This is a genomic window from Parabacteroides sp. PF5-9, assembly GCF_029893105.1.
Lineage (GTDB): Bacteria > Bacteroidota > Bacteroidia > Bacteroidales > Tannerellaceae > JARXWG01.
This window is the reverse complement of the sequence record NZ_JARXWG010000033.1, coordinates 1-41,235: the sequence shown is the minus strand read 5'-3', so window position 1 is coordinate 41,235 and position 41,235 is coordinate 1. Positions and strand designations below refer to the sequence as shown.

Sequence of the window (41,235 nt, the reverse complement as noted above, 5' to 3'; positions counted from 1 at the left end):
ACATCTTTACCGATAGCTTGCACAAAACCAGTAGTTATAAACTCATCCTTAGTTTCCAACGGAATATATTCCACATCCAAAAAATCCTGAAGAATTAGCTCCTTCTTAGGATATTTTTTTGTTACATCTACAGTGATAAAATCATCTGTTGATTGCGTACTTTCTCTGCATCCGGTCGTTATTCCTATAAACAGTACTACTAATAGACAGATAATTCGTTTTTTCATAATTGATTTTTTATTAATGAAGTAAGAAGTTGTAAGATTGAAGTTAGAAAAAGCATTCTATTGATTTATAACATTGAACCTTGAACTTCTTTATTTATTGTTTTTATATTTCACCAACATAATCACCGGATTGGATTCTTCATCTAATTCAGCAGCAATTTCATTTAATCGGCCTTTTAGTTGACCTTTTTCGAAAGCTTCGGTCAGTTCAGGCGCTTGAAAAGGATACCAGGTTGCAATATCATGATTGATCGATGAAGTCCAAAATACCGGTCGTTTATATGTGCAATCATCATTATATATGGTATATTTGAATATAGTCCCTTCTTGTTTGTCATAAGCCAGACGGATAAGGGGTATTTTCATGGTTTCTACGTCAATTTCTTTCTTCATGGTTGTCATAAAATAATAACGGTCGGTAACCCACTCGACGAAAAGAAATACTTCTGTATCCATAGAATAGACGGAAGGTGTTCTCACAATAAAAGGTTTAATATTATCATTGGGCGAATATGTATATATGGTGTCGGATGAAATATTCATAAGTATCCAATTACCAAAACCAAGGGTTATAGCGTCAAATATAGGGAATGCTTTTTCATCGTTCTCCCCAAATATAACCAGTGTTTTATTCCCTTTGGTAGAAATAGGGATCTCGCGGGTAATACTTCCGTCTTGTTTGGAAATAATCACATGATAAGACGATTGATCAGGTATCAATCCATCACCTATATTATTATAAACAATCAAATTATCCCTGTCATAATCAAATACATTCGTATAGTCACTGTTTGTGTCTATGAAATTAAAACTTCTTTTAAAATTTCCGTATAAATCATATACCGATATTTTTTTGGCATGTTTGACAAATAGTTCATTAGACGCTTCATCAAGGACAATTTTCGCAATGTATGCATATTCCTCGCCACCTTGCCCAAAACGGTTTATTTTCCGTATAGCTTTCCCGGTTTTCCTATCAAAAAAGAAGATATTACCATCGTTGATACGGTTTTTTACTATTATAAATTCTTTACCGACATCCATGACCACACCGTGTGTAATAAATTCGTCTGTCGTTTCCAACGGGATGTATTCCACGTCCATAAAATCCTGAAGGATTAACTCCTTTTCAGGATAACTTCCCGTAACATCTACAGTAACAATGGTACCTGCTGCTTGTTTGTTTCTTTCGCACCCTGCCATAACAAACAGAATCGTTGCTATAATTGTTAATGATTTTTTCATGACAATAGTAGATTTATATGACACGTTTTTGAATTATGAGTTGTAAATAGCAAATTGGATTTAGCCAATTATAAATTAATTGAAACCACTTTGTCTACTTGACTGTTTTTGCGATCAATGATATAGATAATAAATAGAAAAACCAAGCTTTTGAGGTCACAATTTGGTCACAAGTTACCATTATTCAATATAATTACGATGGAATCGTTACTTTTCAACGATAGGAAAATAGTCGTATTAACCGAAAACGGATTTTTATTTTATTTTTTTAAGTTAACGAAATCAAAACAACCAACCATTTAATCTTAAAAACACATTAATGTCACTATTCCATAAAATCACCCATTATTACGTCATTATAACACAAAATAAGCCATTTCAATAACATACAAAAGAAGAAAAAGCGGCCAACCAGACGAAAAAACAAGGTTTTCCACTCCTTTTTCACACCTCAAAAGCGAATATTGAAAAAATCATTCAAATGATGTCCGACAGTTATCTAAAAGATTTTTAAAACCATTTAGAACACACGCAACAACGATGCAGATGAATTACTAGAAACAATGCGTTCTTTTTCAGTAACAGGCAAAACGCGATAAAAAACAGTCAAAAAATCATGTTTTTTTCACCTGGATGGTGCTAAAAAACAGTCTCGTTTGAAATAATCATTTCTCCATCAAAATATGTATTTCGAATTACAACACTCCGAAAATCATTTACGCGATTTTTATTTCACGGTCAATAAGTGGTGGTTCAAGATTGGTTGACCTGCATTTTGTATTTACTAAACTCCGGGAGAATCCAATATTCGCGAGTACTCTTGAGTGAAACACCGAAAACAGATCGGAAAACGGTACTGTTTTGACATTTTGATAGTCGTACTGTTTTTAGCTGTTTTTATGACAACAAGAGACTTCATGCGTTCGGGTGTGGAATGATTTTCTTTGCAAAATATGCGGAGAAAATTTATTCTGCGGAGAAAAAGAGGTCTATTTGTCGCAATAATTGCGTAGAATAAAACCGTAAGCTTGTATGTATAAAAAAAGACTATCCGTTTGTTCGAATAGTCTTTTTTTGTTTTTTATTGTGCCGCCTCAGTCAGTCACTCTTCTTCGTCATCGTCATCGTCATCATCCTCTACCGGAGCCGGTTTAACAAAGAAGGCACTCAATTCGTATAGTCCATATAATGGTATAAATACAATACTCAACGTAAACGGATCACTACTTGGTGTGATAAATGCGGCCAGTACCAATAGCGCAACCACTGCATGTCGTCTGTAATTATGGAAAAATGAACGATTTAATAAACCAAGCTTAGATAATAGCCAGGACACTAAAGGCATTTCAAATACAATCCCCATAATAAAGATCAACATCAAAAAGTTGTCCATGTAGGATTCCAATGAGACCTGCTCTGTGATCGATTCGCTGATCTGATAAGTAGCCAAGAAACGTAATGTAACAGGAAATACGGCAAAATAACCGACTGCACATCCGATAAAAAACATGACCGTTCCGAACAGGAATACCCAACGTACATTATTCTTTTCGTTCTCGTACAACGCCGGACTGATAAACTTCCATATCTCATACATTAAATAAGGAAAAGCCAATACCAATGAAATCCAGAACGAAGTCGTCATGTGCGTAAAGAACTGGGAGGCCATCTTTACGTTGAAAATATGGATGTTGAAAGCGGTATCACAAAAATCGCTGACAACATGCAACATTTGCCCCAGTTTACAGAAGAGTTGATAGGTTATGAAATCACCCCGTGTCGGAGCCAGGATAACCATATCGAAAAGACCATGTTCGCCCCGCATAAAAGCGAACAACAGAATAGCAAAAATAAACAGGGCTAATAGAGAACGAAATAAAGTCCAACGAAGTTCTTCCAGGTGGTCCCAGAATGACATTTCATCTTGTTGCATCTCGTTTTATTTCTCTGAGTCTGTATTATTCGTAGTCGTATCGTCTATTTTAATATCGTCTTCTATCCCTTTTACACCGTCTTTAAAGTTTCTCACACCTTTACCGATCCCTTTCATCAGTTCAGGAATTTTCTTTCCACCGAATAATAACAACACAACAATGGCAATGATTACGATTTCGCCAGTTCCTAAATTTCCAAGAAATAATAAATCAGTCATGATATAATTTAATTTAAATGTTTAATAAACGCACTCTTTAACTAAGGCAAAGATACGATTTGTAACCGATTGTAGATCGTTTATTTCAAATTTATTACCTTTGCACGGTCTTAAAAATCTGAAATTAGAAAATTATTAGAAAATGAAAGCTTATGTATTTCCCGGTCAGGGAGCGCAGTTTGTGGGTATGGGCAAAGACCTTTACGAAAACAATCCGTTAGCCAAAGAATTGTTTGAAAAAGCAAACGATATCCTCGGATTCCGCATAACAGATATGATGTTCTCGGGTACAGACGAAGACCTGAGACAAACCAAAGTTACACAACCGGCCATATTTCTGCATTCGGTGATTTTGGCCAAGACATTGGGTGATCAGTTTCAACCGGATATGACGGCAGGACACTCTCTGGGCGAGTTCTCTGCATTGGTTGCTGCCGGCGCACTCTCTTTTGAAGACGGACTGGTATTAGTGTCCAAAAGAGCGATGGCCATGCAGAAAGCGTGTGAAGCGACTCCGTCGACCATGGCTGCCGTACTGGCTTTGGCGGATGAAAAAGTAGAAGAGATTTGTGGTAGTATCCAAGATGAAATCGTGGTTTGTGCCAACTATAACTGCCCCGGACAATTAGTGATCTCAGGAAGCATACCCGGTATCGACGCTGCTTGTGAACAACTATTGGCAGCCGGCGCTAAAAGAGCATTAAAGTTGAATGTCGGTGGAGCGTTCCATTCTCCACTGATGGAACCTGCACGTGCAGAGCTTGCCGCAGCCATAGAAGCGACTACCTTTAATACACCTGTTTGTCCGGTGTATCAGAATGTCAATGCTTCACCGGCGACCGATCCTTCTACCATTCAAACGAATCTGATCGCTCAATTGACCTCTCCGGTACGTTGGACACAGACGGTATTGAATATGATCGCTGATGGAGCGGATCATTTTATTGAATTAGGACCTGGAAATGTATTACAGGGACTGGTTAAAAAGATCAACAAAGAGGTGACTACCGAAGGCATGCAATAAAAACAGAAAAGGGATAAAACCGCTGCTTTATCCCTTCCTGAGAATTAAAAAAAACTAACCTAATCCATCTGTGTATATCATAGTAACATTAGGCTTTGGTAAAGGGATAAATCCCGTCACAAATATTAAAAGATCTCATTGATATCAGTTTGATTTATGTCAAATTGATATCAATGAGATCTTTTTCTTGATTTTCATCAACTATCAGGAGAGATTCGCCCGTACCCGGCTTAATGTCTCTGGGGTCATCAACAGATAAGAAGCGATATGTGATAACGGTACTCTACGAATGACTTCAGGATGCTCACGCAATAAACGGTTGTAACGCTCATTCGCCGTTTCAAAACGAAGCGAATCGGTTTTCATCTGAGAAAGAATTAACGACATTTCCAATACGCGCCGATAAAAGAACTCCAACTCTTTATCTTGGGCGATTAACTCCATCAACGGTTCATAAGGAATCCCATATACAACTGTATTTTCCAATGCTTCAACCATCACCCGCGTCGGCTTTTGTTCGATAAAACTCTGGATACAGAGGAATAATCCGTCTTCATACGCAAAATGTTCTGTGATGTCTTTGTTGTTTTTGTAGTAAAACTGCCGAATGATCCCCTTGGAGACATAACCGATCTGTTTACTGACTTCTCCTTCTTTTAAAAAAAGCTGATTTTTTTTAACTTCGGTACAAACAAGAATTTTGGCAAGTTCATTCAGTGCTGCCTCACTCAATGGCGCAATTAGTCTGGCGATGCTTCGTGCAATTAATTTCTTTTGATCCATTTCATGGTAGTTTTTTCAATTCTCGCCGTAAATATAGAAAAAAAATTACAAGAAGTCAGAAGTTGGATGCCGGAAGATAGAAGATCGGCCTGAGCCCATTGTCCATTGTCAATGGACAATGGACAATGGAGAAATGACAAATGATCCGGTTACCGGATCATTTGTATTCCTGCCAGCTTTTTATCTGGATATCATCCACACTTAACGAGCAAAATGCTTCGATAAATGCACTCGCTAAACGGGTATTTGTTATTAACGGTATATTCAGATCGATGGCTGCACGCCTGATCGTATAGCCATTACTTAACTCGCGAGCCGTTAAATCACGCGGGATATTTACGACCATATCAATCTGTTTATCACGCAATAAATCCAATGCCTGCGGTTGTCCCTCCTCACTAGGCCAATAGACTTTTGTTGATGGGATATTATTTTCTTCCAAAAAACGATAAGTTCCTCCGGTCGCATACAAGATATATCCTTTTGCCTTCAATATTTTTGCAGCATCCAACATGGCTACTTTCTGTTTGGAGCTACCCGTCGACAGGAGAATCCCTTTTTCCGGTATACGATGACCCACCGATAACATACTGGTCAGTATCGCTTCAGGGAGGTCATCTCCTAAACAACCAACTTCACCGGTAGAAGCCATATCAACCCCAAGTACCGGATCGGCTTTTTGTAAACGATTGAAAGAAAACTGAGAGGCTTTAATCCCCACATAATCCAGATCGAATTCATTTTTTGCCGGTTTCTCAACCGATAGTCCCAACATAATCTGTGTTGCCAATTCGATAAAGTTTATTTTCAACACCTTGCTTACAAAAGGAAAACTCCGTGAAGCACGCAGGTTACATTCGATCACCTTAATCTCATTTCCTTTCGCAAGATACTGAATATTAAATGGTCCTGAGATATTTAACTCTTTGGCTATACGTTTACTGATTCGTTTAATACGACGCACTGTTTCGACATATAGTTTTTGTGCGGGGAACTGAATGGTGGCATCTCCTGAATGTACACCGGCAAACTCAATATGTTCACTGATCGCATACATAACGATTTCACCTTTATCGGCAACCGCATCTACCTCGATCTCTTTGGCATATTCAATAAACTGGCTGACAACCACCGGATGCTTTTTACTCACATTAGCAGCCAATTGAAGAAAACGTTCAAGTTCTTCCTGGTTGGAACAAACATTCATTGCGGCTCCACTAAGCACATAGCTTGGTCGAACCAGTACCGGGAACCCGACTTCATCCACAAATTGATTGATATCTTCCAATGAAGAAAGTTCTTTCCAACGAGGTTGATCAACTCCAATCCGGTCGAGCATAATAGAGAACTTTTCACGATCTTCTGCGTTATCGATACTTTTAGCCGATGTACCCAAGATATGTACTCGTTGCTCATCCAACCGCATGGCCAGGTTATTCGGTATCTGTCCGCCTGTCGAAACAATAACCCCATGCGGATTCTCCAGATTCAATATATCCATCACCCGTTCGAATGTCAATTCGTCAAAGTATAGACGGTCACACATATCGTAGTCGGTAGAAACGGTCTCCGGATTGTAATTGATCATAACAGAGCGCCAACCTTCTTTTCGGATCGTGTTAAGCGCTTGTACGCTACACCAGTCGAATTCAACGGAACTGCCTATACGGTATGCCCCCGATCCGAGTACGACGATTGAACGTTTGTCTCCCTGATAGTTGATATCATTTTCAATTCCGCTATAGGTGAGATAGAGGTAATTTGTCTGTGCCGGATATTCGGCTGCCAAGGTATCAATTTGTTTCACTACGGGAAGAATATGACGGCTTTCGCGCTCCTTACGAACGGTCAAAGAGGCTTTTTCCAGATCTTCCGTTTGTTCCTTAAACAGGGCTCTTGCTATCTGAAAATCGGAGAAACCTTGCATTTTGGCATGTCTGAATAATCGCATCGGTATATCCGACGGTGTATCATAGCGTGCTAAACGATCTGCTGTCCGGATAATTTCATACAATTTCTGTAGAAACCATCGGTCGATTTTAGTCAGATCATGTATCTGATCGATCGTATATCCCGCACGAAATGCTTTGCTAATCACGAATATACGTCTATCAGTCGGTTCACGTAATGCTTTATCAATATCGGCAATCACCAACTCTTTATTTTCTACAAAACCGTGCATTCCCAACCCGATCATACGCAGTCCTTTCTGGATCGCTTCTTCAAAAGTCCGTCCGATAGCCATCACCTCGCCGACCGACTTCATGCTGGATCCTAATTCACGGGCAACACCATGGAATTTACCTAAATCCCAGCGTGGAATCTTACAAACGACATAGTCGAGTGCCGGTTCAAAAAAAGCACTCGTGGTTTTAGTGACCGAATTTTTCAGTTCAAACAGTCCATAACCTAAACCGAGTTTTGCCGCAACAAAGGCAAGTGGATAACCGGTTGCTTTGGAGGCCAGTGCAGAAGAACGGCTTAAACGTGCATTGACTTCAATCACTCGATAATCTTCACTTTCCGGATCATAGGCATATTGCACGTTACATTCCCCAACAATACCGATATGCCGGATAATTTTTATGGCCAACTCACGAAGTTTATGATAGTCGGTATTTGATAAGGTTTGTGACGGAGCAATCACAATACTTTCGCCGGTATGGATACCTAATGGATCGAAATTTTCCATATTACATACGGTGATACAATTGTCATATTTATCACGCACCACCTCATATTCTACCTCTTTCCATCCTTTCAGGCTCTTCTCGACCAGAACCTGAGGAGAAAAAGAAAACGCTTTTTCTGCAAGTACATCGAGTTCTTTTTCATTATCACAGAAACCGGATCCCAATCCTCCCAAGGCATAAGCCGCACGAATAATAACCGGATATCCCAGTTCGGCAGCGGCTCTGCGTGCATCAACAAGATTATCTACCGCTTCACTCTTTATCGTCTTTACATCGATTTCATCCAGTTTTCTGACAAATAACTCCCGGTCTTCCGTATCTATTATAGCCTGTACAGGTGTTCCCAATACACGGACATTGTATTTTTCCAATATCCCGTTCCGGTAAAGAGCGACTCCACAATTAAGTGCTGTCTGTCCACCAAAGGCAAGCAAAATCCCCTCCGGACGTTCTTTTTCAATCACCTTCTCCACAAAGAACGGAGTAACCGGAAGAAAATAGACTCTATCAGCAATCCCCTCCGAGGTTTGAACAGTTGCGATATTCGGATTGATCAGGATTGTTTCTATACCTTCTTCTTTTATCGCTTTTAAGGCCTGGCTCCCTGAATAGTCGAATTCACCAGCTTCACCGATTTTCAACGCACCAGAACCTAAGACAAGCACTTTCTTGGGAAAGTGCTTGTCTAATTGACAATGGACAGTTGACAATTGACAATTATTTGATGATGAATTATTTTTATTAATTGTCAATTGTCCATTGTCAATTGTCAATTGTTTTGTGCTTAGGGTTTCGACAAATAAGTCGAATATGAATTCTGTGTCTGTAGGACCACTACATGCTTCCGGATGAAACTGGGCAGAAAAGAAAGGTTTGGTTTTATGTCTGATTCCTTCATTGGTTCCATCATTCATATTGATAAACAGAGGTTCCCAGTCGGCACCTAAACTATCATTATCCACGGCATAACCGTGGTTCTGTGAGGTAATAAAACAGCGTTCCGTTCCAACCATACGTACCGGCTGGTTATGACTCCGGTGTCCATATTTCAATTTAAAGATAGAAGCACCACCTGCTTTTGCCAACAACTGGTTGCCCATACAGATCCCACAAATCGGTTTGTCACCGTCTAATGCCTTACGGATATGCTCTACGGCCTCTACACAGGTATCCGGATCACCAGGTCCATTACTGATAAACAAACCATCATAGTGCAATTGAGTAAAGTCATAATTCCAGGGTACACGGATAACCGTTACATCCCGGTTTAGTAAACTTCTGATAATATTATGCTTTACCCCACAGTCAATCAATACAACCCGCTTTTTACCCTCACCTTCCCCATAAGTAATGACTTCTTTGGTAGAAACCTGTTCGACGTAGTTCACCTCTTCGTAATTCCCAAACAAACCCGACAAGAGAGAATGACTCTTCCCATTATCCTTTGTCCTTTGTCCATTGTCCATTGAGAGATTGTCCTCAATGACAATCTTTCCCATCATCACCCCGTGTTCACGCAACTTCTTCGTCAGCGCACGCGTATCGATACCATAAATACCCGTAACTTGTTCATCTTTCAACCAACTGCCTAAACTTTCAACGGCATTCCAATGACTAAACTCATGGCTATAGTCGCTGATTATAATCGCTTCGGCATGTATCTTTTCACTTTCCATTAAAGTGGCGATCCCATTTTCACTAAATGTACGGGGAGGTACCCCATAATTCCCTACCAACGGATAGGTTGAGACAATCATTTGCCCCGCATAAGAAGGATCTGTCAGACTTTCAGGATAACCAGTCATTGCTGTATTAAATACGACTTCTCCTTTTACCTCTTTTTCATACCCAAATGAAAAACCTTGAAAAATACTGCCATCATCTAAAATAAGCGTGGCGATTTTGTCTTTATGCATATGCTCTCTACTTTATTGAAAAGTTTGTACTCTTTTGCCATATACAAAAAAATTGATCATTTATCCATGACCAATTTTCTGTTTTTATTTAAATATTCATCTTCCATAAACTGAATAAACGCATTGTTGACCATTCGGGTGCCTCCCGGTGTCGGATAATCACCGGAGAAGTACCAGTCGCCGGGATGATTCGGACACGAAAGATGCAACCCCTCCAATGTTTGGTAAACAATTTCTACCCGGGCTTTTGTTCCGGCCGGCGTCAATATTTCAACTATTTTACCGGATATTTCTTCCACAGTGAACGGAAGATATATCTCTTTAACATAATTGATCATTGTTCCGTCGGGCTGTGCGTATTGTTCTCTGGCTTTTTTATAGGCGTTCAATAGAACATCTGTTTGTCCGCGCTCTTCCAGTAATGCAACAGCCGCCTTAAATGCGATGAATTCACTCATCCGCGACATATCAATACCATAATAATCAGGATACCTGACCTGTGGTGAAGAGGAAACAATGATAATCTTCCGGGGATGAAGCCTGTCTAATATGCCGATTATGCTTTGACGCAACGTTGTCCCACGAACAATACTGTCGTCTATAACCACCAGATTATCCACAAACGGCTCGATACTGCCATACGTAATATCATACACATGAGCCGCCAGATCATTCCGGCTATGTCCTTCGGCGATAAACGTTCGTAATTTGATATCTTTTATTGCCACCTTCTCAGTCCGTACACGCATAGATAAGATCTGTTCCAGTTCTTCCGTATGCAACAGATGTGTACGATCGGCAATCCACTCTTTTTTCAGGCCATTCAAATAGTTATTCAACCCCTCTTCCATCCCGAAAAAAGCGACTTCGGCCGTATTGGGTATAAATGAAAAAACGGTATGGTTTAAATCATAATCAATCGCTTTTAATATCGGTTGAACCAGATTATCCCCCAAACGCTTACGCTCTTTGTAAATATCGACATCACTTCCACGGGAGAAATAGATACGTTCGAAAGAACAGGCCTTGTTCTCTTTCGGCGCAACAATCTGTGAGGTACGAACTTCTCCGCCTTTATTTATCAATAGCGCTTCACCCCGATTGAGTTCTTTGACCTCATCAGCCTGAACATTCATTACCGTTTGTATAACCGGTCGTTCGGAAGCCAAAACAACGATTTCATCATCCATATAATAAAACGCGGGACGAATACCCCAGGGATCACGTACACCGAACAGTTCGCCGCTTCCGGTGAGTCCGCAGATTACGAATCCGCCATCCCATGAGGGCAGACATTTTTTCAACACATTGGACAGATCGATTCGCTGCTCTATGGCTTCAGTAATCGCTTTTCCCGTCATACCTTCCGACTCGGATTGTATATACAACCGTTCGACTTCACGATCCAACCGATGTCCCATCTGTTCCAACATAATATATGTATCCGAATACTGACGGGGATGTTGTCCGATTGCTGTTATTTCCTGAAAGACCTCATCTACATTTGTTAAATTGAAGTTGCCGCACAAGGCCAGATTCTTTGCTCTCCAATTGTTTCGGCGTAAAAACGGATGGATATAAGAAAGCCCTGATTTCCCGGTGGTGCTATATCGAAGATGTCCCATATAAAGTTCTCCGGCAAAAGGAAGATGCGCCTGGGCATATAAAGGATCATTGAGTGTTTCTTCGGTTAAATCTTTGTAATGTTGATGAACTGCCGCAAAAATTTCAGGAATAGCACCGGTGCCTACCGCTCGTTCACGAAACATATATTCTTCTCCGGGATCAGCCTCCAGTTTAACACAAGCCAATCCGGCTCCCTCCTGTCCGCGGTTGTGCTGTTTCTCCATCAACAAATAAAGTTTGTTGAGACCATACATCCATGTTCCATATTTTTGATGATAATACGCTAAAGGTTTCAGTAATCGGACCATGGCAACACCACACTCATGCTTCAAAATTTCCATCGCAGAATCGATCTTTTTATATTCGAGGGCAAAGATACTTACATCTCACCGAGATGTTGTTGTTTTAGTGTTAAAAAGAATAAACATTTTTACACTAAAACTGCTTTTATGAGATATTTTGTCAGAACAATCACATAAATAAACACAATTAGACACAAACAACAGTCAAAACAAACCAAAAAGACAACATTTGACAGAATAAGTAAAACAGATCAGCAATACACCCAAATCCTTTTCCAAAAAATAGCAGGATGTTTCTCCGAAAAAAGGTTGATGAAATATCGTTTGACAATTGTCGAATGATCGTTTGACATTTGTAGAATGATCATTTGATAATTATAGAACGATCGTTCGACAATTGTCAAACGATTTTATCTCTCGGTGTTTTCGGACAACTCTTCGGACATTTGAATTTCTTTTTCTTATTATCTCACGTTAATGATCCAAATCTTTCTACATCATGACAGATAGACCTATATCTTAAGCAAAGCGATGAAAAGGGGAAACGGCTCGTTTTTATACATTTATTTATAAAAAACATCGATTTGATCGATTTATTAGGTTTTATTGGATATTATACAACATTCTTTAATACTTAATCTACAAATGGATTTATTTTATTCTGTATCTTTGCATTGTGGTTTTTTCATAATAGTATTAGATTTAAGGTTAACAAAGTTGGTTATGGGTTGTCGTGAGACAACCTTTAATTTTTTATAGACCTCTCATCTTTCACTCTCACAAAAAAACGGTCTGTCGCTTCAGATCAATCAATCCAATTCGAATGTAAATCTAACACCGAGTCCTTCGTATTTCCAACGGTCGAATCCGGCAAAAACAGCTACATTAAAAATCAGATTACCAAAACCATATCCCACTTCCGTATAGCTTGGTAGTACCGGAGTCCATAATTGTCCGAAATACACCCGTTCGGACAAAACATATTTTGAGACTTTCTTTTTAAACAACTGAGAGAGTATAAAAGGACTTTCATACATCAAATGTGCTTGCACATATCGATCGGAGGCATTAAACCAATACCTGTTCAATTGATGAAATACTCCGCCGATACGATCTTCCCATGACTCCGGGAAATTACGTCGTGCAAAATAGCGGAAATCCGCAAAATAGGTCGATTTGGCGTTTATATAAGCTCCTCCGCTTACATAATAGTTCATTCTTCGAAGCGAACCTAAAGGTAAACTCTGGTGCACCTGCATCTCTATGCGTCCATAATTCCCCAGACTACCCAATACATCCGGGATCGCTTGCCCATATTCGATCGAAATAGTCGGATAATACGAATAAACATATTGTTTTCGATGCCCGTTCATCCGGTAAAACTGACGAGGGGTATAGGATAAGCTTATAAACGGCACAAAATCATTGAAATCTTCACTCAGCAACTCTTCCACATCGTCACCCGGGTCTATGTCTATCTTTTTCTTCTCCGGTACACGTCTGTGATAAGTAAGACCCGAAGAAAATAAAAGGCCATTCGATAGTTCTATCGTATTGCGTAAATCCAGATAATAGTCCCGAAAACAATCCAGATTCAGATCATTGAAATTGATCACCGAGTCTTTCAACAGCACCTCTATTTCTTTCATCAATTTCGAAGAATAACTCTGATTTCCATTAGCTATCATTAAACTGATTGCACCTTTTTTCTCAGGTTTGTATAAATACTCCCCTCCTATTTTAAAAAAAATCTCTTTCCGCTTAAAGACATAGCCTATTTCCGGTCGAAACATCAACTCACGACCATTTGTCAACGTTTTATTAATCCTCAAACGTTGTTTATAAGTAATACCATTCCTGCCGGAATAACCCAGTTGAAGCGGATTCAAAATACCGGAATAACGAATTCGGGTCGTTTTATAATCCATCTTAATCGTATTCGTCAACTGCTCTGTCAACTCCAGGTAATCAATATGATTTGTTGTATCTGCCGGTTCTTCTATCCGTTCCTCCCGGTTATAAAGGATCTGAAGTTCTTCTTCTGTCAGCGATTGATCCCGTTTTTTATTCCAATAGGTCGAATCACGAATGATAGGGATTGTATCGGTTGCCAATTCAAAATAATCGGTCAAATCCAACGGTTTCCATTTCGGTGGATCATTATCTTCTGCCACCCACTCGACTTCTTTATAGTTAAGCGAGGTGTGATAGGTAGACGCCACCACATTTCCCAAAATGTTATATCGAAGGTTAAGTTCTGCCTTATCCGGTAGTAAAAATTGATGAAAGCCTTGACTAAAACTTAATTTCAGATTAAATTCAGCGAAATAATAACGCCCATATAAGTCTATTTTTTCGATCAACCAGGAGTTATCGCGAATATACATCTCACCACTGACCAGCCGTTGGCTCAATTGCTTCGGGAGAAATCGTATTTTATAGACTCTTGTTCCAAGCGTATCGATCACATCTTGTATACTGTAATCATATAACCGCATCGCATTACGAGCCATCGGTGTTATAACTTCATCCTCATAGTTTGTCGATGAGTAGACATTCATATTCAGAAACGTTAACACCTCTTGTTGTTTCTTACTGTTGGGGATGCTATTCCCATTGACCGCTTTAAAATTGTGGATGTAATGGTTCGGAGCATTGTATTCGGACTCACTGACCATCTCAAAAAGCATATCTTTATTTCTGCGATTCAAGGGGAATAAATGGTGCCCAAAACGGATCAGATAATTCTCTTTTAAGATTTCTGTTCTGCCTTTAATGTATATCTCCGCTTTATAACGGGAGATCTGATTGGCATGTTTAGCTGAACTGGTAATAATATGTTGCATGATTGAATCAACATATATTTGGTTACCAATCGGACTGGCATGTAAATAATCATCATCACTGCAAGTATCGATATTATCGGCGAGCACACTTACAGAGAATAGGGATAGGATAAATATGAGCTGTTTTTTCTTCAATTATAACGGTCATTGCTACACAAATATAACAAAAGAATAGTACATTTTGTTGCTTTGCAAAGGAAATGCTTTACCTACACTTAAGAATTCAGCTTGTTTTTTAGTTTTCTTCCTAAAAATAGTATATATTTGTGCTTCATAACTATGTTATAAAACAGTCGTGGTTAAACAGCAAAAAGAAGAGATCGATTTTTCGACAAGCTTATCTGAAGTTTGGAGGTTATTGACCGATAAGGAGCGGGAAATCCTTCGACAACATTCGACAATTCAACATTTCAAGCGTAACGAATTGATCTATTACGAAGACGATGAGCCCAAAGACATGATGTGTTTGTTGAAAGGCAAAGTCAAAATCTTCAAAGAAGGTGTTGGCGGCCGAAGTCAAATTATACGCATGATCAAACCTATTCAATATTTTGGTTATCGTGCAAACTTTGCTCAAGAAGATTACTTAACAAATGCATCCGCATTTGAAGCATCTACCGTTTGTCTGATTCCGATGACCATTGTCAGGGAGTTAATCTACGGTAATCCTCACCTTGCCATGTTTTTTATCAAACAGCTTTCCATTGATCTGGGGGTGGCGGATGAACGTACCGTCAACCTCACACAGAAACATATTCGGGGACGCCTGGCTGAATCACTCTTATTCCTCAAAGACAGTTACGGATTGGAAGAAGATGGTGCCACCTTAAGCATCTATTTGGCCCGGGAAGATCTGGCCAACTTATCCAATATGACCACCTCCAATGCCATACGCACCTTATCGACTTTTGTTACAGAGCGTATGATTGCCATGGACGGCCGGAAAATCAAAATAATCGACGAAGAAAGACTGCGCAAAATCAGTAAGATGGGCTAATCGACAGCAAAGCTGTCGAAATTGACAGTTCGATTTATTGGAAAATCTGCTTATAGAATTGCTTCACGTATTCGTAATAACTTTACAAGCAGATTTTCCAATAAATCGAGTTGTAGCATATTGGCTCCATCCGATTTTGCGGTTTGTGGATCAGGATGTGTTTCTATAAATAGACCGTCTGCTCCTACCGCTATTGCGGCTTTGGCTATTGTCTCGATCAATGCAGGTAATCCACCTGTCACCCCAGATGTCTGATTGGGTTGTTGCAGCGAGTGTGTGACATCCATGACGACCGGATAGCCAAACTCCCGCATCTGAGGAATACCGCGATAATCAACAATCAGGTCGGTATATCCGAAAGTAGTCCCTCTCTCCGTTAACATGATCTGATTATTCCCGGCATCAGCCACCTTTTGAGCCGCAAATGCCATAGAAGCTGGTGATAAGAACTGTCCTTTTTTGACATTTACGATCTTGCCGGTTTTGGCTGCTGCCACTAACAAGTCGGTTTGCCGGCTTAAAAATGCGGGAATCTGTAAAACATCCACATATTCTGCTGCTTTTGCTGCTTCTTCATTTTCATGAATGTCCGTTACTGTAGGAATATCAAAGGTCTCTCCTACTTTACGAAGGATCTTTAATGCTTTTTCATCTCCAATCCCGGTAAAAGAATCTAAACGTGAACGGTTTGCCTTACGATAAGAACCTTTAAAAATAAAAGGGATGGACAGTTTCTCCGTAACCTTGACAATATGTTCTGCAATCTGAAGCGCCATCTCCTCACCTTCTATTACGCATGGGCCGGCCATAAGGAAAAAGTTTTCACTTTTTTGTATCTTATCAAATGTGATCATATACTATAATTTATTGAGTAAGTAATTTCTTTGTGATAACAATCTTTTCTTCTGTCGGTAACGTAGCATCAATCCAATGAATCGTACTCCCCCGCCGTTCCATCCCTCTGAACCAAGTCATCTGACGTTTGGCAAACTGATGAATCGCAATCTCCAATTGACCGACCATCTCTTCATAAGATAATTGTCCTAAAATATACAAGGTTAAAAACTTATATTCCAGACCGTAATAGATCAGATCATCCGGATGCACACCAGACGAAATAATCGTTCTAACCTCATCGATCATTCCTTCGTCCAGACGGCTGCGCAGCCGCTTGGATATCTTTTCCCGGCGCAACTCCCGATCGATATCTATACCGATAATCAAACTATGAATTGGCGCATATTCGCGACTATCAGGCGCCTGTGTTTTATAATATTCTTCAATCTCAATCGCGCGTATGGCTCGTTGAGCCGAATCGACATCCGTTTTGTTATGAAGTACCTTGTAAGAAGCTAGGATACGCGTTAACTCCTCCAGTGTTTTCTCCTTCAATGATTCTCGCAATACCGGATTGGGAGGTACATCCAACAGTTTATACCCCTTCAGTACAGCCTCAATATACATACCTGTTCCACCACAAAGGAGAGGCCTTTTTCCTCTATTTTTGATCTCCTGGTAGACCCGAAAAAAATCGTGTTGATATTCAAATACATTGTACTTATAACCAGGATCACAGATGTCGATCAGATGATACGGTATCTCTTTTCCGTTTATCGTGTAATCGCTCAGATCTTTACCGGTACCCAAATCCATCGAACGATAAATCTGCCGGGAATCTGCACTGATGATCTCCGTATCCAGACTGGCGGCTAAAGCGGCTGCAAAAGAAGTTTTGCCTGATGCCGTCGGACCCAATATCGTTATAAGTTCATACGCTTCCATCGTACCAACAAAAGTAAATAAAAAAAGCCGCATCCTCGAAGGATACGGCTTTAATCTATATGTGTATGGAATTATCCGTTTACTTTTTTCATGTAAGCGATCAGTTCCAATACTTTGTTTGAATAACCCCATTCGTTGTCATACCAAGATACAACTTTCACGAATTTGTCAGTCAAAGCGATACCTGCTTTTGCATCGAAGATTGAAGTACGAGCATCACCGATAAAGTCTGCAGATACCACATCATCTTCAGTATAACCAAGGATACCTTTCAATTCATTTTCAGAAGCAGCTTTCATAGCAGCTTTGATTTCTTCGTAAGATGCAGGTTTAGCCAAGTTAACTGTCAAGTCAACAACTGAAACGTCCAACGTAGGAACGCGGAAAGCCATACCTGTCAATTTACCGTTCAACTGAGGAATTACTTTACCTACAGCTTTAGCAGCACCTGTAGAAGAAGGAATAATGTTACCAGCAGCAGCACGTCCACCTCTCCAATCCTTGATAGAAGGACCGTCTACGGTTTTCTGAGTAGCTGTAGTAGCATGTACTGTAGTCATCAAACCGTCAACGATACCGAACTTATCGTTCAATACTTTAGCGATAGGAGCCAAACAGTTAGTTGTACAAGATGCATTAGAAACAAACTGAGTTCCTTTCACATACGAATCCAAGTTAACACCACAAACGAACATTGGGGTATCATCCTTAGAAGGAGCCGACATCACTACATATTTAGCACCAGCGTCAACGTGAGCTTTAGCTGTATCTTTTGACAAGAACAGACCTGTAGATTCAACAACGTATTCAGCACCAACTGCATCCCATTTCAAATCAGCAGGATTTCTTTCAGCAGTTACACGGATTACGTTACCGTTTACGACCAAGTTACCGTCCTTAATATCAATTGTTCCGTCGAATTGACCGTGGATTGTATCGTATTTCAACATGTAAGCCATGTATTCAACACTAATCAAGTCGTTGATACCAACTACCTGAATATCACTTCTCTTTTGAGCAGCACGGAAAACTAAACGTCCGATACGGCCGAAACCGTTAATACCTACTTTAATCATTGTAATAAAACTTTTTTATGGTTTAAAAAAATACTTGTATATCCATTCGGTCTAACAACCACAAGGAGTAGCACACGATGCCCAGATTAACAGCATCAACGTAAAAGCGAATATAAGAGCCAAGTTACGTTTCAAAATGTCCTTGTTTTTAACGAGTGCAAATTTAGTCATGTTTTTTGTAAGTTTTTTAAATATTGAAAGAAAAAATAGACATCCTAACATAAATTAATGTTAGAATCACCTCTTTTCCTTCTTTTTTCCAGCGAATAAATTTCCAATTAATTTTTTAGCCCCTTTTATACCCATAGTCAATAAAAACGGTTGAGCAACACGCATCGCCAATGGCCATAGATGTTTGCCTTTCGTGAAATAATTCGCCACACCTCCCAAAGTCATATCTATTATCTCCGAAGAAAATGAAGGTGAATCCGGTGTCACTTTATCTGTTGGTGCAGATTTCGAACCGGGTAAAATAGCAGCAGTAATCCCGTGGAGAATCAGCCGTCCACTATTCTGTTGCAAATAATGGAAGTTGGCATTCAGTTTATTTTCCTGTATTTGAGCTAATACCTGAACACGTGTTTTATTCGATTTCAACCTCTCCAGTGGAGTCTGTTTCTTTTGCATACTCTGTATCTTTATGAGTATCATCATCGGCGCCATCTAATGCACCAATAACAAGATTAGTCACTTTAGTCGTAAACCCTTTTTTGCCCAGCATTAAAAAACCTATGGCCAATAGATAAAGACCTCCCACAATTGCAAATCCACCACTATACGAATTCAGCCATTCACCCAATTGTATACCTAAAGCGACAAAAAGAAAAACCGTAGCCAATAAGGCCAGAATAAGAATCACTAATACATATGAAAGAACGGATATCACCTTACCCGCCCTTTCAAACGTACTCAGTTTCAGGAATTCAAATTTTAACTCCACATAAGTTGTCAGATCTTCCTTCAACTCATTGAAAATTTGTCCTAAATTTTTCTCCATAAGCTATTTATTCAGCAGTTCCATCCGCTGCCGTATGCCGGATTTCGCTCTTTTTTTCTTTGATGGCTGCCACAGCTTCATGTCCGGTCTCTTTCGCTTTTTCCAAAGCCGAATTCAATCCGTCTTTTGCTTTTCCTGCAAGGTCTTTCAACTCATCCAACAACTCCTCTCCTTTTTCCGATGCAACCAGATAACCTACTGCAGCACCTACTGCTATACCTGCCAAAAGGCCCAATAATAATTTTGAATCAGAACTTTTCATAACCTTTACATTTTAAATTGTTTATATTAAATATAACGGATTTGCGGCAAAGATAGTTTACCGAGTCCCACGCTTTTATTGTTAAAAGATGTGTTCTACGCTTTTTGAGTTTGAACGGCTACCCAGTTATTTCTTACAGTAAAAGATTGGAAGATTAACCCCTGTTGCTCCGCAGCAGATCGAATAGCCGGAATATCTTCTTCATAAAAACCACTCATAAAGAGTGTGCCGCCTCTTTGCATATGTTCCGCATAGACCGACAGATCATTCAACAAAATATTCCGGTTAATGTTCGCAAAAACATAATCAAAAGGGGCATCTTCCGCGATTTTTTCCGCACCACCTTCCAACACATGGATATGTGAAACACCATTCAATCGGATATTTTCCAAAGCGTTGTTATATGCCCATTCGTCGATATCAATAGCCGTCACTTTGTCCGCTCCCCGCATACGGGCCAGTATTGCCAAGACAGCTGTTCCACACCCCATATCCAAGACTTTCTTCCCGGTCAAATCTAACTGTAAAATCTCACTGATCATCAGATAGGTCGTTTCATGATTGCCAGTACCAAACGCCATTTTCGGATCGATGACAATCGTATACCTGAAACCAGGTTCCGGTTCATGAAAAGAGGCACGTATCAGACATTCATCCCCTATACGGATCGGTTTAAAGTAATTTTTCTCCCACTCCTCATTCCAGTCTTTTCCTTCAATAAGTTTTTCCGTAAAATTGAAAACGACATCCGGTAAAGGAAACAATGCCAATTGATCTGTCAATATTTTCGAATTATATTTTTTCTCTTCGATGTAAGCCACCAAGCCCTCTGCCGACTCCACAAAACTTTCAAAGCCTATCTCACCCAATTCGGCAGAAAGGATATCATTGACAATCTCTTTTTCCAGTGGGGAATTATATGTAAATGTCAGTTCGTAATAATTCATCGTTTTTTTGTTTTTTCAATCATTAAGTACTGCAAACATACATAGAGTTACCGGATTTTTATGGTTTAGATATATATAATGTTATGCTGTTTCATATATTTGGCGAAGTGGGTTCAACCTTTAACTGTGATATACCTCCTCACTTAACAATTCTAACAAAGAGTGATTGATCCGAATATAAATCGCCATTCAGATAAATGCTCTTGTGTATAATTGGATCATATTTTTTCCAAGTCATATACAGATCAAACATTATTTCATCTTTTGTATCATCTCCCCAATCAATCGTAAAGGTCTCTCCTTTATAATTAAATGGGTCAAATTCACCAAAAGTCAATAATGTTCTTTCCAGATCTTTATCATAAAACAATCTCAATCCTAATTCTTCAGGGAGCAAAAGTCGTGTTTTAAGTAGATTGTTAAACTCTTTTGTACCATATTTTACAACAAAGTTCTTACTCCAGATACTACCCTCCACATCCGGATCGACCAAACTATTCCCCTGCTTATCCACAATATCCAAAGCAATACTATAATTTGTAAAGTCCCAAATCATATATTCAATATCTTTTTCAAACCAGACGATTAATGATCTGGAAGAGAGTAATATTCCATCCTTATAAATTGCTTTTTTCAGGATGGGTTTTTCTTTACTTCCGGTAAGATAAAGATCAAAGAATATATTGTCTTTCGTACCATCACCCCAGTTTATCGTAAGAGGCTCATTTTTATAACAATGCTCCGGATTAAAATCGCTAAGGACTAATACATTCTTTCTGATCATCTCATCATAGACAACCTCCAGAATGAGTCCTTCCGAGTCTCCTTCAGACAATAATTTATACTCTTTATTCTTGAAAGTAACGGTTATATCATCATCCAAGCAGTTTCCCATCGTTTTATCATTCAACAAATCCCCTCCATACTGGCTTTCAACAATAAATCGTATATTACAATTGGTATAATCCCAAACCTCTTCAACATGACTAATTTCCGGTTTTACAACCATTACAGTTAGTGATTCATCGGTATAAAGTTGTCCGTTAAGAGTAATTGTTTTATGGATAACCGGATCTCCGTTAATGTCTTCTGCGACATATAGATCGAATAAAATTTCATCTTTAGAGCCATTTTCCCAATGGATAATTATCTTTTCATTCTTATATTCGTCATCCGGATTAAAAAAGCCCAACCACAAATAGCTCTCATGTTCCAACTCACCAATAGTCAGGTGAAAATCTTGAGAAGAATTAGCATCTAAAGCCTCTATTTTAGTATGCATCTCACCTTTATACTCAATTGTCATAATATCTGACAAATCTCCCGGGCCTCGATCTCTCAATGCATTTTTACCATATACATTTTGTACAAAAATTTTCATATGAACATATGTAGAATACGGCCTTTCTACACGATCGTTGTTATCCTCACAGCTAAGAACCAGTAAAGGAAGTGTTATCAATAAAAGAGATAGATATTTTTTCATTGTAAATATAAGTTGTAACATGCTTATATCACAAATATACATAAACAATTTCAAAATGTGAGAAATAGAACTTTTTTATTCAAAAATTATGCAAACCAAATGATTATAAAAAGAATAACTTTCAAACAAAATCGCCAGAACGCCTTCATCTTTTCATTGAGACACACTCCCTCTTTTATCTGCTTGTTCAAACCAAGATGATGTTATACTTTCAGAAATATATTCCGCTTATAAAGTATCCACAGGATAAAATAGATGATTCCGGCATTACATACAGCCAGTAATACAGGATAATAATTCCCCAGCCAAGGCTGTAATCCATAAAACAGAGATTCTCCAATACATCTGAAGTTGATGATACTGGCCAACAGATACGCTGCAATCGAATTCATTCCATACACTTTCAACCAGGTCAGATTTTTTTGGTGTCCTTTATAATCGATCCAATAATAAAAGAGTCCCATTAATAAAAAACAATAACCGCTACTAACCAAAACCATCGAACTGGTCCATATTTTCTTGATCACCGGCAATTGCAAGCCCCATAACCAACCCAAAACCACTAAAGCAACACCTATACCCAACAGCCATTTAATTTTCAATTTGGCCTCCAGTTTATTTTTAATCAATTGGCCGGCAAACAATCCACTTAACACCGTCACCCCAAAATTCAAACTACTCCATATCCAAGTATACCGGTAATGCGCCGAAAATACAACTTCACCATCGACCACGGTTGCCTGGTCACGAAAACGGCCAAGTACCGTGCGGTCCATCCATTCAGCCAAATTACCATCAGGCGTATAATCTCCCCCTCCATAGCCTTGAACAGTGACAAATTCCATTACCAGCCAAGAAACCAACAAAAAAGCAATAGCCACACCTATCTGTACAGATGTCCGGAAATGTAAAAACAACAATGCAGCGATTGCATATCCAACCGCAATACTTTGCAGCGTATTTGAATAGAGATAAATTCGATCCGGATCTAATGCCAATAAATTACCCTGGCACATCATCCCAAAAATCCAAAGCAACAAGACTCGTTTGAATATCCGCCAATAAACAGTTTTCTTATTCGGATGATTTTTAAAACGCGAGAATGCAAACGGCATGGAAACTCCCGACATAAAAAGGAACAGGGGCATCACTAAATCCCAGGTAGAAAACCCTTCCCATTGTACATGGGAAAATCCCCACATAAACGAATCAAACCAAGGTGTATTTACGGCCCGCTGTAAGGGGTGGAGAACTATCTCCAGAGTAACCAGACAAAACAGATCAAATCCTCTGAGAATATCCAACGATTCTAAACGTTGGGTTAGTGGTGGTTGATTTTTCATAAGCGACTTTATTCAGATTCATGCAAATCTAATTATTTCATTGTAAACCACACTAGTTTTTCGAACAAAACCACCCGAACACCTTCATCTTTTCATTGAGACACGTTACCCCTTTCATCTGACTGTATCAACCATTTCATTCTGAAAAATTAATCGTCTAACAGTTGGTAGACGATAGTGACACAGTTGGTAGACGAAAGTGATCCAATTGGTAGACGAAAGTGACACAACTGGTAGACGATTAACTCTCTCATACAAAAAATAGAGACAAACCCAATGATTCGAAGAGGCAATGCAGACCGTTCTGATAAGGGGTTTTAATAATAAATGTGAATTTAAATATTTATTCCAAGTAGGGTAATGTTTGAAGGTTTTTCGAAGGCCAAATCCCGCAGGGATTTAATGTGCATAACCCCGGGTGAAGAGGAGCGTAGCGGATCGACCCGGGGTATATAATGAGTGTAACAAACGAACGCCGAAGGTGTTCAATCATCTGCGGTTCAACACCTATCGGCGTTGATTGGAGAGTGGTATCTATTCACCCCGGGTCGATCCGCTACGCTCCTCTTCACCCGGGGTTATGCACATTGAACGCCTGTGGCGTTCGCTTTCACTATCTTCACCTTTTCTTCCATTCGAAGCTTATTTTTACAACTTACATGAACGGGTATACTCTTTGTCTTTTTGCAGGAAAATCCCGTTAGGGATTCATATGCGTAACCGCGGGTGTAGCGAAGCAAACCCGTGGTTGTTGAAAATACCCCATACGATTCAACGCTTCTAAATTGAAACTTATAACTCACATTAAATAAGATATTCATAAGCAAATACATCAAAGCCATATTGTTTTAATCATTGATTCGCTTTATTCTGCGGATTTATATTAGATTTGTATCCATCTTAATTCAATACTTAATTTTTTTAGATCATGAAGAAACTAATTGTGTGTTTGGCAGCGTTTTTGTGCTGCGTATCGCTTTTTGCTCAGGAGAATCTGGGAAGCAGAGCTGTGGTTAATTCCCCTGAAATCAATCCGGACAACAGTGTCACTTTCCGCTTTGTCGCTCCTAAAGCTGTTCAGGTACAGGTCACAGGTGATTTTCTGAATCCCCGGCAACCGATAACGATGAAAGAGGGTGAAAATGGGGTCTGGGAATATACAACAGCGCCGCTACCTTCGGAACTGTATACCTATAACTTCATTGTAGACGGCTTGGCTGTTAAAGATCCGAACAATGTCTATATGATACGGGATGTGGCATCCGTGATGAATCTGTTCATTATCGGAGGTGATAAAGGTGATTTATACAGTGTTCAGAACGTACCTCACGGAAATGTGTCGAAAGTATGGTATGATAGTCCTACCTTGGGTATGAAACGCCGTATGACGATCTACACCCCTCCGGGATATGAAACCGGCAAAACCAGCTATCCGGTGCTCTACCTGTTGCACGGTAGCGGTGGTGACGAAGAGGCCTGGATAGATCTGGGACGCACGGCTCAGATTATGGACAACCTGATCACACAAGGAAAAGCGAAGCCAATGATTATTGTTATTCCTAACGGAAATGCCGCCCAGGAAGCTGCGGCTGGTTATTCACAGGAAAATTTCTCCTACAAACCGGCTATGGGAGGTGGAACGCGCGGGGGTATCGCGACCTATCCGGAATCTTTTAAAGACATCATGAAGTATGTCGAAAACAATTACCGCGTCATTAAGAAAAAAGCCTCCCGGGCTGTTGCTGGTCTTTCAATGGGTGGCGGACATGCGTATATGATCTCTAAAGATTATCCGAATACGTTCGATTATGTCGGATTGTATTCTGCTGCCGTAGGGCCGGCTACCGACAAAGAAGGGAATGTCAATAAAGAAGTTATTTCCCAATTGGAAAAACAACGGGATAATAAGTTCAAACTTTACTGGATTGCCTGTGGTACGGATGATTTTCTTTTTGAACGTAACAAGCAATATATGCAGCAATTGGACGGGATGAAATTTCCTTATATCTATCGGGAAAGTGACGGAGGACATACCTGGAGAAACTGGCGGATTTACTTAAGTGAATTTGCCCCGATGTTGTTCAAATAATCCCTCAATGATAAAAAAAGAGTGTCCGGAAAGTCAATTCGGACACTCTTTTTTAGAAGCTGTTTTGAATTTTATTTGAAGCTTATTTAGTCTTATCCGGAAAAAGATGTATATTGCCTTCCTAAAAAACTCAACCTGGATTTAATTTATTTATAAACAACTCTCAACTTTTTATCATGAGTAAAATAAACAGACGCAGATTTATACAGGCCGGAATGGCCGGAGTGGCCAGTTTATCTATTTCCCGCTCGGGAATAGCGAATATAAACGCTTTACTTCCTTTAAATACGGCTGTCGACAAGGTAAAATTCGGTGAAACAGGACTAACTGTCTCCCGGATAGCCATGGGTACCGGAACGGTAGGGTACAATAAAGGGTCTAATCAAACACGGTTGGGCATGGACAACTTCCTTAAGATGGCTCACCATGCCTATGACAGAGGTATTACATTCTTTGATATGGCTGATGGCTACGGATCGCATCCTTATGTTGGAGAGGCTATAAAAAGTATGCCGCGTGAAAAGATAACCCTGATGTCTAAAATATGGACTTACGAAGAAGGTTCGGATAAAATCGAACCGGTCGACAAAATTCTCGATCGGTTTCGCCAGGAAGTCGGGACAGACTATTTTGATATTATCCTGATGCATTGCATGACGCAAGGTAATTGGAGCGTTACCCGGAAACATTATGTAGACGGATTATCCAAAGCCAAACAAGAGGGTATAGTCAAAGCAGTTGGTGTATCCTGTCATAACTGGGACGCCATGGTAGAAGCGGTCGATTCGCCATGGGTCGACGTGATTCTTGCCCGTATCAATCCGTTCCAGTCGAAAATGGATGGAACGCCTGAAGCCGTCAGTGAACTTCTCGGACGGGCCCGGAAAAACGGAAAAGCAGTCATGGGTATGAAAATTTTCGGAGAAGGCAGTCATGTCAAAGACGAAGAACGCGAACAATCCATTCAATATGCACTCACACAAAGCAATATCCATTGCATGACTCTTGGACTGGAATCAGTCGCACAAATGGATGATGCGATCGAAAGAGTAATGCGATTAAAAAAGGAATAAAGCCTCTCCCCCTAAGTGGGTGTATCAAAAGTACTTCTTATCTTTAAATAGGGTACAAGTTGTAAGTAGTTACCCCTCCGAAGGGTAGATTATACATACCCCGGGTTTTTACCCGGGGTAAATCGTTAAACGCACTCGCCTCAACCTTGATAAGGGTTGAACCCGCTTCTCCATAAATTTGTCATTAAACCAACCATTATCATTGAAAAATGTCACTTCTTTCAGCAAAAAATATTTGATTCTGGAAAAAAATGCGTAATATTGCCATCGCAATACGAAAATAACTAGACAAACAATGAGTGCAGACCTTGCATATTACACGTGGGCATTAACAATGACCCCTTGGGGGGTTAGAATCAACAATTAAACAATGGCAGCGGCCACGCCCTGCATTGTTGCAATCCTTACTGTATTGCATCTCTTTTTTCACCGGTATCCCGGTTCTTTTTATTCACTAATACATAATTAAAAAATATACGATGAAAGTATTAAAATTCGGCGGAACATCCGTAGGTTCCGTGAATAGTATCTTGAATGTAAAAAAGATTGTAGAGGCGATTGATGAGCCTGTTATTGTAGTAGTTTCTGCTTTAGGCGGTATCACAGATAAGTTGCTGGCGACATCCGCCATGGCTGCCAAAGGAGATGTGGCTTATGAAAAGGCTTTATCCGAAATCATATCCCGTCACCTCGAAGTGATCGAAGGGGTAATCCCTGAAAAAACAGTACAAAAAGAGACACAGGAAAAGGTCATGTCTTTATTGGATGAGTTGGGAAACATCTTTAAAGGTGTCTATCTGATTTCCGACCTTTCAGACAAAACCACCGATACGATCGTCAGCTATGGAGAACGTATTTCTTCGACCATTCTATCGAATGTCATTAAAGACGCCCGATTATTCGATTCACGCAAATTCATAAAAACAGTCAAACAGTTCAATAAACATATTGTTGATTTTGAACAGACCAATAAACTCATCCAGGAAACATTCCAACCACTGCCAAAAGTATCGCTTGTTCCGGGTTTTATATCCTCCAGCAGCGAAAACGGCGAAGTAACAAACCTGGGACGTGGTGGATCAGATTATACGGCATCCATTTTAGCAACAGCTTTAGATGCCTCCGTATTGGAGATATGGACGGATGTAGATGGCTTTATGACAGCTGATCCGAAAGTGATCAGTTCGGCCTACGTCATCGACCGGTTAAGTTTTACCGAAGCGATGGAGTTGTGTAACTTCGGAGCCAAAGTGATTTATCCGCCGACGATCTATCCGGTATATCATAAAAATATACCCATCCGCATTCTGAATACGTTCAATCCGGAAGCTCCGGGTACATATATATCGAAAGAACGTCCTAAAGAAGGTGGGAAGGCATTAATTAAAGGAATCTCTTCAATCAATGATACCTGCCTGATCACCGTACAGGGACTGGGTATGGTAGGTGTAATCGGTGTCAATTACCGCATCTTCAAAACGTTGGCTAAAAACGGTATCAGCGTATTTATGGTATCGCAAGCCAGTTCGGAGAATAACACCACATTTGCTGTAAAAAATGGTGATGCCGACCTGGCAGTAGAGGTCTTAAACGAAGAATTTGCACTGGAACGTGTACAGGGAGAAATCAGCGATATCACGGCAGAAAAAGAACTGGCCACGGTAGCTATTGTCGGTGAAAATATGAAACGGACTCCCGGCATTGCAGGTAAGTTATTCGGCACGCTCGGCCAGGCAGGAATCAGTGTGATCGCTTGTGCACAAGGAGCCTCTGAAACAAATATATCCTTTGTTATCAAATTAAAGTATTTACGTAAAGCGTTAAACTCGATACACGACTCTTTTTTCCTTTCGGAATATAAGGTATTGAATCTTTTTATTGCAGGGGTAGGCACGGTAGGTGGTAATCTGTTGGAACAGATCAAAATCCAGCAACCTAAATTGATGCAACAAAACGGATTAAAACTGAATGTTGTAGGCGTATCCAACTCCAAACGGGCCTTATTCCGCCGGGAAGGTTTAAATCTGGACACCTGTATTGAGGAACTGAAAAAAGACGGCATTGAGAGTAATCCGGATCTATTATGTGAAGAGATTCTGAATATGAATATCTTCAATTCGGTCTTTGTCGATTGTACCGCAAGTGCAAATGTGGCGGCGATCTACGAAAAGTTGATGAATAACAGTGTTTCTGTTGTTGCTGCAAACAAAGAAGCGGCTTCTTCTCCATACGAGAATTATCACCAATTGAAAGAAACGGCGCGTAAACGAAACATTAAATTTCTCTTTGAAACGAATGTGGGCGCCGGACTCCCGATCATCAATACAATGAATGATTTGATCAATAGCGGCGATCATATTCTCAAACTTGAAGCGGTATTATCGGGAACACTGAATTTTATTTTCAATACGATTAGTGCAGAAATTCCTTTCAGCAAAGCGATTCATATGGCTAAAGAAGCTGGATATTCCGAACCTGATCCCCGTATCGATCTGAGCGGCAAAGATGTTATCCGCAAACTGGTGATCCTTGCCCGTGAAGCCGGATATCAAATAGAACAAAAAGACGTCAAACAACAACCGATCATTTCAGAAAAATACTTCAAAGGTTCTCTGGAGGAGTTCTGGAAAACGATCAAAGAGACGGATGGTGAATTTGAAGCACGCCGACAAAAATTGGAATCGGAAAATAAACGGCTCCGTTTTGTGGCTCAAATGGATAACGGCAGATGTGAAATCGGCTTACAAGAAGTGGGTAGCCACCATCCTTTCTATGAGCTGGAAGGAAGCAATAATATCATCATGATCTCCACCGAAAGATATAACGAATATCCGATGGTCATCAAAGGTTATGGAGCCGGAGCAGATGTGACTGCGGCGGGAGTATTCGCAGATATTATCTCAATCGCTAACATTCGATAGCGATTGAGATAACACCTGCGAAATTGACAATTGACGAAAGTGAACATGCTCAATCCAGGGCAGATTTCATCAGTAAAATGAATGATTGCAACGAAATCATCCGACTCACCATCAGTATAGTAAGAAAAACAAAATAATATCTGATATTGCAACTATGATATATATGTGTAAAACAAGTGTTTCAATCTTCAATTGTCAATCGAAGATCGGCCTGAGCCAATTATCCATTGTCAATTGTCAATTCCAAGAATTATTATGAAAAGCATAATAATTCTTGGCGACGGTATGGCCGATGAACCCATTGAAGCCTTAGGTAATAAGACTCCGCTTCAATATGCTCAAACGCCCTATATGGACAAATTGGCACAATTAGGGATAACCGGTCGAATGCAGACTGTTCCGGAAGGTTATCTACCCGGAAGTGAAGTGGCAAACTTAACCATATTAGGTTATGATTTACCTAAAATGTATGAAGGACGCGCTGTTTTGGAAGCTGCCAGTATGGGAGTCAATCTGGAAGCCGGAGAAGTAGCTTTGCGTTGCAACCTCATTTGTATAGAAAAAGAACTGATTAAGAATCATTCGGCAGGACACATTACGACAGAGGAAGCTGATGAATTGATCAAAACGCTGAACGAAAAATTAGGATCGGATATGGTCAGGTTCCATACCGGTGTTTCTTATCGTCATCTCTTGGTCTTAAAAACAGGGAGTAAAGAGTTGGATTGTACGCCTCCACATGACGTACCCCTTCATCCTTTTCAACCGTTGATGATCGAACCGTTAGTTCCTGAAGCAGAAGATACCGCGAAATTATTAAACGCACTTATCCTGAAATCGCAAGAGATCCTGAAAGATCATCCGGTGAATCAAAAACGCATAATAGAGGGGAAAGATCCAGCAAACAGTATCTGGCCCTGGTCACCTGGATACCGTCCTGCTATGCAAACGATGTCGGAGATGTTAGGTTTCGAGAAAGGGGCGGTTATTTCCGCTGTCGATTTAATTCGCGGGATCGGAGTGTATGCCGGTTTGGATGTGATACAGGTGGAAGGAGCTACTGGCCTCTACGACACCAATTATGAAGGAAAAGCACAAGCTGCATTAGACGCTTTAAAAACCCACGACTTTGTATACCTGCATATCGAAGCGAGTGATGAGGCAGGGCATGAAGGAGATGTCGATCTGAAAGTAAAAACCATTGAATACCTTGACAGACGGGTTATACGTTTGATATTCGAAGAGTTGCAGCAATGGGATGAACCTGTCGCCATAGCCATTCTGCCAGATCATCCGACGCCATGCGCTATCCGTACACATACAAACAAACCGGTTCCTTTCCTTATCTACAAACCCGGAGAACAGCCGGATAAGGTTATGGCTTTCGATGAATATGTTGTAGAAAACGGGAAATATGGCATATTGGAAAAAGATGAATTCATCAAAAAAGTAGTTCTTTATTAGTTACAAAGTCCACATAAAACATGAAATATTACAGTACAAATAAAAACGCAACACTTGCATCTCTGGAAGAAGCCGTAGTCAAAGGACTGGCAAGTGACAAAGGGTTGTATATGCCTGAGCATATTCATCCGTTGGATCAAAAGATGATCCGGAATCTTAAAAATATGTCGTTTCATGAAATAGCCTGTAGCGTCGCACAAGCTTTTTTCGGTGAAGACATCACATCAGAGACACTTGATAAAATAGTAAAAGAGACACTCTCTTTTGAAACACCTGTTGTTGCTGTCGAGAACAATATATACAGTCTGGAACTATTCCATGGGCCTACCCTCGCTTTTAAAGATGTAGGAGCTCGTTTTATGGCAAGACTATTGGGTTATTTCATTCAAAAACAAGGGATCAAAGAGGTAAATGTACTTGTAGCAACCTCCGGTGATACCGGCAGTGCTGTTGCCAACGGATTTCTGGGTGTTGAAGGCATTCATGTCTATGTATTGTATCCCAAAGGGAAAGTGAGTCCGATCCAGGAATGTCAGTTTACGACATTGGGTCAGAACATTACAGCTTTGGAAATAGACGGAACATTCGATGATTGCCAGGCGTTGGTCAAATCGGCATTTATGGATGATGAATTAAACCATCATATGATGCTGACTTCAGCCAATTCGATCAATGTGGCTCGTTTTCTTCCTCAATCGTTTTACTATTTCAATGCTTATGCCCAATTAGACCGGATAGATAAAGCCGATGAACTGGTGGTTTGTGTTCCAAGCGGTAATTTCGGTAACATAACAGCTGGCCTTTTTGCTCATCGGATGGGATTACCGGTTAAACGCTTTATAGCCGCCAACAACCGGAATGATGTGTTTCTGGAATACCTGAATACCGGGATCTATCGTCCACGTCCATCCGTAGCAACGATTGCTAATGCCATGGACGTAGGTGATCCGAGCAATTTTGCCCGTATCCTCGATCTCTATGGGAATAACGAAGAGACACATCGGATTATCACCAATCTGATTTCGGGTGATCGTTTTACCGATGAAGAAATAGCTGAAGCAATCAGACGGGTATATAAACAGACCGATTATTTATTAGACCCTCACGGTGCTTGTGGTTATCTCGCACTGGAAAAAGGGCTGAATGAAAATGAAACAGGTGTTTTTCTTGAAACAGCTCATCCGGCAAAATTCAAAGATACGGTAGATCGTATTCTGGAAAAAGAGATTGAGATTCCGGCTAAACTACAGGCGTTTATGAAAGGAACCAAACAAAGTGTTCCGCTAAAGAAAGATTTCACTGCATTTAAAACATATCTATTATCCAGATAATAGTACCGTTCAATATAAAAGACTGTCAGGTCATATCTTCAACGATACGTCCTGACAGTTTTATTTTTGTCATATACCGCATCTATTCTCCAATCGACAAATCCTATGCCACCTAAACATTCTACAACTCCGGTCTGTTTAATAGATAGTTAACAAATTAACCAAAAAATAAATTAGTTATGGCAACAAAAACAGTTATTCAGAAAAAAGAAGCAACCGCTGCTTCAAGCAAGGAGTTAGGAACATTCATTGGTGAATTATTCTCATTCAACAATAGTTTAAAATTATATCACTGGCATGTTACCGGACCAAGTAGTTATGCACAACATATGGCATTAGACCAGGCGTTGGAAGATCTGCTTGATACCATCGACAGAGTAGCCGAAACAACTTACGCATTGGTTGGTGATATCCATGTTGTTATTCCGGAAACACCAACCCCATCAAATATAGTAAAGCATGTTTCTGATTTCTATACATACGTGGGCAAACACCGGGATCTTTTCCCTGAAGATTTCTCACAAGCGATTATAGATGACTATCAGGAAGCATTACAACAACTGCTTTACAGATTAATCAGACTGAAATAAAAGTACAAATCAGACATAAAGGCTGACCGAAAGGTTGGCCTTTTTGCTTAATCGACCGACCATTCTTTCATTTCATACATATCCTGATACTCTTCCCAATCGGGATCAATCTCGCTATAGATCGTGATCGGCAATAAATCAAAACCGGCTAATGCCTCATTCAGCCTTTCACCAAAAACCCGGGTTGTACGGGTATAATAGACCCATATTTTCTCTCCGCCACCTGTGTAGACACTTGTCAGTATAGAGAGTTTATCCTTTTCCATGGCTTTACGCAACGCTTCTTGAACCGTCTCCATCTGTTCGGCCAGTTCAACAGTAGGCATACCTTTTTGATCTCCCTGATATTTCCAGGTGATCTCCACACGTTCTTTCAATTTACCCGATTGCATAAATTCATTGAGTTCGTCACGCCCCATAATTGTTATGATATGCCCCTCTGAATTTTCAGAAAGCGCTGTAAACCAAGTATTACTTAATTTCATATTATTGTCGAATTACGTTTTTCTCGTTTTAATTGTTTCCCTTTCAACCACAGTTGATACGAATTAATGCTGTTTTGCCACAACACATAGGCTGCCGGAGCGACCGAAGAGATTGGATTCAGATAAGTCTGTGCCATCCAAATAGCCAAAATCGTGTTTTTCTGTCCCAATCCCTGTCCCGAAGAGACCGGATCACCATAACGTCTTCCTATTCGACGTCCCAATAAAAACTGTCCGACACAAATAACCAACGAGACCACTGCCAGACCGATCTCGGTACTGTAATCCGGATTCTCCTGATTCACCAGAAAATGAACTGTACTGCCGGTTACAATAGTAAGCGCAACCGCCCAAAGGTAAAAAGAAAGTCGATGGATCCGAAGCAACTTCTGATGAATTTTCGGTATGAAGTAACGCATAAACCAAGCCAACGCCAACGGAAACAGTAATACCGGTCCCACTTCACGACAGATATAAAGAAAAGCTTGGATAAACGACAACTCCTGATCCGGCCCAATAAGCGGGAAAAGAGCAGGCGCAGCAACAGCTACTGCAATATTACAGACAAGCAGGTAGGTGGTCAGAAAAGCAACATTCCCTCCGAGCATACCGGTAATCACGGCTGCAGAAGTCGCCGTCGGTACCAGTACACAGATAAAAGCCCCTTGAGCCACCACCGGGTCGTATAGCCACACCAAGCCATAGGCCACTAAACATCCGACCATCTGAATCAGTAACAACCAGATATGTTCGGGGCGAATATGTATATCACTCGGCGAAAGCTTACAGAAAGTGACAAAAAGCATTGTAAATATAAGGTAAGGAGTCAGGAAGGTCAATTGACTCACCCACGGATAAGTAATGACTCCCGTCAGCATGGCCAGCGGGAGCATCCAATCTTTTATAAACTGCAGCACGATTAGTCTTGTTTAATCATCATGTAAAGTAACGTCTTATCTCTGAGAGAACAAAATCAGAAAGATAATTTCATCATAAAACGAACGCCACTTGTCTGAATATTCGGATTATCCCGGTAAGTCAAACGCCACACATAATCCAAGCGAAGAAATTTGAAGATATTCTCTACCCCTACTCCAACCTCCATATACGGCTCTTTTCCCAAGGCATAAGATCCTTCCGGAAACGCATATAATCCTTCCCGATGTTCAGGCAAGAACGGGTTATTTTTATCGGTCAGATTACCATACAGTCCTCTGAAAGAGACCACCTCCCGCCATTGCAATTTCTTCAGGAGCGGAATACGGTTCAATAGTGTTCCATTCATAAAATAGGTCACATCCCATGAAGCATACTCATCACTGATAAATTCCATGGCGTTCATATTGGTATATGACTCAGGTTGAATGGTATACGACAGGTTAGCATTGGGTAAAACCAATAATGGATAGGGCACTTTATCCCACACTTTCCCAGCTTTAGCGATAATATCGACATAACCAAAAGCGGAGAACCAGAACCGTTTCTGAATACCAAAATCCGTTCGATTATACGTATACGACGATCCTAAAAGACCTTTTTGAGCCGTAATATGATTCAACGTAAACACCGGAGCATCCAACGTGATCGGATAACGATAATTACGTGTCTGATAGAACTTTTCATTCGGAGCAAACCGGACACGAAACTCCATTTCTGTCATCGAATAAGAATTGACCGGCATCAACATATCGTCGGCTTCAATACGATTAAATTCGGCATACTCGGTCGCGTATTCTTTTTTGTTACGAACAACCGCACCATAGCCCCAACCATTATAATGTTCACGATAGTAGGTCAACTCGGCATTTCGCAGATAAGTGGCTCGGGTATCCTTCTGTCGTTTCAACGCCAGAAAGATATTATCCTTGTTGGTATACATGTATTGCTGACCAATCTGATTGATATCATAGGTATATTGCGCCCGGATAGAATGTACCGGAAACTCTTTCCGGTATTCGGTTTTATCTATGAACGAATACTCTGCAATAGCATCGTATTTCAATTCCCGGTCGTCTGTCCCGTAAGCAGCATACCCATCCAGGAACAAACGGTTACTAAAAAACTTAGTCGTCGTCCCTCCTACCCGAAAACGAGCCCCTTCAATCGCATTTCCACTGACAAAGGTATTGACAGGCCCAAATTCAAATTTACTTCTCATCGGATCCGCATTCGTCTGCACATAACCCGAGACAAACATGGAAACCACTTTTTCCGTCAGATAAAAGATCGGAACAGCACGTAGGCGTTCCATCAATTTTTCGACCGAATTCGCATTGCGCTTCTCCGCTTCCGGAGGCCTGATAGAGGCCCAGAAATCTTCCGCCTTACGGTTCGCATCATTCAATGTAATGACAGGGGGACTCTGCTGAAATATAGCGATATCATCGGGAGGAGAAAAAGTGTGGTTATTATACACAATCAAACGCCGGGCATACATCCCTTTCGTTTTCTCTGTCAGCTTAAAATCAACCTGAATATCATCTTTCAACATAATCCGGGTGCCATCCGATAGCCGTTTGAAATCCTGAGTAACAGTCATACGATCCACAAAATTCAGATTGATTTTCTTCGGCACATTCAACAACACTTTCTGTACAAAATAGGTCGAATCCAATGTCACATACAGATGCCCGGTAAATCCAAATGATTCGGAATTAAACGGTGCAAACCCCAAGTCGACACACTGTTGACCATTCACATTCAAGGTATCCAACAAATAATACCGATAAAACGTAGGTCCCATTGAAGAGAGCGGACTCACAAAACGCATCAAAAACAAAGGAATATCATTCTGAAAAATATTGACCTCTCTAAAGACCTCATTCAAGATTTGCTGAATCCCGTCACGGGAAAATATTTCGTCTACACCGGCCGATTTTGATCCAAGGACCAATCGCTTCTCCGTCTTTGGATCTTTACGATAATAGACTGTTTCAAACCGCTCCTTTTCTGAAATAGGTAGAATAGTCGTTCCGATATCCAATGTATCCACATAGTCGATCAAAAAATCAAACTTCCCCGTCTTGCCATCTTCTCTGGGTTTACGTTCAAAGTCGTTCATGGCAAAAATCATCTTCTCATACTGATTATAACTGAAATAGTCCTGATTTCGAGGATCATTACTATGCCGGGAATCGATCACATTTTGAACAAATTCTACCGCAGGATTATTCCGTCTACTATATTTTTCCCGTCCGGCACGAATCACCACTTCACCCAGATTAATACTTGTCGGTGCTAACTGTATATTCAGATTATTCGTCCGCCCTACATTGATCTTTATCTCTTTTTCGGTATAGCCCAAATAAGAGACCAACAATGTGCCAACTTTCGAACTGGTCGTCATCGAATAGTTCCCGTTCATATCTGTGGCCGTACCGGTTGTTGTTCCTTTCAAAATAAGCGACACCGACGGAAGAGTCTCTCCCGTAATAGAATCAGTGACAATACCTTTTATGATTGTATTTTGTCCCATCGCCATCACGGCGAATACCAACATAGAAAATAAATAGACTAATTTTCTCCCCATTACCACCTATTAACATTGATAAAGCTCTGCAAAGTTAAAACACTTTCTGAGATATAAAATGTTCCTAAATACATTCTTTATATGCCGATTTACAACTAAACACGATAAATCAAGCACGATTTTAACGTATATAAACATGATACAGGATGATATTTTATTTTCTAAAGCTTTTTTGAGATTTCTCATTGAAAATTTAGCATGAGCCTGTCGGCTTATTTGAAGCATGATAAACACTTTTCTGTTAGAGGTACCTCTAAAATATTTTACACGTACCTCTAAATGGATTTAGACGTACCTCTAAATTCGTTTAGACGTACCTCTAACAAAAAACAGAGGTAGGTGTAACAAAAAAACAGACTGCATACTGCTACTCTTTCTATAGGATGGTGTAGAAAATACATGTAGATTTTTCCCAAACCAGCCAATGGAATAATCGTTCTATTCGTATTAACCCGTTCTATTCCAGATAAAACCCCACAAAGGGGGTATATAATCTTTTCGATTCGCTCTATTTTTGTAATCATACTTACAGAAGTAATCACTTAATTAAAACAACGTTATATGAAAAACTACAAAATTCTTTACAGTATCGCCTGGACATTGATCCCTGTTTTAATCTTATTTGCCAATGCGGAGAAGGGATTTCTGACGAATCCTCTTATTGTGTTAGGTATTGTTCTTTGGATTGCTCTGAATGTGTTCTGGATAGCCAAAGATCTCAAAAAATCGGAAGAAGAAGAGGTTGAAATTCGTGTCAAAAGCGAAGAGGCACTTCATGTTTTTTCAGACACAGAAGAAGTGATGGATGAAGAGGTGGAGGCATTGATTAAACCAATTAATAAAGAAGAGAAGCCCGAAACAACAAAAAAAGGGTGGTCGTATATCGGCAACGCTTTTGGATATTGTGATAGTATGGTATTCAAAAAATCAGCAGAAAATGAAAACGGAGTCTTATTCTCTTATGTATTTGGGAATTTTAAACCGACCGATCTGACCATCCTGGCGCAAGCGTTTCCTTTAACCGAAACGGAAGATTCGGAGAAAATATTAACGCATTTTCTGAACAAATATGCCCGAAAAACACAAACGGAATACGTAAAAGAACAAATGATTATTAAAGAGAATCAATGGGTGCGATACTGTTTTAAAAGTGCGGTAAAGAAAAAATATCAGATAGAAATACTAGCCGTAAATAAGAATAATTACCTGCATCTAATTGTATTAGAAAGCTTAGTGGGAGAACAGATAAAACAGCTTAAAAATTTCTTGAAACACAATTATATGAATTAAACACGAAAAACATATCTTTGTCATACATTTTAGTAAAAAATATGACATCACTATTTTCTTCGCTTATTTCGCGTTTTTTGAATATACCTGCTATACAGGTAGAAAAAACCGTCAATTTATTACATGAAGGGGCTACGATTCCTTTTATCAGTCGATACAGAAAAGAGGTGACAGGTGGACTCGACGAGGTTCAAATCAGTCAAATCAAAGATCAACTCGATAAACTGACTGAAATAAAAAAACGGAAAGATACCATCCTGAACTCCATAGAAGAACAGGGCAAACTCACTGCTGAATTAAAAAAGCGGGTGGAAGACTGTTGGGACAGTACAGCATTGGAAGATATCTACCTCCCGTATAAACCGAAGCGGGTTACTAAAGCTGAAATTGCCCGTAAAAAAGGGTTGGAACCGCTGGCTCAGATCATTATGAACCAAGCTGAACGGGATATTGAACTGAAAGCTGAATCGTTTCTTAATGACGAGGTTAAGAATACTAAAGAAGCGTTGCAAGGGGCACGTGATATTATAGCGGAATGGGTGAATGAAAACGAACAGGCACGAAATATTGTCCGAAATTCATTCTCGCAAACAGCGGTTATTTCTGCCAAAGTGGTCAAAGGAAAAGAGGAAGATGGTGCAAAATACCGCGATTATTTCGAGTTTAGCGAACCGCTGAACAAAGTGAGTTCTCATCGGTTGCTGGCTCTCAGACGCGGAGAGGCCGAAGGGATCTTGCGGGTATCTATTACTCCTGATGCCGACTCTTGCCTGGAACGGTTAGATCGTAAATTTATAAAAGGCCGCGGCGAAGTCTCCGAGCAGGTCAAAGAGGCTATAGATGATTCGTTCAAGCGGTTGTTAAATCCTTCTATTGAGACGGAGTTTGCTCATCTGAGTAAAGAGAAAGCCGACGAAGAAGCGATTCGTGTTTTTGCTGAAAATCTTCGCCAATTGCTTCTAGCCGCCCCATTAGGGCAAAAGCGGGTGTTGGGGGTTGATCCGGGATATCGAACCGGATGTAAACTGGTCTGTCTGGATGCTCAAGGGAATTTATTACATAACGAAACCATCTATCCGAATCCACCGCAAAACGAAAAAAACAAAGCGGCAACCAAAGTGGCTCATTTAGTTGAAATGTATGGTATTGAGGCTATTGCCATAGGAAACGGAACGGCAAGCAGGGAAACGGAACAATTCATTACCAATATACGATATGACCGCAAAGTGCAGGTGTTTGTTGTCAGTGAAAATGGTGCATCCATCTATTCGGCATCCAAAACAGCACGGGAAGAATTTCCGGAATACGATGTCACTGTACGCGGAGCAATCAGTATCGGACGTCGCCTGATGGATCCATTAGCAGAACTGGTGAAAATTGATCCCAAAAGTATTGGTGTAGGGCAATATCAGCACGATGTCAATCAAACTGCATTAAAGAAAAGTCTTGATTTAACCGTTGAAAGCTGTGTTAATCTCGTTGGAGTAAATGTCAATACCGCAAGTAAACACCTGTTGACATATGTTTCCGGATTAGGACCTACACTCGCTCAAAACATTGTGGATTATCGTACAGAACATGGGCCGTTTAAAACGCGGCGGGAACTGCTTAAAGTCCCGAGAATGGGAGAAAAAGCGTTTGAACAAAGTGCCGGTTTTTTGCGTATTCAAGGAGGAAAAAATCCGTTGGACAACTCTGCTGTTCACCCCGAAAGTTATGGCGTAGTTGAAGATATGGCCGAAGATCTTCAATGCTCTGTCGTAGAACTGATCACCAATAAAGAACTAAAGAAAAAGTTGCGGTTGGAAAAATATAAAACCGAAAGTATTGGTATGCCAACTCTGCTGGACATTATGGAAGAACTTGACAAACCAGGCAGGGACCCGCGACAAAATATACAGGTCTTCGCTTTCGATCCTTCGGTCAGAACCATTGAAGATCTAAAAGAGAATCAGGTATTACCCGGGATTGTAACGAATATTACGAATTTCGGTTGTTTTGTAGATATAGGTATCAAGGAAAATGGATTGGTTCACATTTCTGAAATGGCTGATCGTTTTATTACGGATGCAACCGAAGTAGTCTCTATCCATCAACATGTCAAGGTAAAAGTACTCAGTGTCGATCTTGCTCGAAAACGTGTGCAGTTATCCATGAAAGGTTTTGTCAATGAAAGAAAAAATTAATAAGACCAATGTTGCACGCTTATTAGATAAAGCCCAAATTACTTATCAGCTAATTCCTTATGAGGTCGACGAATCTGACCTCAGTGCTATCCATGTGGCGGAACAATTAGGAGAAAACGTTGATCAGGTCTTTAAAACACTTGTACTTCATGGAGATAAAACCGGTTACTTCGTTTGTATTATACCCGGTGCAAAAGAGGTCGATCTGAAAAAAGCAGCTAAAGTTTCAGGAAACAAAAAAAGTGAAATGATTCCCATGAAGGAGTTGCTCCCTGTTACAGGATATATACGTGGTGCCTGCTCTCCCATCGGAATGAAAAAGAAATTTCCAACTTATATTCATCATACGGTAGAATCATTCGAGTCCATTTATGTCAGTGCCGGCCAACGAGGGCTGCAGATCCGGATGACTCCATCGGATCTCATTAAAGAAATACAGGCCGTAACTGCTGATTTAATCGTCGAATAAAAATAATTTTGGCTCACCCCGTAAAGTTGTGGAGCTAGAAAAAAGGGAGTAGTTTTGTTTTATGGAAACAGGCTACGAACTATTATTACCCGATGGCATATTGA

General features: G+C 40.2%; 31 protein-coding genes. 11 read left to right on the top strand and 20 right to left on the bottom strand.

From position 1 onward, the window contains the following. The 4 genes from M2135_RS14790 to M2135_RS14775 all read right to left on the bottom strand — a co-directional run. The coding region (locus tag M2135_RS14790; protein ID WP_280749300.1) for a 6-bladed beta-propeller at positions 1–227 on the bottom strand (227 nt) is incomplete at its 3' end. A gap of 90 nt (positions 228–317) precedes the next feature. After that, on the bottom strand, positions 318–1,472 hold the full coding sequence (locus tag M2135_RS14785; RefSeq protein ID WP_280749299.1) for a 6-bladed beta-propeller: 1,155 nt from the start codon (positions 1,470–1,472) through the stop codon (positions 318–320). Positions 1,473–2,574: 1,102 nt separating this feature from the next. Beyond that, the gene (gene tatC, locus M2135_RS14780; protein WP_280749298.1) at positions 2,575–3,405 is read right to left on the bottom strand and encodes a twin-arginine translocase subunit TatC; all 831 of its coding nucleotides are present in this window, start codon (positions 3,403–3,405) and stop codon (positions 2,575–2,577) included. A gap of 6 nt (positions 3,406–3,411) precedes the next feature. Next, positions 3,412–3,624, bottom strand: a complete 213-nt coding sequence (locus tag M2135_RS14775) for a twin-arginine translocase TatA/TatE family subunit (protein WP_280749297.1) — start codon at positions 3,622–3,624, stop codon at positions 3,412–3,414. Between the two features lie 142 nt (positions 3,625–3,766). Here M2135_RS14775 and fabD point away from each other — a divergent pair, with 142 nt between their 5' ends. Continuing rightward, the gene (fabD, locus tag M2135_RS14770; RefSeq protein ID WP_280749296.1) at positions 3,767–4,648 is read left to right on the top strand and encodes an ACP S-malonyltransferase; all 882 of its coding nucleotides are present in this window, start codon (positions 3,767–3,769) and stop codon (positions 4,646–4,648) included. A gap of 204 nt (positions 4,649–4,852) precedes the next feature. Here the strand turns inward: fabD and M2135_RS14765 are convergent, their stop codons facing one another. From M2135_RS14765 to M2135_RS14745, 4 genes are all read right to left on the bottom strand, one after another. Next, positions 4,853–5,431 (bottom strand): Crp/Fnr family transcriptional regulator, encoded by a 579-nt coding sequence (locus tag M2135_RS14765; RefSeq protein WP_280749295.1) that lies wholly within the window; start codon positions 5,429–5,431, stop codon positions 4,853–4,855. Between the two features lie 157 nt (positions 5,432–5,588). Next, a complete protein-coding gene (carB, locus tag M2135_RS14760) occupies positions 5,589–10,040 on the bottom strand; it encodes a carbamoyl-phosphate synthase (glutamine-hydrolyzing) large subunit (RefSeq protein ID WP_348537119.1) in 4,452 nt (1,483 codons plus the stop codon). A 56-nt stretch (positions 10,041–10,096) separates the two neighbouring features. Beyond that, complete coding sequence (locus M2135_RS14750) at positions 10,097–12,007, bottom strand: amidophosphoribosyltransferase (RefSeq protein WP_280749294.1); 1,911 nt, start codon at positions 12,005–12,007, stop codon at positions 10,097–10,099. 770 nt (positions 12,008–12,777) lie between these two features. Then, the gene (locus tag M2135_RS14745; RefSeq protein WP_280749293.1) at positions 12,778–14,949 is read right to left on the bottom strand and encodes a DUF5686 family protein; all 2,172 of its coding nucleotides are present in this window, start codon (positions 14,947–14,949) and stop codon (positions 12,778–12,780) included. A 160-nt stretch (positions 14,950–15,109) separates the two neighbouring features. On the opposite strand from M2135_RS14745, the gene M2135_RS14740 reads away from it, so the two are divergent. Beyond that, positions 15,110–15,811 (top strand): Crp/Fnr family transcriptional regulator, encoded by a 702-nt coding sequence (locus M2135_RS14740; RefSeq protein WP_280749292.1) that lies wholly within the window; start codon positions 15,110–15,112, stop codon positions 15,809–15,811. Positions 15,812–15,861: 50 nt separating this feature from the next. Here M2135_RS14740 and kdsA read toward each other — a convergent pair whose 3' ends face one another. The 9 genes from kdsA to M2135_RS14695 form a co-directional block, all read right to left on the bottom strand. Next, positions 15,862–16,665, bottom strand: coding sequence for a 3-deoxy-8-phosphooctulonate synthase (kdsA, locus tag M2135_RS14735; protein ID WP_280749291.1), 804 nt, complete (start codon positions 16,663–16,665; stop codon positions 15,862–15,864). 10 nt (positions 16,666–16,675) lie between these two features. Continuing rightward, positions 16,676–17,593, bottom strand: a complete 918-nt coding sequence (gene miaA, locus M2135_RS14730) for a tRNA (adenosine(37)-N6)-dimethylallyltransferase MiaA (RefSeq protein WP_280749301.1) — start codon at positions 17,591–17,593, stop codon at positions 16,676–16,678. Positions 17,594–17,664: 71 nt separating this feature from the next. Continuing rightward, positions 17,665–18,669, bottom strand: a complete 1,005-nt coding sequence (gene gap / locus M2135_RS14725; RefSeq protein WP_280749290.1) for a type I glyceraldehyde-3-phosphate dehydrogenase — start codon at positions 18,667–18,669, stop codon at positions 17,665–17,667. 237 nt (positions 18,670–18,906) lie between these two features. Next, a complete protein-coding gene (locus M2135_RS14720) occupies positions 18,907–19,296 on the bottom strand; it encodes a hypothetical protein (protein ID WP_280749289.1) in 390 nt (129 codons plus the stop codon). Continuing rightward, positions 19,253–19,666, bottom strand: coding sequence for a phage holin family protein (locus tag M2135_RS14715; protein WP_280749288.1), 414 nt, complete (start codon positions 19,664–19,666; stop codon positions 19,253–19,255). Before M2135_RS14715 ends, M2135_RS14720 begins: the two co-directional genes overlap by 44 nt. 7 nt (positions 19,667–19,673) lie before the next feature. Further along, complete coding sequence (locus M2135_RS14710) at positions 19,674–19,928, bottom strand: YtxH domain-containing protein (protein WP_280749287.1); 255 nt, start codon at positions 19,926–19,928, stop codon at positions 19,674–19,676. A gap of 95 nt (positions 19,929–20,023) precedes the next feature. Further along, positions 20,024–20,875, bottom strand: a complete 852-nt coding sequence (gene prmA, locus M2135_RS14705) for a 50S ribosomal protein L11 methyltransferase (RefSeq protein ID WP_280749286.1) — start codon at positions 20,873–20,875, stop codon at positions 20,024–20,026. A gap of 139 nt (positions 20,876–21,014) precedes the next feature. After that, entirely contained in the window at positions 21,015–22,256 is a 1,242-nt protein-coding gene (locus tag M2135_RS14700) for a hypothetical protein (RefSeq protein WP_280749285.1), read from the bottom strand. A 308-nt stretch (positions 22,257–22,564) separates the two neighbouring features. Next, positions 22,565–23,704 carry a DUF5009 domain-containing protein gene (locus M2135_RS14695; RefSeq protein ID WP_280749284.1) on the bottom strand — a complete coding sequence of 380 codons (1,140 nt, stop codon included), beginning with the start codon at positions 23,702–23,704 and terminating at the stop codon, positions 22,565–22,567. A 928-nt stretch (positions 23,705–24,632) separates the two neighbouring features. Here M2135_RS14695 and M2135_RS14690 point away from each other — a divergent pair. The 6 genes from M2135_RS14690 (at position 24,633) to M2135_RS14665 (ending at position 33,172) form a co-directional block, all read left to right on the top strand. After that, positions 24,633–25,793 carry an alpha/beta hydrolase-fold protein gene (locus M2135_RS14690; protein ID WP_280749283.1) on the top strand — a complete coding sequence of 387 codons (1,161 nt, stop codon included), beginning with the start codon at positions 24,633–24,635 and terminating at the stop codon, positions 25,791–25,793. 176 nt (positions 25,794–25,969) lie between these two features. Next, positions 25,970–26,866 carry an aldo/keto reductase gene (locus M2135_RS14685; RefSeq protein WP_280749282.1) on the top strand — a complete coding sequence of 299 codons (897 nt, stop codon included), beginning with the start codon at positions 25,970–25,972 and terminating at the stop codon, positions 26,864–26,866. 479 nt (positions 26,867–27,345) lie between these two features. Beyond that, the gene (thrA, locus tag M2135_RS14680) at positions 27,346–29,787 is read left to right on the top strand and encodes a bifunctional aspartate kinase/homoserine dehydrogenase I (RefSeq protein WP_280749281.1); all 2,442 of its coding nucleotides are present in this window, start codon (positions 27,346–27,348) and stop codon (positions 29,785–29,787) included. Between the two features lie 255 nt (positions 29,788–30,042). Further along, positions 30,043–31,251, top strand: coding sequence for a cofactor-independent phosphoglycerate mutase (locus tag M2135_RS14675; RefSeq protein ID WP_280749280.1), 1,209 nt, complete (start codon positions 30,043–30,045; stop codon positions 31,249–31,251). A gap of 20 nt (positions 31,252–31,271) precedes the next feature. Beyond that, positions 31,272–32,582, top strand: coding sequence for a threonine synthase (thrC, locus tag M2135_RS14670; protein WP_280749279.1), 1,311 nt, complete (start codon positions 31,272–31,274; stop codon positions 32,580–32,582). A gap of 179 nt (positions 32,583–32,761) precedes the next feature. Further along, on the top strand, positions 32,762–33,172 hold the full coding sequence (locus tag M2135_RS14665; protein ID WP_280749278.1) for a DUF5856 family protein: 411 nt from the start codon (positions 32,762–32,764) through the stop codon (positions 33,170–33,172). 47 nt (positions 33,173–33,219) lie between these two features. Here M2135_RS14665 and M2135_RS14660 read toward each other — a convergent pair whose 3' ends face one another. From M2135_RS14660 to M2135_RS14650, 3 genes are read right to left on the bottom strand one after another with little or no spacing between them, the layout of a single operon-like run. Further along, the gene (locus M2135_RS14660) at positions 33,220–33,657 is read right to left on the bottom strand and encodes a DUF695 domain-containing protein (protein WP_280749277.1); all 438 of its coding nucleotides are present in this window, start codon (positions 33,655–33,657) and stop codon (positions 33,220–33,222) included. Continuing rightward, the gene (locus M2135_RS14655) at positions 33,654–34,574 is read right to left on the bottom strand and encodes a transporter (RefSeq protein ID WP_280749276.1); all 921 of its coding nucleotides are present in this window, start codon (positions 34,572–34,574) and stop codon (positions 33,654–33,656) included. The genes M2135_RS14660 and M2135_RS14655 overlap by 4 nt, the downstream gene beginning before the upstream one ends. 56 nt (positions 34,575–34,630) lie before the next feature. Next, positions 34,631–37,186 (bottom strand): DUF5686 and carboxypeptidase-like regulatory domain-containing protein, encoded by a 2,556-nt coding sequence (locus M2135_RS14650; protein ID WP_280749275.1) that lies wholly within the window; start codon positions 37,184–37,186, stop codon positions 34,631–34,633. Between the two features lie 561 nt (positions 37,187–37,747). Here M2135_RS14650 and M2135_RS14645 point away from each other — a divergent pair. From M2135_RS14645 to ybaK, 3 genes are read left to right on the top strand one after another with little or no spacing between them, the layout of a single operon-like run. Beyond that, the gene (locus M2135_RS14645; RefSeq protein ID WP_280749274.1) at positions 37,748–38,476 is read left to right on the top strand and encodes a hypothetical protein; all 729 of its coding nucleotides are present in this window, start codon (positions 37,748–37,750) and stop codon (positions 38,474–38,476) included. A gap of 41 nt (positions 38,477–38,517) precedes the next feature. Then, positions 38,518–40,662 carry a Tex family protein gene (locus tag M2135_RS14640; protein ID WP_280749273.1) on the top strand — a complete coding sequence of 715 codons (2,145 nt, stop codon included), beginning with the start codon at positions 38,518–38,520 and terminating at the stop codon, positions 40,660–40,662. Next, positions 40,646–41,131 carry a Cys-tRNA(Pro) deacylase gene (gene ybaK, locus M2135_RS14635; RefSeq protein WP_280749272.1) on the top strand — a complete coding sequence of 162 codons (486 nt, stop codon included), beginning with the start codon at positions 40,646–40,648 and terminating at the stop codon, positions 41,129–41,131. The genes M2135_RS14640 and ybaK overlap by 17 nt, the downstream gene beginning before the upstream one ends. Positions 41,132–41,235 lie beyond the last annotated feature (104 nt).

Coding starts and splice junctions, on each gene's coding strand:
- M2135_RS14675 (WP_280749280.1), top strand. CDS start 30,043: ATGAAAAGCATAATAATTCTTGGCGACGGTATGGCCGATGAACCCATT.
- M2135_RS14765 (WP_280749295.1), bottom strand. CDS start 5,431: ATGGATCAAAAGAAATTAATTGCACGAAGCATCGCCAGACTAATTGCG.
- M2135_RS14665 (WP_280749278.1), top strand. CDS start 32,762: ATGGCAACAAAAACAGTTATTCAGAAAAAAGAAGCAACCGCTGCTTCA.
- M2135_RS14695 (WP_280749284.1), bottom strand. CDS start 23,704: ATGAAAAATCAACCACCACTAACCCAACGTTTAGAATCGTTGGATATT.
- ybaK (WP_280749272.1), top strand. CDS start 40,646: ATGAAAGAAAAAATTAATAAGACCAATGTTGCACGCTTATTAGATAAA.
- M2135_RS14715 (WP_280749288.1), bottom strand. CDS start 19,666: ATGGAGAAAAATTTAGGACAAATTTTCAATGAGTTGAAGGAAGATCTG.
- M2135_RS14660 (WP_280749277.1), bottom strand. CDS start 33,657: ATGAAATTAAGTAATACTTGGTTTACAGCGCTTTCTGAAAATTCAGAG.
- M2135_RS14650 (WP_280749275.1), bottom strand. CDS start 37,186: ATGGGGAGAAAATTAGTCTATTTATTTTCTATGTTGGTATTCGCCGTG.
- M2135_RS14685 (WP_280749282.1), top strand. CDS start 25,970: ATGAGTAAAATAAACAGACGCAGATTTATACAGGCCGGAATGGCCGGA.
- tatC (WP_280749298.1), bottom strand. CDS start 3,405: ATGCAACAAGATGAAATGTCATTCTGGGACCACCTGGAAGAACTTCGT.
- carB (WP_348537119.1), bottom strand. CDS start 10,040: ATGCATAAAGACAAAATCGCCACGCTTATTTTAGATGATGGCAGTATT.
- thrA (WP_280749281.1), top strand. CDS start 27,346: ATGAAAGTATTAAAATTCGGCGGAACATCCGTAGGTTCCGTGAATAGT.
- M2135_RS14640 (WP_280749273.1), top strand. CDS start 38,518: ATGACATCACTATTTTCTTCGCTTATTTCGCGTTTTTTGAATATACCT.
- M2135_RS14750 (WP_280749294.1), bottom strand. CDS start 12,007: ATGGAAATTTTGAAGCATGAGTGTGGTGTTGCCATGGTCCGATTACTG.
- M2135_RS14775 (WP_280749297.1), bottom strand. CDS start 3,624: ATGACTGATTTATTATTTCTTGGAAATTTAGGAACTGGCGAAATCGTA.
- gap (WP_280749290.1), bottom strand. CDS start 18,669: ATGATTAAAGTAGGTATTAACGGTTTCGGCCGTATCGGACGTTTAGTT.
- M2135_RS14710 (WP_280749287.1), bottom strand. CDS start 19,928: ATGAAAAGTTCTGATTCAAAATTATTATTGGGCCTTTTGGCAGGTATA.
- M2135_RS14645 (WP_280749274.1), top strand. CDS start 37,748: ATGAAAAACTACAAAATTCTTTACAGTATCGCCTGGACATTGATCCCT.
- fabD (WP_280749296.1), top strand. CDS start 3,767: ATGAAAGCTTATGTATTTCCCGGTCAGGGAGCGCAGTTTGTGGGTATG.
- kdsA (WP_280749291.1), bottom strand. CDS start 16,665: ATGATCACATTTGATAAGATACAAAAAAGTGAAAACTTTTTCCTTATG.
- miaA (WP_280749301.1), bottom strand. CDS start 17,593: ATGGAAGCGTATGAACTTATAACGATATTGGGTCCGACGGCATCAGGC.
- thrC (WP_280749279.1), top strand. CDS start 31,272: ATGAAATATTACAGTACAAATAAAAACGCAACACTTGCATCTCTGGAA.
- M2135_RS14690 (WP_280749283.1), top strand. CDS start 24,633: ATGAAGAAACTAATTGTGTGTTTGGCAGCGTTTTTGTGCTGCGTATCG.
- M2135_RS14785 (WP_280749299.1), bottom strand. CDS start 1,472: ATGAAAAAATCATTAACAATTATAGCAACGATTCTGTTTGTTATGGCA.
- M2135_RS14720 (WP_280749289.1), bottom strand. CDS start 19,296: ATGCAAAAGAAACAGACTCCACTGGAGAGGTTGAAATCGAATAAAACA.
- M2135_RS14700 (WP_280749285.1), bottom strand. CDS start 22,256: ATGAAAATTTTTGTACAAAATGTATATGGTAAAAATGCATTGAGAGAT.
- prmA (WP_280749286.1), bottom strand. CDS start 20,875: ATGAATTATTACGAACTGACATTTACATATAATTCCCCACTGGAAAAA.